This window comes from Amycolatopsis sp. NPDC051371 (genome assembly GCF_040682155.1).
Taxonomy (GTDB): Bacteria; Actinomycetota; Actinomycetes; order Mycobacteriales; family Pseudonocardiaceae; genus Amycolatopsis.
This window is the reverse complement of record NZ_JBFBAG010000005.1, coordinates 1-56109: the sequence shown is the minus strand read 5'-3', so window position 1 is coordinate 56109 and position 56109 is coordinate 1. Positions and strand designations below refer to the sequence as shown.

Below are 56109 nucleotides of genomic sequence, written 5' to 3'. Positions count from 1 at the left end.
CACCCGACAGGAAGTCCCCGAGCCAGCTGAAGTACCGCGGCACGATGCCCTGGTCCAGGCCCAGCTTGTGGGAGAGGGAGTCCAGGGCTGCCTTGCTGATGTTCGGGTTGTGCCGAAGCTCGCCGAGCGGGTCACCGGTGGCGGCGACCATCACGAACGACAGAAAGGTCCCGACCAGGAGGACGGGAATCGATATCGCCAGACGGCGAAGGATGTAGATCACCAGGTTCAACGAACTGCTCCTCATCCGGGCCTGGTCGTCAGAAGTGCGCTGGACCGCTGCCCGGTTGTCTACCGTAATGGGGGTAACCCTACGGTCAACAGCTACTTCCGGTGGGTACCGGGGCCCGGCTCGTGGCCGGACCCCGGTACTTCCCAGGTCATCTGGAACGAGGGAAACGAAGAGGCGGGACGAGCCCTACTTCTTCTGCTCCCACTCGCCGACGTTCCACAGGACACCGTTGTAGGACTGCATGTACGCGCGGTCGATGCCCTTGAACGCCCACATGCTCGGCGTCTGGAACAGCGGGAGCGTCGCGTACTTGTCCGCGATGGCCTTGTCGGCGGCCTGGTAGCTCTGCAGCTTGACCTGCTCGTCGGTCGCGCCCACCGCGGTCTTGAACGCCTCGTCGATCTTCGGGTCGCAGAGGTTCTGGTAGTTCTGGTCACCACCGGCGTTCGGGCAGACGTAGATCGAGCGCGACTGCGACTTGAACGGCGGCGAAGACCAGCCGAACAGCGCGATGTCGTAGTCACCGGTCGAGACGCGGCCACCCTTGAGGAAGTTGGCGTCGGTCTCGTCCTTGACCTCGATACCGGCCGCCTTGGCCTGCGAGATGATGATCTCGACGGTCTGGCTGCGGCGGGCGTTCTGGTTGTGCGTGATCTTGAACGAAGCCCGCTGGCCGCCCTTGGCGAAGATGCCGTCGGCACCCTTGGCCCAGCCGGCCTCGGTCAGGGTCTTGGCCGCGGCCTCGGCACCCAGTCCGGCCTTGCTGCCGTAGAGGTCGGTGTAGCCCTCTTCACCCTGGAAGAACACGATCGAGTTCAGCGGAGCCGCGTCGGCCTGGACTTCCTTGAGCAGCTTGTCGGTGATCGCCTTGCGGTCCACCACCTCGAAGAACGCCTTGCGGAGCGCGTCGTCCTTGAACATGCGGTTGAACTGCAGGTCCAGGTGCTCGTAGGTCAGCTGCGAGGCCGACCCGTAGGTCACGCCCTGCGCCGCGAGGCCCTTCATCGTGGTCGCCGCGGTGGCGTCCGGCTGGGTCGACGCCGCGACGTCGATCTCACCGTTCTGCAACGCGGTCGCCATGGCCTTGGTGTCTTCCATGGCGCGGACCACGAGCTTGGCCGGGCCGCCCTTGCCGCCCGCCCACTTCGGGTTCTTCACCAGCGTGACGGACTTCTGGTTCGCGTCGAACGAGTCGATCATGTACGGGCCCGAGGCCGGCATGATCGACTTGTCGAAGCCCTTCCACTTGTTCGTCCAGAAGTCGCCGGCCTTGGAGAGCTGGGCCGGGTCACCGGTCGGCGCGAGCTTGGTGATGTCCGCGATGCCGGTCTTCTGCTCGAGGATGTGCGCCGGCAGGATCTGGACCCCGCTGAACAGGCCCTTGTAGTCGAGGTACGGCTCGCTGAAGTCCGTCTCGAGGGTCAGGTTGTCCTTGCAGGTCGCCGTCTTGATCTTGTCGTAGCCGGTGGTCGAGGCCGAGTCGAACGGGTTCTTGCCCTCCGAGCCCTTCGCCTGCCCGCTCTGGGCGAGCCAGGCCAGGTAGAAGTCCTTGCAGTCGAAGGGGGCGTCGTCCGACCACTTCAGGTTCGGCTTGATCTTGTACGTGACGACCTGCGGGTCCTTGGAGGTCACGTCGACCGAGTCGAGGATGTCCTTGTTGAGCAGGATCTTGTTGTTGCCGTCGAGGACGAACGCGTCTTCGAGCACAGCGGTCAAGATGTAGGTGTTGTACGAGCTGTTGGTGTCCGGGGTGTTGTTGTTGTACCCGGAGTACCCGTCGTCGATCCCGACCGTGACCGTGCCGTCCCAGCCCTGGACGTCCGCGAGCTTGAACGTGTCACCCTGCTCGGCCTTGCCGACCGCCATCGACTTGACGTCGGTCGACGAGCCGTTCTGGTCGGTGCTGCCCGAGCCCGAGTCGCCACCGCTGCAGGCGCTCAGCAGCAGCGAGGCGCCTGCGACGAGCGACAAGGCGGAGACTGCTTTGGTTCTCCTCATGAAGTGTGCCCTCCTAGCACTGAGTCCTTGAATTGTGACAAGGACCCACACCGCTCCGGTTTGGTGCCGGAGCCTACGACACGCCAAGCGACACTCAACTGGCGCACTGCGGGTGCACGCTAGAAAGGAAAAGTACCGACAGTCACCAGTTCAGGGTCGATCGTGACCAAAGGGTGACTTCCAGTGGACATCCAGAAATACGACGGTTACCTCACGGATTCACCGAAGCCCACTCGAAGGCGTGCGTCAAGATCACCCGGTAGTACTGAATGCGTAGTCGCGCGATTACTTCGGGCCGCGAGTCCAGTTCACGGCCGACCCGAACGGGCCCACCATCGGAGGACCGGGGGTTACTCCCGAGATACCCGAACCGATCGCCAGGGTGTCAGCCAATTGGAACAGCGGGAGCACCACGTTCTGGCGCCAAAGTTCAGGCTCCAGAGTGGTCAGCGCCTCGTCGATCGGCGTCGCCCCGGACAGCGCCGCGTCGATCGAGGGCTGCAGCGCCGGATCGCAGAACCCCGCTGAATTGCCCGGAACGACGGGTTTCGCCGGGTCCGTCCCCGCCGCCGTCTGCTCGGGGCGGCAGCCGAAGGTGGACGCGAGCACCGAAGCCGTGTCGCCGCCGACCGCCTGCGGCACGACCGCGATGTCGATGCCGACGCTGCCCGCCGAGTCGCCGGCCGGCTGCTGGACCCCGCCACTGACCGGCATCGCGAGCAGGCCGCTGAACAGGTCGCGCGGCTGCGGCGTGATCGCGTTGACCTCCACGCCCTGCGCGGTCAGCTGACCGGTGAGCTCCTTGGCGATCGTCGCGTACGGCTCCTGGGTGCCGGGCGAGGCGATGACCAGCGAAAGCGCCTTGCCGTTCTTGCGCCAGGTGCCCGCGGTCTTGGCGTAGCCGGCCGCCTTCAGCGACTCCTCCGCCTTGGCGACGTCGGGCGCGGTGGGCGGGCCGGGCGGGATGGTCGCCGCGTACCCCTTCACCGACGGCGCCTTGACCTGCGCGTCGGCGTGCAGCTGCGACGACGGGCCGCCGTTGACGCCTTCGGTGATCAGCTTGGACCGGTCGATCAGCGCGGCCACCCCCGCGCGCACCTGCGTGTCGTGGAGCGTCGCGCTGACCGGGCGCAGCAGCACGTCGGCCACCAGCGGCCGGGCCACGGTGTGCAGCTGCACGGCGGAGCCGAGCTCGCCGAGCAGCTTGAGCTCGTCGCCGGTGGTCCTGGCCAGGGCGAACTGGTCGTTGCCGCTGCGCAGCGCCGCCAGCAGCGTGCTCTGGTCCGAGCGGCGCAGCACGATCCGGTCGATCGCCGCGGGCTTCTCCCAGTAGCGCTCGTTGCGCTCGAGGATCACCTCGCCGCGGGCGGTGTCCAGGCTCTTGATCGAGAACGGGCCGGCGATGGCCGGGAAGTTCGAGGCCAGGGCCCCGCGCCAGCCGTCGGGCGCGTCCTTGAGCAGGTGGGCGGGCAGCAGGTCCGAGAACAGCGTCTGCCAGCCGGGGTACGGCTTGGCGAAGGTGACCTCGACGCGCTTGCCGCCTTCGCGGGACTGCAGGTCGGTGATCTGCCGGTAGCCGGCCGGCCCGATCACGCCGGGCTGGTCGCGCATCTGGGTGCGCAGGTAGTCGAAGTCCTCGGCGGCGATGGGCGCGCCGTCGGACCAGGACGCGTCCGGGCGGATCTCGTAGGCGACCACGAACGGCTGCTGTGAGACCACCTCGGCGGACTTCATCAGGTTCTTGTCGAGCTGGGTGCTGCCGTCGTCCTTCTGGCGGAACACCGAGGGCAGCAGCAGCTGCGACAGCGCGGAGGTGACCTGCGAGGAGTCGGCCAGGTTGTGCGGGTTGTACCCGCCGAGCACGTCGTCGACCCCGACGACGATCTGCGACGGCGTCTTCCCGGTGGTCGACACCGGCGCCGCCGACGACGACACCACCGGGGGTGGCGGGGTGTTCGAGCAAGCGGTGACCAGCGCGGCCGTGAGCGCCAGTACCGGCACCGCCTTGCGATTCACCCGCACGCCCCGTTCCTCCCAGATTCTCCCCGATCGGGTCAGCCATGCTCCCACGACCGCGTCCGCGGCCGGAACCGGGATTCCCGTACCCGGATCGGGCGGGCCCGGCGCCCCGTGGTGCCGCTATGGAAAAAGACGCGCGGAGCACCGTCCGGGTTCCCGGACCGTTCCGGAACGGCGGAACGAACACGCCCGGGACACGGGACGGGTTCGACCCGGTGGTGAACACCAGGCGCCGAATCCGCAAAAGCCCCTATAAAGATATAAGGAGAAGAACAGCGGAATTCGTGACTTCGCGTCGGTCGATTATCCACCCAGGGTGACCGGCGGGCAATGCAAAAAACCTCCCGGTGCGGTACACCGGCAGGTTTTTGCGATTATCGACCGATTCAGCCGTTGTCGCGGCTCTTCGCGCGCGAACGCTCCTTCGCGCGGGTGTTGACGTCCAGCGTGACCTTGCGAACCCGGACGACCTCCGGCGCGACCTCGACGCACTCGTCGACCGAGCAGAACTCCAGCGCCTCTTCCAGGCCCATCTTGCGCGGGCGGGCCAGCGTCTCCATCACGTCGGCGGAGGACTGACGCATGTTCGTCAGCTTCTTCTCCTTGGTGATGTTGATGTCGAGGTCCTCGAAGCGCGGGTTCTCGCCCACGACCATGCCCGCGTACACGTCGGCGCCCGGCTCGACGAAGAAGGTGCCGCGGTCCGCCAGCTGGATCATCGCGTACGCGGTGACCGGGCCGGTGCGGTCGGCGACCAGGGAGCCGCTGTGGCGGGTGCGGATCTCGCCCGCCCACGGGAAGTAGCCCTCGAACACGTGGTTCGCGATGCCGGTGCCGCGGGTCTCGGTGAGGAAGTCGGTGCGGAAGCCGATCAAGCCGCGCGCCGGGAGGACGTAGTCGAGCTTGAGCCGGCCGGAGCCGTGCCCGCCCATGTGCTCCATGCGGCCCTTGCGCGAGGCGAGCAGCTGGGTGATCGAGCCGAGGTGCTCCTCCGGCGAGTCGATCGACAGGCGCTCGAACGGCTCGTGCACCTTGCCGTCGATGATCCGGGTGACGACCTGCGGCTTGCCGACGGTCAGCTCGAAGCCTTCGCGGCGCATCTGCTCGACGAGGATCGCCAGCGCCAGCTCGCCACGGCCCTGGACCTCCCAGGTGTCGGGGCGCTCGGTCGGCAGGACGCGGATCGAGACGTTGCCGATCAGCTCCTGGTCGAGGCGAGCCTTGACCAGCCGCGCGGTGACCTTGTCGCCGCCGTTGCGCCCGGCCAGCGGCGAGGTGTTGACGCCGATGGTCATCGAGATCGCGGGCTCGTCGACGGTGATCCGGGGCAGCGCCACCGGCGTCTCGGCGTCGGCCAGGGTGTCGCCGATGGTGATCTCGGGGATACCCGCGATGGCGACGAGCTCGCCCGCGCTGGCCTCGGTCGCCGGGACGCGGGTGAGCGCCTCGGTGACCAGCAGCTCGGAGATGCGGACGTTCTGCACCGTGCCGTCTTCACGCATCCAGGCCACGGTCTGGCCCTTGCGGAGCTTGCCGGCGTGGATGCGGATCAGCGCGATGCGGCCGAGGAAGTTCGACGCGTCGAGGTTGGTGACCAGCGCCTGCAGCGGCGCGTCGAGGTCGGCCGCGGGCGGCGGCACGTGCCGGAGCAGGGTGTCGAACAGCGGGTCGAGGTTCTCGCTCTCGGGGATCTCACCGTCGGCGGGCTGCTCCAGGCTCGCCTTGCCGGCGCGCGCGGAGGCGTAGACGACCGGGAGGTCGAGGATCGCGTCGTGGTCGGCGTCCTCGATGTCACTGGCCAGCTCGAGCAGCAGGTCGTGGGTCTCCTCGACGACCTCGGCGATCCGGGCGTCCGGGCGGTCGGTCTTGTTGACCAGCAGGATCACCGGCAGGCCGGCTTCGAGGGTCTTGCGCAGCACGAACCGGGTCTGCGGGAGCGGGCCCTCGCTGGCGTCGACCAGCAGGACGACGCCGTCGACCATGGCCAGGCCGCGCTCGACCTCGCCGCCGAAGTCGGCGTGGCCGGGGGTGTCGATGACGTTGATCGTCACCTGGCCGTCGGGCGTCTGGCGGTGGATCGAGGTGTTCTTCGCGAGGATCGTGATGCCCTTTTCGCGCTCGAGCTCGCCCGAGTCCATCACCCGGTCGACGAGCTCGGCCCGCTCGGCGAAGGCGCCGGACTGGCGCAGCATCGCGTCGACGAGGGTCGTCTTGCCGTGGTCGACGTGGGCGACGATCGCGACGTTGCGCAGGTCGGGCCGGGTCTTACCGGTCGGCCGGCCGGTTTCGACGGTAGCGCTGGCTGCGGGCACGCGAGAACTCCTGAACTTCAAGGGTTGGATGGCCGCGTAAGCCCGTCAGGCATCCCGTGACCGGCTCTGGTCACACGCGGACCTCACCCAGGATACCTGCCACCCCATTGTGAGCGGCCCCACGCCCCCAGGTCGGTTAGCCTGACCTAACGTGGAAACCCGGTGACGTCGCCGATTCGGAAGGTGCGTGCGCGTGGGCAAGAAGCCGGCCGACCCGCGGAAGGTCGTGCGCAAGCTGATGAAGGCCGGCAAGGTCAAGAAGAAGTGCTGCCGGTCGAAGCCGCGCTGCAAGAAGTGCCCGGTGCTCGCCCTCAAGAAGGCCAAGCTGGACCTCGCCGCCTAGCGCGTCACCGCTTCGTTGATCTGCCGCAGCTCCGGAGCGGTCTTCGTCGGCGAGAACTCGATGACCTCGTACTGCGCGAGGTGCCGCACGCAGAACGGGTCGGACGCCAGGATGGCGTCGAGCTTCCCGCGGTTCAGCGGGCGCGTGATGATCACGCCGCCGACGCGGGGGTTCCGGCGCCCGGACGCCAGGAAGTGGCCGTGCTCGTACTGCTTGTTCAGCCACTCGGCGTGGTCCGGGAGCGCGTAGTCGATTTCCTCTATCGGAGCCGTGTAGTTCAGCAGGACGACATACATGGTTAAGACGGTAGACCCGCGAGCCCGTTCGCGCGTCCGGACGATACCGAGTGGTGATGGACGTCGGCTATGCTCGCCGTATGCATGCGCAGACGTCCAGCTGGTGGCCGCCCTCGGCGGCCGTCTAGTCCTGCGCTGATCACCAGCGGCCGCCCCGGACGGGCGGCCTTTTTCATGCCTTCTCCGGGGTGGTCCCCCTCGGAAAGGAAGACCCATGAGCAAGCTGTCCGGCATCACACCGTCCGGCCACGTCCACCTCGGCAACTACCTCGGTGCCGTGCGCCGCTGGGCTCGTGAGGGCGGCGCGGACGACCTGTACTTCGTCGCCGACCTGCACGGCATGACGACCCCGCACAACCCGGCGAAACTCCGATCCTTGGCGAGCGAGCAGCTCGCCGTGCTGATCGCCGCCGGGATCGACCCCGAGCGGGTGTTCGTCCAGTCCGACCTGGCCCGCGAGCTGGGCGCGCTGACGTGGGTCCTGGAGTGCACCTGCAACTACGGCGAAGCCGCGCGGATGATCCAGTTCAAGGAGAAGTCCAAGGGCCAGGCCGGGGTGCGGCTGTCGCTGCTGACCTACCCGGCGCTGATGGCCGCGGACATCCTGCTGCAGGGCGCGAGCGAGGTGCCGGTCGGCGAAGACCAGCGCCAGCACGTCGAGCTGACGCGGACGCTGGCCAAGCGGTTCAACGGCACCTACGGCGAGGTGTTCACGATCCCGGAGGCGGTGCTCCCGCCCGCGGGAGCGCGGGTGAAGGACCTCGCCGACCCGGCGCGCAAGATGTCGAAGTCGACGCGGGACGCGGTGGGCGTGGTGTTCGCGCTCGACGAGCCCGACCAGATCCGCCGCAAGATCCGCCGCGCGGTGACCGACGGCGGGACGGTGCCGGTGCACGCCCCGGACACCCGCCCGGGGATGGCGAACCTGCTGGAGATCCTGGCCGCGTGCCGGGATGGCTCGCCGGCCGACCTGGCGGAAGAGTTCTCGTCGTACGGAGCGGTGAAGGACGCCGTCGCCGACGCGGTGATCGAGGAGCTGCGCCCGCTGCGTGAACGCGCGTTAACGCTGCTCGACGACGTCGCGGAGCTGGGCCGCGTCCGCAAGGCGGGCGCGGAGCGGGCCCGGGAGCGCGGCTCGCACCGCCTCGACGCGGCGTTGCGGATGATCGGCGCGAATTGAAGGAGGCCGTCCTGCTCCCGGCTCAGGCGAGCAGTTCCCGGAAGGCCGGGAGCAGGATGCGGTCGGCGGGCAGCCAGTCGACGTCGTCGAGGTCGTCGGGCCCGAGCCACCGGACGGCCAGGTGCTCCACCGCACGCGGTTCTTCGCCGGGCGAGACGAGCTTCGCGGCGTAGATGCGGAGCACCTTCTCGCCGGGCAGCGGGACGTCTTCTCCCACGCGTGTCCCGACCTCGATGACGACGTCGAGCTCCTCGCTGCACTCCCGGGCCAGGGCGAAGGCCTCGGACTCGCCTTCCTCGACCCGGCCGCCGGGCAGCTCCCACTGGCCCGCGTGCCCAGGGGGCCAGGCCCGCTGCTGGGCGAGCAGCTTGCCGTCCCGCACCAGGGCGGCGCCCACGATCACACCGTTCACAGCCCCGGAATCTACCCGGAAGCCCCACTTCCGGCCGCGCCCCGCCGCCCCAATGTGGCCTTGGTTGCGTTCAACGCACCGAAGGCCGCCTTGGGTGCGTTGAACGCACCGAAGGCCACATTGGGGCGCTTGCCCCGAGCCCTCAGCCGTCGCCGCCCGTGGCCGCGCGCCAGACGACCACGAACCGCGCCCCGCCGTCGGGCGACTCCCCCACCTGCACCCACCCGCCGCGCCGCCGAACCGTCTCCGCGACCATCGCCAGCCCCAGCCCCGTCCCGCCGGACGACCGGGCCCGGTCGTCGGCGATGCGGTAAAACCGGTCGAACACCTTCTCGCGGTGCTCCGGCGCGATGCCCGGGCCGTCGTCGTCGACCACCACCCGGACCGACGAGCGCGACGCCAGCACCGACACCACGATCTCGCCGCGCGCGTAGCGGCACGCGTTGCGCAGCAGGTTGTCCAGCACCAGCTCCACCTCGGCGTGCGCGGACGACGCCCACGCCTGCGCGACCGCGTTGCTCACCCGGGCCTCGGGCGCCCCCGCCGGGAGCCGCGCCACCGCCGCGCGGACCTCGCTCACCAGCTCCACCGGCGACGCGGGCGGCACCTCCCCCGCGTCCGACCGGGCCAGCGACAACAGCCCGTCCAGCAGCGACGAAAGCCGCTCGGCCTCGGTCAAGATGTCCGACAGCGTCTCCTGGGACAGCTCCGGATCCGGGTTCGTCACCGCCACCTCGGCCTGCACCCGGATGGACGCGACCGGCGACCGCAGCTCGTGCGCCGCGTCGCCGGTGAAGCGCCGGAGCCGGTCGCTGGCCTGCTCCTGCCGCTCCAGCAGCGCGTTGAACTCCTCCGCCAGCGCGCGCAGCTCGTCGTGCGAGTCCGGCAGCGCCAGCCGCGCCCCCGGCGGCAGCGCGCGCACCGAACCCCGCATGCGCGCCACCGGCCGCAGCGACAGCCGCACCACCAGCCACGTCGCGAGCCCGGCCACCAGCGCTCCGACCGACGCGACGACCACCAGCCAGACGCCGCCGTAGTGCACGGCGGCGGAGAACCCGACCAGGCCCGCGCCCGCCACGACCAGCCGTTGCGACCCGTCGGGCGCGCTGACGACCGTGGCCAGGTACCGCGCGCCGTCGCGCTGGACCGGCTGCCCGGCCTTGAGCGTCGAGACGTCCGCCGGCGAGAGACCGGCCGGAGTGCCGCCGTCGGCCGGCGCGCCCGCGATGTCCAGCACCCGCAGTGTCACCGGCGCCGCACCGGCGAGCGGCCGCCCGGCGCTCACCTCGGCCCCCGCCGGGCCCAGGGCACCGGAAAGCTCGCGGTCGACCGAGTCGATGAGCAGCGGGGACAGCTTCGCCGCGGCCAGCGCGGCCAGCCCGAGCAGGCAGCCCAGGGTGATCGTCGCGGCCAGCACGGTGATCCGGACCTGCAGGGACCGGCCCCGCCACCACGAGATCACGGGGTGATGACCTCGTCGAGCTGCGCGTCGGACGCCAGGTAGCCGTGCCCGCGCACGGTCCGCAGCAGCGCACCGGCGCCGACCGCGTCGAGCTTGCGCCGCACGTACCCGACGTACACCTCGACGAGGTTGCGCGTCACGGCCTGCTCCTCGCCCCAGACCGCGCGCAGCAGCTCGTCCTTCGTGACGACCGTGCCGGCCCGGCCGACGAGCACCTCGAGCAGCGCGAATTCCCGTGGGCTGAGCCCGACCTCCTCGCCGTTCCAGTGCACCTGCCGCAGCCCGCGGTCGACCGCCAGCGCGCCGAGCCGCAGCGTCCCCCGGCCCGCCTCCGGCCCGGCGCGGCGCAGGGTCGCGCGGACCTGCGCGACCAGCACCACGAAGGAGAACGGCTTGACGAGGTAGCCGTCGGCGCCGAGGTCGAGGCCGTCGGCCTGGTCGACCTCGCCGTCCTTGGCCGAGACGAGCAGCACCGGCGTCGTGACGCCGTCCTTGCGCAGCCGCTCCAGCACGCGGTAACCGGACAGTCCCGGCAGCATGATGTCGAGCAGGATCACGTCGAACGAGCCGGTGCTCGCCAGCTGCAGCCCGGTCGGACCGTCCGCGGCCGTGACCACGTCCATGTCCTCCGCGCGCAGCCCGCGTTGCAGCGCCTTCCGCACGCCCGGTTCGTCGTCGACCACCAGCACCCGAGGTTTCACGAGGTTCATCATGGCCGGTTCGCGCAGGTCCCGGGGGATCTCTCAGCACGATCTCAGGCGGAGGGGGAGAACCTTCAGGGGTATCTCAGTCTCGAGAGGGAAGCGTCGGAGCCAGGGAGCCGGGCACACTCGGGCTCGGGAACACCACAGGGAGAGACGCATGAAACCGAAGACGAAGGGCATCACCGCCGCGGTCGTCGGCACCGCGCTCGGTGCGGGTGGGCTCGCGTTCATCGCGATGCCGGCCAGCGCCGACGACAAGCCGGCGCTGCCGCAGGTGAGCGCCGAGGACCTGGTCCAGTCGGTCATGAAGGCCAAGCCGGGCGCGTTCGACGGCACGGTCAAGGTCAGCAACGACCTGGGGCTGCCGTCGGTGGGGAGCGCGCTGCCGGGGGCGTCGGCGCTGAACATCGACTCGGCGCACATCTTCAGCGACGGCGCGGGCAAGAGCCGCCTGGCCGCCACGCAGGGCGCCAGCCAGGAGACCGTGGTCCACGACGGCACGACCGTCTGGGACTACAGCTCCAAGACGAACACCGCGACGAAGGTGACCATCCCGGCCGACGTCGCCAAGCAGAAGGGCGCCGGCAGCGACAAGACGGCCGACCCGATCGCCGCTTCGACCGAACTGCTCGCGAAGGTCCGCGAGAGCAGCACGGTGTCGGTCGACGGCACCGCGACGGTCGCCGACCGCCCGGCCTACGAGCTGGTCCTGACGCCGAAGCCGAGCGAGCGGACGCTGCTGCGCGAGATCCGCGTCGCGGTCGACTCGCAGACGCGGATGCCGCTGCGGGTGTCGGTGCTGAGCAACGGCACGTCGACGCCGGCGCTCGAGGTCGCGTTCAGCGAGATCGAGTTCACCCAGCAGCCGGCCGACCTCTTCACCTTCACCCCGCCCAAGGGCGCCAAGGTGCAGGAGAAGGCGCCGACGATCGACCAGAAGTCCAAGGACCTGGCCGAGCAGGCGAAGGACGACGTCAAGGTCGTCGGCGACGGCTGGGACACCGTCGTCACGGGCAAGGTCCCGGCCGACGCGCTGAACGCGGCGCCGAAGCAGCAGTCCGGCCGTGAGGGCCGGGGCAACGCCGACCCGAAGGCGCTGCTCGAGCGCTTCGCCAAGAAGGTCAGCGGCACCTGGGGCAGCGGCTACCTCGTCACCACGAAGGTGGGCACCGCGGTGCTGACCGACGACGGCCGGTTCGCGGCCGGTGCGGTGCCGGAGCAGGTCCTCTACGAAGCGCTGGGTCAGAAGTGACCAGCACGACCGTGGAGTCCGGGGCGGACGTCTCTTCGGAGGCGTCCGCCCCGGCGGTTCCCCTGGCCGCGCGCACGCGGGGGCTGCGCAAGGTCTACGGCAGCACCGTCGCGGTGGACCACGTCGACCTCGACATCCCGGAGGGCGCGGTCGTCGGGATGCTCGGGCCGAACGGCTCGGGCAAGACGACCACCATCCGGATGCTGCTCGGCCTGGTCCGGCCGACCGAGGGCGAGGTCGAGCTGCTCGGGCGCAAGATGCCCGAGGCCGCCGCGCACGCGCTGCCGGACGTCGGCGCGCTGGTCGAGGGGCCGGGCTTCCACCCGTTCCTGTCCGGGCGTGACAACCTGCTGCGCTTCGCCGCGGCCGAGCCCCGGCTCGCGTCGTCCGGGATCCCGTCGGCGGTGGACTCGGCACTGGAACGCGTCGGGCTGACCGTCGCCGCACGCCGGCGCTACAAGGGCTATTCGCTCGGCATGAAGCAGCGGCTCGGGCTCGCTTCGGCGTTGCTCGTGCCGCGGAAGATGGTCGTGCTCGACGAGCCGACCAACGGCCTCGATCCTGCGGGTACCAGGGAGATCCGCAGGATCGTCGCCGAGCTGCACGCGGCCGGTGTCACCGTGCTCGTGTCGTCGCACCTGCTGGCCGAGGTGGAGGCGACGTGCACGCACGTCGCCGTGCTGCAGGCCGGCAACGTCGTCGCGCAGGGCGAGCTGACCGAGCTGCTGGAGTCCGGGAACGCGGCCCTGCTGGTCCGCACGCCGGACGCCGAGCAGGCCGTGGAAGTGCTGCGGGAGAACCGGATCGGCGCCCGGCTCACGCCGGACGGCGTCCGGGCCGACCTTACGGCGACGGAAGCGCCGCGGGTGCTGCAGGTCCTGGTGGGCGCGGGGGTCGCGGTCCACGAGGCGACGCGGGCCCGCACCGGGCTGGAAGACCTGTTCGCGCGGCTGACGGAGGGGGCGGAATGACAGCGGTTCTCGAAGCACCGGCGGCCCGCACGGGCCACGACACGGTGCCACTGACCCGCCTGCTGGCCGCGGAGCTGCGCTGGATCTTCCGGCGGCCGCGGACGTTGGCCGTGCTCGGGCTCCTGGCGCTGATCCCGGTGATCATCGGCATCGGCCTGACGCTGGTGGACGACAACCCGGCCGGTGGTGGCCCGGACGACGGCGGCGGCGCGCTGCTGGCATCCGCCGTCAACAACGCGTTCGTGCTCCCGATCGCGGCGGTCGTGATGTCGCTGGCGCTGCTCCTGCCGCTGGCCTCGGCGATGGCGGGCGCGGACGCGATCGCCGGCGAGACGGCGCACGGCACGCTGCGCGGCTGGCTGATCGCCCCGGTCGGCCGAGGCCGGTTGCTGGCGGTCAAGGCGTTCGGCGTCGCGACGGTGTCGGTGGTCTCGGTGCTGGCGATGTGCGTGACGGGCGTGGTGACCGGGCTGATCATCAACGGCACGGACTCGCTGTTCACGCTCTCGGGCACGACGCTGTCCCTGGGCGGCGCGCTGGCCCGGATCCTGCTGATGGCGGGCTGGGTGGTGCTGCAGCTGTGGGCGGTCGGCGCGGTGGCGCTGGCGATCTCCAGCTGGACCGAGCACCCGATGCTGGTGGTGGCGTCGGTCCTGGCGGCCGACATCGTGTTCACGATCCTCGGGTTCCTGACGTCGCTGGACTGGCTGCACCCGTTCCTGTTGACGAAGGACTGGTCGATGGCGCCGGCGGAGGTGCTGCAGGACCCGATGGGCACGCAGATGCTGGGCGAAGGTGCTTTGCGAGCGGCTTGCTACATCGTGATCGGGCTGTCGCTGGCCTACGCGCGGTTGTCCACTCGCGACGGCTGAGTTCCCTCCGGACGGCGTCAGCCCACCAGCGCGACGCCGTCCGGGTCGAACTCCAGCTTCACCGCGTCCCCGGCCCGCAGGTCCGAAGCCGCCGGCGCTACCGCGTCCACAGTGGACTCTTTGAGCTTCACGACGAGCCGCACATGCTCGCGGCGGTGCACCGCCGCGACAACTTCGCCCGCCACGCCTTCGGAGGCCACCCGCAGCGCGTGCGGCCGCAACCCGAGCCGCACCGATCCGTCGTCGACGTCCGGCAAAGCGACGTCACCCAGCGCCGTGTGCACCACCCCACCGGCCACGACCCCGTCCACGAACGTGGTCACGCCGAGGAACCGGGCCACGTCGTCGTCCGCCGGGTTGCGCCACACGCGCCGGACCGCGCCCTCCTGCCGGACTTCACCGGCGTCGAGCACCGCGACCCGATCGGCCAGCGTGAACGCCTCCTCCTGGTCGTGCGTCACCAGCAACGCCGTGATCTTGCTGCGGCGCAACAGGTCCGCCAGGTCGATGGCCAGCTGTTCGCGCAACCCGGCGTCCAACCCGGACAGTGGCTCGTCGAGCAGCAACAGCCGCGGCTTCGGCGCCAAAGCACGAGCCAGGGCCACCCGCTGGGCCTGCCCGCCGGACAATTCCGTCACCCGCCGTCGTTCGAAGCCGGAGAGGCCCACCAGCTCGAGCAGCTCGGCGACGCGCGGGGCCCACGCCGAGCGCGGCACGCCGTGCATCCGCAGGCCGAACGCGATGTTCGCGGCGACGTCGCGGTGGCCGAACAGCTGACCGTCCTGGAACACCAGCCCGAACCCGCGCCGGTGCACCGGCACCGCGCCGAGGTCGTCGCCGTCCCAGCTCACCGAGCCGCGCGCCGACGGCTCGAGGCCGGTGATCGCGCGCAGCAGCGTCGACTTCCCCGACCCCGACGGGCCGAGCAGCGCCAGCACCTCGCCGTCGGCGATGTCCAGGCGGACGTCGCGGACCGCCGCGAACGATCCGTAGTGGACGGTCAGGTCCCGCACCGACAGCGCCATCAGAACTCTCCCACCCGGCCGCGTCCCAGCCGGTCGTGTCCCAGCCGGTCGATCAGCGCGACCGCCAGCACCGTCACGAGCATCAGCAGCGCGCACGCGGCGTACGCCATCTGGTTGTTCAGCTCCCCCGGACGTCCCATCAGCGAGGCGATCGCGACCGGCAGCGTCGGCGCCGTCGGCCGGGCGAGGAAGCTCGTCGCGCCGAACTCACCGAGCGCGACGACGAACCCGAAGCCGGCGGCCGCGACCAGCGGCCGCAGCGTCAGCGGCAGGTCGATCTCCCGCCACACCCGCAGCGGGCTCGCCCCGAGCGTCGACGCGGCCTGCCGCAATCGGACGTCGACCGAGCGCAGCACCGGCAGCAACATCCGCACGATCAGCGGGATGATCACCAGCGCCTGCGCCAGTGGTACCAGGTACGGCGACGTCCGGAGGTCGCCGGGCAGCGCGTCGAGCGTCACGAGGTAGCCGAACCCGACGGTCACCGCGGACACCCCGAGCGGCAGCATCAGCACGGCGTCCATGGCCTCGCCGAGCCCGCGCGCGGGCCTGGCCGGCGACCGGCGCAGCGCGACCAGCACGACGGACGCGAGCACGCCGACGACCAGCGCGAGCAGCGTCGCGTCGACGGCGACCTTCAGCGAGTTCACGGCGGCGTCCCAGCCGGACACCTGCAGCGCCCCCTTTTCGCCGGTGCTTGTTAACGCTCGATAACCGGCGAAACTCCAGCCGTCCGAACCGGACACCGACTCGGCGAGCAGCGCGACGATCGGCGTCAAAACCAAGGCCAGCACCACACCCGCGGCGCCGACCACCGACCACTCGCCGCCGCGGGGACGCCGCGCACCGCCGGAGCCGATCCTGGCACCGTCCTTCCGCCGTCGCGCGAGCCCGCCGAGGACCAGCGCGGCGACCACGGCGGCGAACTGGATCAGCGAAAGCGCCGCCGCACCCGAGAGGTCGAGGAGGTCAACGGTCCGCAGGTAGATCTCGGTCTCCAGCGTCCGGTACTTCGCACCGCCGAGGATGAGGACGACCCCGAAGCTGGTGGCGCAGAACAGGAACACGACAGCCGCGGCGGACGCGATCGCGGGCGCCAGCGCGGGCAGCGTCACCGAGCGGAACGCCCGCCACGGCGACGCGCCCAGCGCGCGGGCGGCGTCGGTCGTCCGCGAGTCCAGCCGCGCCCAGAGCCCGGCGACGGTCCGCGCGACGACGGCGACGTTGAAGAACGCGTTGGCCAGCACGATCGGCAGCACCCCGCCGTCCGGCCAGAGCGCCCGGAACGCGAGGCCGACGACGACGGTCGGCAGCACGAACGGCACCAGCACCAGCGTCCGCGCGAGGCCGACGCCGGGCAGCTTCACGCGGGCCAGCAGGAACGCCACCGGCAGCCCGGCGAGCACCGCCACCAGCGTCGACGCGGCCGCGCTACCCACGGTGAACCCGGCCAGCTGCCAGGTCCGCGCGTCGCCGAGGACGACGTCGAGCCCGCCCGCGGCGAACCCGCGGCCGATGATCGCCAGCACCGGCCACGCGAAGAACACCACCAGGAAGCCGATGGGGGCCAGCCCCAGCAGCGCCAGTCCCAGCCCTCGGGCGGTCCGCGGCGGGCTTACGACTGCTGCTCTTCGGGGGCTCCGGGTGGCGGAGCCCCCGGCCCGGGGCGGAGGCCCGGATGTCACTGCACGAGCGTGCGCCATTCGCCGATCCACTTCTCGCGTCCGGCCTGGACCTGGTCCGCCGTCAGCGCCTGCGGCTTCTGCGGCAGCGGCGCGACCTGCGCCCAGCCGGCCGGCAGGTCGACGCCCTGGCGCGCCGGGTAGACGTACATGTTCGCCGCGACGGTCGCCTGGAACTGCTGGGAGAGCAGGAAGTCGACGACCTTGCGCGCGCTCTCGGTCTGCTTGCCGCCGGCCAGCACGCCCGCGTACTCGACCTGCCGGTAGCAGGTGTCGAGCAGCGCCTTGGTGCGCGGCTTGCCGTCGTCGCCGACCTCGGCGGCCGGCGACGAGGCGTACGAGACGACGATCGGCCGCGGCCCCTTGCCGGACGAGCCGGAGAAGTCCTTGGTGTAGGCCTCTTCCCAGCCGCTGACCACCTTGAGCCCGTTGGCCTTCAGCTTCGTCCAGTAGTCCTTCCAGCCGGCCTCGCCGTACTTCGCGATGGTGCCGAGGAGGAACGCGAGTCCGGGCGACGCGGTCGCCGGGTCCTCGGCGACCAGCAGGTCCTTGTACTTGGGGTCGGCGAGGTCGTCGTACGAAGCCGGCGCGGGGATGCCCTTCGACGTGAAGTAGTTCGTGTCGACGTTCACGCAGACGTCGCCGACGTCGACCGCGGACAGCCGGTGCTCGGGGTCGACGGCGTAACGCTGCGGCCCGCGATCCGCCTCCGGGCTGGTGTAGGGCTCGAAGACGCCTTCTTTGAGCGCGCGCGAAGCGAAGGTCGAGTCGACGCCGTACGCGACGTCGCCGATCGGGTTCGCCTTCGTCAGCACGAGCTTGTTGGTCAGCGAACCGGCGTCGCCCTGCTTGAGCACGGAAACCTTGATGCCCGACTGCTTCTGGAACGCGTCGAGCACCTCCTGCGGCGCGAGGAAGGAGTCGTGCGTCACGAGGGTGACGGTGGGCGTCTGCTGCGTGCCACCGTCACCGTCCGACAGCGAGCACCCAGCGGCGACGACGCTGACGGCGGCGATGGCCGTCGCGGCGCGCACAGCCCTGCTTTTCATCTACCCTCCTGCACTTCACCGGACGAGGAGGGAAAGCCCTCCCTTCGCCGGCATGATCCGGTCAGGTGCGAACGGTCGCGGGTGACCCCGCCTCTCAGCCCGGCTCGACCGGACTCCCGTGGCAACCGTGCAGCGTAGTCCAGGACGCAGGACGATGGAGACATGACGGAAATCTTGAGCGACTCCGCGGCGGACGAAAGGCTCACGCCGGGCTGGACCCGGTCCGGGACGGTGATCTCCCGCGAGGTGGAGCTGGCGAGCTTCCCGCAGGCGATCGAGGTGGTGGACCGCGTCGCGGTACTGGCCGAAGCCGCCGACCACCACCCGGACATCGACATCCGCTGGCGCACGCTGACGTTCCGCCTCAGCACGCACTCGGCGGGCGGGTTGACGGCGAAGGACTTTTCACTGGCTTCGCAGATCGACTCGGTGATCAGCGCTCTGTGATCCCGGTTACGCTGAGTGCACTTTTTCCTGGTTCCGACGTCTCTCGGTAAACGACTTTGCTGGGAGAGACGGTTATGACGCAGGCGATCGTGGTCGGCACAGCGGCATTCGCGACGATGGTGGCAGCGGCCGGCGGTGTGCTCTGGTTCACGATCCGGGGCCGTCGTCACTCGGACGGCTGAGCGCCGGTGGTGAGTTCGATCACAGCAGCTAACAAAGGGCATGATCAGCGCGCTGAGCAGGGCGGAAGCATCGGTTTTCGGCCCTAGGACACGCCATGAACAGCACCGCCGCCCTCACCCCCGCCCAGCGCGCCTGGATCAACGCCCTCGCCACCGCCGTGGTGCTGATCACGATCGCCCTCATGGGCCTGCTCGGCTGATCCGCGGGAGGCCGCCGGCTGCCTGGCTTTCGGGTCAAGCCGGCCGGACTTCCCCGGCGATCAGTAGCGCGGCATGTTCGGAATGGCCTTTTCGGCCACTTCGATGAGCGCCAGCACCTTCGGCACATCGGCCGCCACGTCCTCGGCAGTCACCGGAGGAGCCTCCGTGGATCGGTAGGCGACTTCGTTGCGACGGGCCCGCATCCGGTTGAAGGGCCGCAAAATCGGCCCCAGCGGCGGATCCAGCTGAGCGAGGACCGCCTCGTAGACGGTCACGTGGCCACCTCGGCTCGTCACCCGCAGGCCCTGGTTCTGCAAGACGGCCGCCAACGCCCGGCGTGCGCTGTCGTAGGCCAGCGTGTAGGCGCCTTCCGGGTCCGTGTCCTGCAGCTGCCGCGCCGAAGCGAGGTGGGTACGGGCCCTGACCAGCTCGGCCTCGGCAGCTTCCCGCGACGCCGGAACGTGCTCGATGGCGCCGCGCGCGATGAAGGCGTCGATCCGTTCGCGCCCCTGGTTCCACTGCGGCATCAGGACTCCTGGTCGAGGTTCAGCCGGGCCAGCGGACGTTCACGAACGCTGGTGAGGAAGGGATCCGCGCTGTCCGCCGCCCACGACCCGGGCGAGATCCGGTGCACGTTGACCTCGCGGCCCAGCCGTCGCGACACACCCTCGGCCAGGTCGAAGAGCTCGTCCGGATCGGGCGAACCGACGACGAGGACGTCGACGTCGCCGGGGGGCGGCCCCGGCTCGCCGCTGTAGCGCGCGGCCCAGGACCCGTAGACGTAGGCCTCGCTCACGCCCGCCAGCCCGGACAGGGCCTCGGTGAGCAGCGACATCGGCCCGAACGTGACCGCGATGACGTCACTCAGCGGACGGTAGAGCGGAGTGTCGGTCCGGGCTTTGACGAGCCGGCTCCGGCCCACCCGCCGGTCTTCCAGGATGCCGCCGCCGACCAGCCGCTCGACTTCGCGCAGCACGGCCGTGGGCGTGACGCCGCAGGCCTCGGCGAGTTCGGTGATGCTGTACTCGCGATCCGGGTGCAGCAGGACCAGCGCGAGCAGCTCACCCTGCATGCGCGATCGCAGCAGGGGCAGCAGGCTCGGCGACGGTTTCATTGGACGCAGTATATCCTGCGCCCAATGAAAGTAACAACCAGTAGCGAACGCCTGCCTCAGACGTTGAAGCGGAACTCCACCACGTCACCGTCGGCCATGGTGTAGTCCTTGCCCTCCATGCGGACCTTGCCCGCCGCCCGGGCCGCCGCCATCGAGCCCGCCGCCATCAGGTCGTCGTACGAGACGATTTCCGCCTTGATGAAGCCGCGCTCGAAGTCCGTGTGGATCACGCCCGCCGCCTGCGGTGCCGTCGCGCCCTTGGGGATCGTCCAGGCGCGGGACTCCTTCGGGCCCGCCGTCAGGTACGTCTGCAGCCCCAGCGTGTGGAAACCCGCGCGGGCCAGCGAGTACAGCCCCGGCTCCGGCTGGCCGACCGACTCCAGCAGCTCGCGGACCGACTCCTCGTCGTCCAGCTCCAGCAGCTCTTGCTCGACCTTCGCGTCGAGGAACACCGCGTCCGCCGGCGCGACCAGCTTGGTCAGCTCCTCGCGGCGGGCGTCGTCGGTCAGGATCGCCTCGTCGGCGTTGAAGACGTACAGAAACGGCTTCGTGGTGAGGAGGCTGTGCTCGCGAAGCAGCTCGAGGTCGACGTCCTTCTGCGCGGAGAAGAGCGTGCGGCCGCTGTCGAGGATCTCCTTCGCCTTCTGCGCGGCCTCGAGCGCGGGCTTTGCTTCCTTCTTGGTCCGCGCTTCCTTTTCCAGGCGCCAGACAGCCTTCTCGAGAGTCTGCAGGTCGGCCAGGATCAGCTCCGTGTTGATCGTCTCGATGTCGCTCATCGGGTCGATCCGGCCGTCGACGTGGATCACGTCCGGGTCGTCGAACACTCGGATGACCTGGCAGATCGCGTTGGCCTCACGGATGTTCGCCAGGAACTTGTTGCCCAGCCCGGCGCCCTCGGACGCGCCCTTCACAATGCCCGCGATGTCCACAAAGGACACCACAGCCGGCACGATCTTCTCCGACTTGTGCAGCTCGGCCAGCTTGTCCAGCCGGGGGTCCGGCAGCGGCACGACGCCGACGTTCGGCTCGATCGTCGCGAACGGGTAGTTCGCCGCGAGCACGTTGTTGCGGGTCAGCGCGTTGAACAGGGTGGACTTGCCGACGTTGGGCAGGCCGACGATACCGAGGGTGAGGCTCACGACCCCGCAGTCTACGTGCCGTACCCGGCCGCGGCCCACGCGCCCAACGCCGCGTCGGATTTCCGCCAGCGACGGCGCTGACCTGCTGGCATGCTCGGATTCATGGCCACCGAAACGCTCGCACTCTGGCGCGACGCCGAGCGCTGCTACCGCGTCGTCACCGCCCGCGACCCGCGCTTCGACGGCCAGTTCATCATGGCGGTGCGCACCACCGGCATCTACTGCCGGCCGTCCTGCCCGGCGTCGACGCCGAAGGTGCAGAACGTCCGCTTCTTCCCGACGTCGGCGGCCGCGCAGTCCAACGGCTTCCGCGCCTGCCGCCGCTGCCTGCCCGACGCCGTGCCGGGCTCGCCGGACTGGAACGTGCGCGCCGACCTCGCCGCGCGGGCGATGCGCCTGATCTCCGACGGGACAGTGGAGCGCGAAGGGGTCCCGGGCCTCGCGCGACGGCTCGGCTACTCGGAACGTCAGCTCGGCCGGGTGCTGACCGCCGAGCTCGGCGCGGGCCCGCTCGCGCTGGCCCGGGCGCACCGCGCGCACTCGGCCCGGCTGCTCATCGAGATGTCGGGGCTGCCGCTGACGGACGTCGCGTTCGCCGCGGGCTTCTCCAGCGTCCGGCAGTTCAACGAGACGATCCGCGAAGTGTTCGCGACGACGCCGTCACAGCTTCGCGCCTTCGCCGCTTCGCGTCGCGGACGTCAGGGCGACGTCGGGGGAACGCGCCTCAGCCTGCGGTTGCCGTTCAGGCCGCCTTTCGACGCTGTCGGGCTGCTTCGCTTCTTCGCTGCCTACGCGGTTCCGGGCGTCGAGGAGGTGACTTCGACGTCCTACGCACGGACGTTGCGGCTCGCCCACGGCACCGGCATCGTCCGGTTGACGCCGGAGCCGGACCACGTGCGCTGCGAGCTCCTGCTCACCGACCTGCGCGACCTCGGCAGTGCGGTCAGCCGGGTGCGCCGGCTGCTCGACCTCGACGCCGACCCGGCGGCGGTCACCCGGGTCCTCGGCGCCGACGCGGCGCTGGCTTCGGTGGTCGAGGCGGTGCCAGGGATCCGGGTTCCCGGCACGGTCGACGGTGACGAGCTGGTGATCCGCGCCCTGCTCGCGGACCAGGTCCCCGCGACGCTCGGCGAGGCAGTGACGGGCGAGTGGGGCGTGACGCGCCTGTTCCCCACCGCGGCCCAGGTCGCGGCGGCGCTGCCGGACCACGCGGGAATCGCCGCACTGGCCGAAGGCCGCCTGGACGTGCACGTCGGCCGTGAGGCGGCGGATCTGCGGGAGGAGCTGCTGACGTGCCCCGGCGTCGACGCGGCGACGGCGGACTACGTGCTGATGCGCGTCCTCGGCGCACCGGACATCCTGCTGCCCGCGGACGCTGACGTCCGGCGTGGCGCCCAAGCGCTGGGCATCTCGCCGGCTTCGCTGCCCGAGCGAGCCCGGGCGTGGACGCCGTGGTGCTCCTACGCCGGGATGTACCTGAGGCGCGCGGCCTGAACCGGCGTCAGCCCTGCTCGCCTCGCCACAGCAAAGCCTGGGCGACGACCACGTGGTCGCCGTCGAAGGTCGCGGCCGGCGAGCCGTGCAGGCGGTAGCCGAGGTCGAGCGCCTCGCTGACCCGGTGGCAGAACTTCGCGTCGTCCGGGCCGGTGAGCAGGCGGTAGCGGGGCAGGCCGTTCGGCGGCTGGTCCGTCATGGCTTCATCTTGTCCGAATCATCGGCCGGCGCGCACCTCCACCGTCGAGCCCGTGCGCGACTTCCGGACCCGCAGCCGCGTCGGGATGCGCTGCCGCAGCTCCTCGACGTGGGACACCAGGCCGACGACCCGGCCGCCCGCGCGGAGCTCGTCGAGGATGTTCATCACGACGTCGAGGGTTTCGGCGTCCAGCGTGCCGAACCCCTCGTCGACGAACAGCGTGTCCAGCAGCGCGCCGCCGGTCTCCCCGGCGACGACGTCGGCCAGCCCCAGCGCCAAGGCCAGCGACGCGAGGAACGACTCACCGCCGGAGAGCGTCTTCGCCGGGCGGATGGTGCCCGAGTAGTCGTCGAGCACGTCGATGCCGAGCCCACCGCGAGTGCCGCGCGCCCCCGCCGCGTCCGAGTGGACGAACGAGTACCGCCCCTGGCTCATCGTCCGCAGCCGGTGGGTGGCGGCGACCGCCACCTCTTCGAGCCGCGCCGCCAGCACGTACGAGCGCAGCGACATCTTCCGGCTGTTCTGCCCCCGCCCGTTGACGACATCCGCGAGCGCGCGCAGCTCGGCGTACGCCGCTTCGGCCGGTGCGAGGCCGGCGAGTGCCTTGCGCAGCAGGCCGGCCAGCCGGGTCAGTTCGTCGTGCTGAGCGGTCGCCACCCGCAACGCCGCGTACGCCGAGTCGGCGCGCGCCCGCGCCAGCTGAGCCGAGTCGGCCGCGCGGCCGACGTCCGCGACGTCGTCCGGCGAGATCCCGAACAGGTCCGGCTCGGACAGCAGCGCCCGCGCCCCCGCCGCGGCGGCCTCGGCCTCGGCGATGCCCTGCTCCAGCTTCTCGATCTGCTCGTCCGGCAGCATCGCGGCCCGCGCCTTCTTCAGCGACGTGAACCCCTTCGCCTTGACGGCGGCCTCGACGAGCGTGCGCTGCTGGGCGACGCGTTCGCGAGCGCCCGCGACGGCCGTCCGGGCCTCGGCGACCCCTTCGAGGGCCTCGGCGAGCCCGACCAGGTGCTCCCGCCGGGCTCCGACGTCCGCGAACTCGCCGCGCCCGGCGACGAGCCGGCGTTCGCGCTCGGCCAGCCGTTCTTCCAGCGCCCGGACGTCGGTCGTGGCCTCGGTCGCCGCCTGTTCGGCCCGGCGGCGGCGCTCGGTCCGCAGCTCGAGGTCGCGTTCCAGGAGGACGACCTGTTCGCCGAGCTTCGCCTTCCCGGCCGCCTGCTGCGTCAGCGAAGCGACCGCCGCGCGGGCGTTGGTCAGCTCGGCCGTGATCGACTCGGCCGTGCGCTCGCCCAGCCGTTCCAGCAAGCCCGCGAGCCGCGCTTTCGCCTCTTCCAGCGCGACGACGACCCGCTGCCGCATCGTGTCGGCTGCCTGCTCGGCCTCCTCGGCGGCGCGTTCCTCGGCGGGGTCGACGAGCTCGACGTCCCGGTTCGCCGGCGCCGGGTGCTCGGCCGAACCGCAGACCGGGCAGGGCGCGCCGTCCGGCAACGCGGCGGCCAGTTCGGCCGCCATCCCGTCGAGCCGCCGCTCGCGCAGGTCGAGCCGGTGCTGCCGGGCCGACTGGTGCGTGTCGACGACTTCGCGCAGCTTCGCCTCGCCTCGCTCGACTTTCGCTCGAGCCTCGGGCAGCTCTGCCGCATCACGCGCGAAGGCCCGCAGCTCCTCGACTTTGGCCTTGGCGCCCTCGAGCTTCGCCTCGGCTTCGGCCGCTTTGACGGCGTCGGCCCGGAGCTTGGCCAGCTGGCCGGGGATGGCGGCCAGCTCGGTGGTCAGCTCTTCGACCTGCTGCCCGGCCGTGACGGCGGCCAGCTTCCGGTCGTCCCGCCGCATGACGTCGAGCTGTTGCTGCTCGGCCTCGGCGACGAGCTCCGCGACCGCGCCGGCCTCTTCGCGCGCGGTGGCCGCCCGCGCCTTGAGGTCGCCGGTCGCCCGGGTGCCGAACTCCCGCAGCTGCGCGCCGAGCGACTTCTCCGCCTGCTCGGCTTCGGTCAGCTCCGCCGCGCGCCGGTCCAGGAGGTCGGCCTCCACGGCGACCCCGGCGGCCCGCCGCGCGGCCGCGACCTCCTGGGCCCACTCGGCGCGTTGCGGCGCCTGCTCGGTGATCTCGACGAGCCGCAGGTGCGCGGTGCGGACCCGGCGGATCTTCTCCGCGTCGGCACGCTCTTCCTGCAGGTGGACGTCCGCGCGCTGGGCCGCCGCGCGCGTGCGCTCCTCTTCCGCCGTGACCTGCCCGGCGCGTTCGGCGGACGCCGCCAGCACGGTGCCGACCCACTCGCCGACGTCGGTTTCGGGCGGCTCCTGCTGTGCCTCCTGCGCGTAGCGCGCCAGCAGCTCGCGCACTTTTCCTTGCTGCTGCTCGAGTTCCCGGCCTCGCTCGGCCCTCAGGTCGGCGAACCAGCGTTCGACGTCCGCGAAGCGCTCGGTGCCGAAAAGCCGTTCCAGCAGCTTCTCGCGCTCGGCTGTGTCCGAGCGCAGGAACCGGGCGAACTCGCCCTGCGGCAGCAGCACGACCTGGAAGAACTGGGCCGCGGTCATCCCGAGCAGCCGCTCGACGGTGCGCGCGACCTCCTCGATCCGAATCAGGCCCTCCGGCGCCAGCCCGGCCGGTGCGGTGCCGACCCAGCTCAGCGACACCCTCGCCTGCTGCGTGGTCGTGCCCTCGCCGCGCCGCTTCGGCCGCTGGTACTCCGGGTTGCGGACGATCTTCAGCCGGTGACCCTGCACGGTGAGCTCCAGCGCGACCTCGGTGACCTGGTCGCGCTCGGCGAGGTCGCAGCGCAGCCGTTTGGCCTCGTTGCGGGCGCCGGGAACCACGCCGAACAGCGCGAACGCGATCGCGTCGAGCAACGTGGTCTTGCCCGCGCCGGTTTCGCCGTGCAGGAGGAAGAGGCCGTCGGCGCCGAGCACGTCGAAGTCGACCACTTCGCGTGCGCAGTACGGCCCGAAGGCCTCGACCTCCAGCCTGTGCAGCCTCATTTCGCGAGGGCCTCCCGATCGGCCGCTTCCAGGGCCTTGAGCAGGAGCTGCTCTTCGCTCTCGGTCGGCGCGGCACCGCGGCAGTCGTCGAGGAAGCTGCGCGAGATCTCGATGTCCGACCGGCCCCGCACGGCGTCGGAGTACCGCAGCGGGGCACCGCTGTAGCCGCCTTCGGGCTCCCACTCCAGGTGCACCGCGTGGGGGAACCGCGCGCGCAGCCGCCGCATCGCGTCCACCGGGCGGACCGGGTCGGTGACCGTGACCGACAGGAAGTGCTCGAGGAACGCGTCGTGCGCCGGGTCCACGAGCAGGTCTTCGAGCTGGCCACGGAGGGTGGCCAGCGCTCTCGGGACCGGCAGTTCGTGCCGGCGGACCTCGCCGAGCCCGCTCGCGTCCAGGTCGACCAGCCAGACCGATTTGCGTTGCCGCGCCTCGGAAAACGAGTACGCCAGCGGACTGCCGGAGTACCGCAGGTGCTCGGCGAGCGTCTGCGGGCCGTGGAGGTGGCCGAGCGCGACGTAGTCGACGCCGTCGAAGACCCAGCCGGGCACCTGCTCGACCCCGCCGACCGCGATCGTCCGCTCGGACTCGGTCGGCTCGCCGCCGGTGACGAACGCGTGCGCGAGCACGACCGACCGCGTGCCCGGCCGGGTTTCGAGGTCCGCGCGGATCCGGCGCATGGCCTCGCTGAGCACGCCGGTGTGGCCGCGCGCGTCCGGCACGCCCAGCGCGTGACGCGCCGGTTCCGGCTCCAGGTAAGGGATTCCGTAGACGGCGACCGGGCCGTGGCCGTCGTCGAACAGCACCGGATCGGCCAATCCGCCGACGGTGGTGCGCAGGTGCAGCCCGCCCGCCGCGGCGAACTCCGCGAAGGCGCCGAGCCGCGGTGCGGAGTCGTGGTTCCCGGGCGTGACGACCAGTTGTGCGCCGGCGGCGCGGATCCGCGCGACCGCCGCGGTGGCCACCCGGACGGCCTCGGCCGACGGCACCGCGCGGTCGTAGATGTCGCCTGCCACCAGGACGGCGTCGATCGCCTCGCCGGCGACGAGGCCGGCGAGGTGCCCGAGCACCGCTTCCTGTTCCGCGAGCAGATCGGCGCCGTGGAACGTGCGGCCGATGTGCCAGTCGGAGGTGTGGAGGATTCGCACGGGGCCCAAGGTACGACCCGGCCCCGAACAAATCGCGAAGGCTCGCCGTCTCCTCACTCGAACGTGTGTACTAACACGAGCGTGCCGATTCGGACACGCCCTGCGTGGATCCGATTTGTTCGCAGGTCAGCTACCCAGAGCGACGGATCGGGCGCGGTTTTTGTCGGTGGGGTCCGCCATGATGTCTGCGCGGTCCGATCCAGGCGGCCCGGAGGGAGGAGGCGAAGTGGCGACAGTGCTGACCACCGCGGCGATCGTGCTCGCGGTCTTGCTGCTGTTCGCCGTCGCGGTGCTGTGGCGGCTCTACAACGACGGGATGCGCCGGGCGGACGCGGCGGCCCGGCAGGTGGCGGCCGAGCGGGCGAAGGCCGACCAGCAGCAGCTGGCGCTGCGCCGCTACGAAGTCGCGTTCGCCTCGATCAGCGGGCGCGGTGAGCTGGGCGAGCAAGTGCTGGTCGAAACGGCGCGGGCACTGGGGTTGCGCGAAAACCTGCACTTCACGCTCCAGACCGACGTGGCGGGCGGCGGCTCGGCGAAACCGGACATGGTGCTGCGGGTGGGCGGCGACCGCACGGTGCCGGTCGACGCGAAGGCGAGCATGGCGATCTGGGCCGAGGCGGTGGAGACCAACGACCCGGACGAGCGGATCGACGCGTTGCGCGCGCACGTCCGGCAGGTCCGCTCCCGGGCGGCCGAGCTGGCGGGCAAGGGCTACCAGCGCTGGGCGGACGCGATCTACGGCACGATCATGTTCGTCCCGTCCGACGCCGCTGTGGTCGCGGCCTTGGACACCGACCCGGAGCTGCTGCGCTGGCTCATCGACCGGCGGGTGTTCCTGTGCGGGCCGACCGGGTTCGGGGTGCTGGCCTCGGCGGCGCTGTTCGCGGCGAGCGACCGGACCCTGGAGGCCGACGTCGAGCAGGTGCGAGCCGGGGCGGCGGCCGCGCACCGGGCGGCGGGCGGTGCGGTGGAGGCGCTGAACCTCTCGAGCACGCACCTCCAGCGGTTCCTGTCGGCGCGACGGCGCGAGCTGGAGGCACTGGAGACGTTCCGGGCGACGGTGGCACCGCTGACGGACGCTGCGGGCAGCCCGGCTCAGGTTCCGCAGGTGCGGAAGGGGGACGAACTGGCGGCGAGCTGAGTCGGTCAGCCCCGGGTGACGGGAGAGCCGGGCCGGCGGTGAGGCGCGGCACGTCGACCCGCAGGCGTCCGCGGCTTGTGACGGCGAACGCGGGCGCTCGCGGCGGTGCCACCGGATTACGCCCGCGTCGGTTCTCGACTTTGCGCCGGCTCCGCCCGCAAGCCTCCCACCTGCGACGACCTGCGCACCCCAGCCACGGAAAGGAGACAAACCGGCAGCGTTCCCAAAAGACTGGACCACACCACAGCAGCACCCGGCGGACCTCTCGGGTCACGCCGCCGGGTGGTGATACACCCACGTCGGCGGCGGTGCTGGCAAGATCTTCACAACCACGAGATACGGTGTTGTGCTGTGACCGCGATTCGCGATCGCCAGAGCGATCCAGATGCCGACGACGTCCCCGTACCGTGGGACGAGCGTCCTGTCGTCGGTTCGAGGCGCGGACTGCCGTGGTGGGCGGCGGTGCTGGTGGGCCTCGGCCTGGCGGTCGTGGGCGCCCTCATCGGCAAGCCGAGCCAGGCCAGCATCCCCGTGATCTTCACGGTTTGCTACATCGCCGGGGCCGTCATCGCGGTCTGCGCGGTGCGACGCCGCGGGATATTCGGGCCGATGGTCATGCCGCCGCTGGTGCTGGCCGTGACCGTGCCCGGCGTGATCCTGCTGACCTCGGGGTCCGAGGGCGACGACATGCTGTCGAAGGTGCTGAGCATCGGCACCCCGCTGATCAACGGCTTCCCGATCATGGCGATCACGACCGGCATCACGCTGCTGATCGGGTTCGTCCGGATCTTCCGCGAACGCGACCCGGACGCCCCCAAGAAGGGCAAGGCGGCCGACCGACGCCGAGCGGACGAAGACGACGAGAAGCCGTCGACGCGCGCCGCGGCGACGTCGGCCGGCGGTCGTCCGCGACCGCCCGGGTCGAACCGCACCGGCCAGACGCCGCTGCCCCAGGACGCCCGCCGCGCTCGGGACGGCGAACCCCCGCGTCGCCCGCGCCCGCCCGCGGACGGCGAACGCCGCACCCCGCGCGCCGGCGCACCGGCCGAACGGGAACGCGACCGCGGCGCCCGCAAGCCACCCCCGGCCGGCCGCCGGACTCCGCCTCCGGCCGACAGCGACCCACGCCGCCGCGGCGGCGACGCCCCCCGTCGACGTCCCCGCCCACCCGCGGAGGACGGCCGCGACAAACCCCCGCCCCGCCGCCCCTCCGGCGGCGACCGGGGAGCCCCACCGCGCCGCAGCCGCCCCTGGGACGACGACGAGCGCTGACGACCACCGAAAGGCGGTCACCTTCCGCGGAAGGTGACCGCCTTTTTCGCTTACGCGGGGTGCGGAGGCTGCACCGCACCGAGGCACGCGAGCGGTGGCAAGTCAGCGCGAACGGCAGCAGATCAGCGACGGGCGGGTGCCCAACTCATGTCGGCGGCGCTGCGCGGTGATCCATCCGCGGCCGCGCGGCGCAGGCGGCCCAGTCCGCTCAGGCCCGCAACACGGGTGGCGGTCGCAGCCCACCCAGCCCCGCAACGCAGTTCGGCGGCGAGCCGCACCCGCGACCCGCCGCCGAACCGACCTACAAACCTCAGACCTTCCGAAGCTCCTTCGGCGGCGCAAAGGTGATCTTCTCGTTCGCCGTGGTGACTTCATTCACGTCGCCGTAACCCCGCTCGGCCAGCCAGTCGAGCAGCTCCATCACCAGCTCGTCCGGCACCGACGCCCCCGACGTGACCCCCACCGTCGTCACGCCGGAAAGCCAGGCCTCGTCGACCTCGTGCGCGAAGTCGACCAGGTACGACGCGCGAGCCCCGGCCTTCAGGGCCACCTCGACCAGGCGCTTCGAGTTGGACGAGTTCGTCGACCCGACCACCAGGACCAGGTCGCACTCCGCCGCCATCGCCTTGACCGCGACCTGGCGGTTCGTCGTCGCGTAGCAAATGTCGTCGCTGGGCGGGTCCGCCAAGCCCGGGAAGCGCTCGCGGAGCTGGTCCACGCGCTCCATCGTCTCGTCGACCGACAGCGTCGTCTGGGAAAGCCAGATCACCTTCGACGGGTCGCGGACCTCGACCTTGTCGACGTCCTCCGCCTTGTCGACCAGCTGGACCTTGTCCGGCGCCTCGCCGGCCGTGCCTTCGACCTCTTCGTGGCCCTCGTGGCCGATCAGCAGGATGTCGTAGTCGTCCTTCGCGAAGCGGTTGACCTCCTTGTGCACCTTCGTCACCAGGGGGCAGGTCGCGTCGATCGTGCGCAGGTTCCGGTCCGCGGCCTCGGCGTGCACCATCGGCGAGACGCCGTGGGCGGAAAACACCACCAACGCGCCCTCGGGCACTTCGGACGTCTCGTCGACGAAGATCGCGCCGCGCTCGCGCAGCGTCTCGACCACGTGCCGGTTGTGCACGATCTCCTTGCGGACGTACACCGGGGCGCCATAGACGTCGAGGGCCTTCTCGACGGCGATCACCGCGCGGTCGACCCCGGCGCAGTAACCACGGGGTTTGGCGAGCAGCACCCGCTTGCCGGAAGCGGTGCCGGTGATCGTCGGGGTACCCGCGGGCTCGATTCCGGGACTCGCTGAACTCATGCCACCCAGGGTACGGGCAGTCCCGAGACGAACTCGAAGTCCCTTTCGGGTGAGCTTCGTCCCCCTACCGTGCTGTGCGCGACGTCACGCAACGCGCCCGAACCCACTCTTTCGGTTGGGCAGGATGGCCGATATGCGGCAGGCTGGACGCATGAAGCCATTCCCGCTCCCCCTCCGGGTCGCCGCGGGCCTCGCCGTCTCCACCGCCGAGCGGGTTCGTGAGCTTCCCCGGCAGCTCGCCGGGCTCCCGGTGACCGTGGTCAGCCAGGTCCTGCAGGCCTCCATGCGCGTCCAGCAGCACGTCACCGAGCTGGCGATCAAGGGCGACAACGCCCTCTCCAGCCTGCGCCCCGTCGAGGACACGCCCAGCTGGGCGACCTTCGACGAGGACGTCGACGTCCCGCCGTCGCGGCCGAACCTCTCGCCGGTCGCCGACGTGCCGGAGCCGCGCTCGGAAATCAATGGTCACATTCCGTCAGCGGCCGAACTCGAAGCGGAACTGGGCGATCCGTGGGCCGACGAGGAACGCGCGCTCGCCGAGGACCACGCCGACGGCGAGAACGACAGCGGCCCCGAGGAGCAGGACGAGCCGGACGAGGCGCCCCGCACCCCCAAGCCCGGCACGCCCAAGATCGACAAGAAGGCCAAGAGCGAAACCCCCCGGACCAGCGCCGGCGGGTACGACGGTCCCGCCGGGCTGACCGGCTACGACCAGCTCACCCTCCCGCAGCTGCGGGCCCGCCTGCGCCAGCTCTCGATCCCCCAGCTCGAGACGATCCTCGAGTACGAGCGCGCGCACGCCGACCGCTCGTCCTTCACCGGGATGCTGTCCCGCCGGATCGCCAACGCGCGCAAGACCGAGCAGGCCCAGGACGAGCCGGCCGAGGACGACGGCAAGGAAAACGGCGCGGAAGGCCGGTGACCGAAACCGAAGCGAGCACCGCCGAAAAGCCCTGGCCGGTCCGCACGGTCGCGCGCAAGATCGGCGACTGGGTCCACCGGCTCGGCAGCGTCTGGGTCGAAGGCCAGGTCACGCAGGTCAACTCCCGGCCGAACACGCAGACCGCGTTCCTGACGTTGCGCGACCCGTCGGCGGACGTCTCGATGTCGGTGACCTGCCCGAACTGGCTGATCCGCGAGATGGAGCCGCCGCTGCGCGAAGGCGCCAGCGTGGTGGTGCACGCGAAGCCGTCGTTCTTCTTCGGTCGCGGCACGATCAGCCTGCGCGCCGACCAGATCCGCGCCGTCGGCATCGGCGAGCTGCTGGCCCGGATCGAACGCTTGAAGAAGCTGCTGACCGCCGAAGGCCTCTTCTCGGCGCAGCGCAAGCGACCGATCCCGTTCCTGCCCCAGGGTGTCGGATTGATCACCGGCCGCGCGTCGGCGGCCGAGCGGGACGTCCTGGTCAACGCCCAGACCCGGTGGCCGCACGTCCGGTTCAAGGTCATCAACACCGCGGTGCAGGGCTCGCAGGCCGTTCCGCAGGTGATGCGCGCGCTGCGCATCCTCGACGCCGACCCGGACATCGACGTCATCGTCATCGCCCGCGGCGGCGGCAGCGTCGAGGACCTGCTGCCGTTCTCCGACGAGGCCCTGTGCCGCGCGGTGTCTGCCGCCGGGACGCCGGTGGTCAGCGCCATCGGGCACGAGCCCGACACCCCCTTGCTCGACTACGTCGCCGACCTGCGGTGCTCGACGCCGACCGACGCGAGCAAGCGGATCGTGCCGGACCACCGCGAGGAGACCGAGCGGGTCCGGCAGATGCGCGACCGCGGGCGCCGCGCCCTCCACGGCTGGGTCGACACGCAGACGCGCCTGCTGACCCAGCTGCGCAGCCGCCCGTCGCTGGCCGACCCGCTCGGCCCGGTCCAGCGGCGCCAGGACGACGTCGACGTCCATCGCGAACGCGCGCGCCGCGCCATGCTGACGCTGCTCGCCAAGGACCAGGCCGAGCTCGCGAGCTCACGGGCCCGGCTCACCGCGCTCGGCCCGGCCGCGACGCTGGCCCGCGGCTACGCGGTCGTGCAGTTCCTCGACGCCGAAGGCAACCTCCAGGTACTCCGCTCCGTCTCCGAAGTCGAGGCCGGTGCCCAGCTGCGCGTGCGCGTGGGCGACGGTGCGATCGGCGCGGTGGCGGAAGGAGAACAGGGGTGACGCTGAAGGCGGCGACGTTCCTCCCCCTCACCATGGACGCGGCCCGGCGCTCGGGCTCGCGTCCGCTGCTGGACCAGGCGATGCGCACCGACCGGGCGGCGGCGGAATGCTGGACGGCGCTGCTCGCCGGCTGCGGCGGCGCGGCCCGCCGCGAGCTGGGCCCGCAGCTGCGGCGGCTGTCCGAAGCGACGTCGACGCAGGTCGGCTCGCGCTGGTGGTTCGCCGAGGGCGCCGGGCACCGCATGCGGGTGGCGGGCGCGCAGGAGAACCTCGAAGAGGCGATCGCGGAGGGTGACGGACAGGAGTTCGCGCTGGCGTTCGTCGGGTACGACCACGCGATGGCGAGCGCGGTAGTGTGCGCGACCAGCTACCCATCCCGGAAGGTCGGAGAACGCCCAGCGTGAGCGAAGCAGCCAGCGAGGAACTCGGCTACGAGCAGGCCCGCGACCGGCTGGTCGAGGTCGTCCGCGAACTCGAAGCCGGCGGTCTGTCCCTCGAGCAGTCGCTCGCGCTGTGGGAGAAGGGCGAGAAGCTCGCGAAGGTCTGTGAGCGCCATCTCGAAGGCGCCCGCGAACGCATCGAGGCCGCTCTGGCGTCCGTCGAGGACGAAACCGGCGACGGCCAGTGACGTTTGCCATGCCGTGGGCGACTGGATCGACTCGCGGTATCTGAGAGACTGGTCGTCCGCCGAACTCCGCTTCCCCGGGAGGCCCGCATGACGACCCCCAGCGCCCCACGACACCGTGAAGCGCCCGACCGCAACCTCGCGATGGAGCTGGTCCGGGTGACCGAGGCCGCCGCGATGGCCGCCGGCCGCTGGGTCGGCCGCGGCGACAAGATCGGCGGCGACGGCGCGGCCGTCGACGCGATGCGCCAGCTGGTGTCGACGGTGTCGATGCGCGGGGTCGTGGTGATCGGCGAGGGCGAGAAGGACGAAGCGCCCATGCTGTTCAACGGCGAAGAGGTCGGCAACGGCGACGGGCCGGACTGCGACGTCGCGGTCGACCCGGTCGACGGCACGACGCTGATGGCCAAGGGCATGCCGAACGCCCTCGCGGTGCTGGCGGTCGCCGAGCGGGGCGCGATGTTCGACCCGTCCGCGGTGTTCTACATGGAGAAGCTGGCCGTCGGGCCGGAGGCCGCGGGCAAGGTGGAGCTCGGCGCGCCGATCGCGGAGAACATCCGGCGCGTGGCCAAGGCGAAGAACAGCAGCGTCGGCGACGTCACGGTGTGCGTCCTCGACCGGCCGCGCCACGAGCAGATCGTCAAGGAGATCCGCGACGCGGGTGCGCGGATCCGGTTCATCTCCGACGGCGACGTCGCGGGCGCGATCGCCGCGGCCCGGCCGACCACCGGCGTCGACATGCTGATCGGCATCGGCGGAACGCCGGAAGGCATCATCGCCGCCTGCGCGATGAAGTGCCTCGGCGGCGAGTTGCAGGGCCGGCTCTGGCCGAAGGACGACGCCGAGCGCGAGAAGGCCATCGCCGCCGGTCACGACCTCGACCGCGTGCTGCTGAACGACGACCTCGTGACCGGCGACAACGTCTTCTTCTGCGCCACCGGCGTCACCGACGGCGACCTGCTGCGCGGCGTCCACTACCGCGAGGGCGGCGCGACGACGCAGTCCATCGTGATGCGGTCCAAGTCCGGGACCGTCAGAATGATCGACGGCTACCACCGGCTCACCAAGCTGCGGGCGTACTCCTCGGTCAACTTCGACGGCCACCTGGACGCGCCCGACGACGACGTCGTTCCCCCGCTGCCGTAGAAGGAGTTCCGTGCCCAGGCGACTACTGGCCCTGCTGGTCCTGGTGTTCGCCCTGGTCCCCGCCACCGCGTCGGCCGAACCCGCCATCGTCGGGGGCGGCGACGCCGACCAGCCGTACCCGTTCGCGGTGTCGCTGCACTCCTCGACCGGCAAGCTGTTCTGCGCCGGCGCGCTGATCGCCCCGGCCTGGGTGGTCACGGCGGCGCACTGCGCGTTCGACAAGACCCCGGCCGGGATCTCCGTGCGGGCGGGGACCACCGATGTGGGCCAGGGCGGCGAAGTCGCCCAAGTCGCGGACATCGTCGTGAACCCGGCGTTCAACACGCAGAGCCCAGCGGGCGACATCGCGCTGCTGCGGCTGGCGACGCCTGCGACGGCGGCCCCGATCGGCTTGGCGACGGCCGCGGCGCCCGGCACGGCCACGCGGATCCTCGGCTGGGGCCAGACCTGCCCGAAGGTGAACTGCGGCCAGATCCCCGCGACGCTGCAGCAGCTCGACACGCACATCGTCGAGGGCACGAAGTGCACGTCGGTGTTCGACGGCACGGCCGAACTGTGCACGGACAACCCTGGTGGCAAGGCCGGAGCGTGCTTCGGCGACTCCGGTGGCCCCGAGGTCGTGCGCGACGGCGACCACTGGCTGCTCGTCGGCGTCACGAGCCGGCCGGGCAACAACGACCCGGTGTGCGCGTCGGCGCCGTCGATCTACACGTCCGTCGTCGCGTACGCGCCGTGGATCGCGGAGAAGACGAAAGTCTGACCTACTGTGCCGGATTACTACTCCGCGTTGCTGGAGTGGCCCGGGAACAGGTGGGCGTCCGGGTCGAGCGCGACGGCGATGTTGTTGACAGCCGTCGCGGCCTCGCCGAAGCCGGTCGCGATGAGCTTCACCTTCCCCGGGTACGCGGCGACATCGCCGGCGGCGTAGACGCGTTCGCGCGCGGTCGCCATCGTCGAGTCGACCGCGATGGCGCGGTGGTCGATCTCCAGGCCCCAGCTCTCGATCGGGCCGAGGTCGGCGGTGAACCCGAGCGCCGCGACGACGGCGTTGGCCGGCAGCCGCTCGTCTCCGGCGCCCTTGATCGAGAGGTCGACGGCTTCGAGAGCGCCGCTCTCGTTCTCGACGAACCGCGTGACCTCGGCGTCGGTGATGATCCGGGTGCCGAGTTCGCGCGCCTGCCGGACGATCGACTCGGCCGCGCGGAACTTGGCGCGGCGGTGCACGAGCGTCACGCTCGCCGCGACGGGGTGCAGGGCGAGGATCCAGTCGAACGCCGAGTCGCCGCCGCCGACGACCACGACGTGCTGCCCGGCGTGCACCTGCAGCGACGGGACGAAGTGGACCATGCCGCGCCCGAGCCAGCCGTCGCCGGCGGGCAGCGGGCGCGGGGTGAACTCGCCGATGCCCGCGGTGATGAGGACCGCGCGGGCCTTGAGCGTCTCGCCGCCGTCGAGGGTCAGCTCGACACTGTCGCCGACGGTTTCAAGTTTCTCGGCCTTCCGGCCCAGCAGGTACTTCGGCTTGAACGGCGCGGCCTGCTTCACCAGCCCGTCGACGAGATCGCGGCCGCGGACCTCGGCGAACCCACCGACGTCGTAGATCATCTTCTCGGGGTACATCGCCGTCACCTGGCCGCCGGGCTCGGGCAGCGAGTCGACCACCGCCATGGACAGGCCGCGGAACCCGGCGTAGTAGGCGGCGAACAGGCCGGTCGGGCCCGCGCCGATGATCACGAGGTCGTAGGAGTCCCCAGGGACTTCAGTCATGCTCGCTCCAGCCAGTGGTGGATGGCGGTGATCGAGAACACATCCGATCCTAGCCGGATCGGAGTTCACTCGACGGCGTGCGACACAGGCGTCCCGTCGACCGGCGGCCACCGTGGGGCGTGCGTCGGACGGTGCTGAGCGCCGACCACTGCGCCGGCGATGTCTTGAATGACTCATCCAGGTCTTCGGAGGTCTTGAATGAGTCATTCAAGACCTCCGGCGGAGCGGCCGTCACGCACCCCTGTGGCCGCACACCTGCCGCGGCGCAGGGTGCCTCTCCAGCCGATCCGCGAACCCGAGCACTCCGTAAGAGGGTGCGCAACGCCACCACGCGGTGACTCGCGAACAGGTCCAGAATCGGTGTCATGGCTGACCAGGAATACCGGATCGAACACGACACGATGGGCGAGGTCCGCGTGCCGGCCGACGCGCTCTACCGGGCGCAGACCCAGCGGGCCGTCGAGAACTTCCCCATCTCCGGCCGGGGCCTGGAGCGCGCCCAGATCCGCGCGCTCGGCCTGCTCAAGGCCGCCGCCGCGCGCGTGAACCTCAAGCTGGGTGTACTCGACGCCGACGTCGCTGAGGCCATCGCCAAAGCCGCTGACGAGGTTGCCGAGGGCGCCCACGACGCGCACTTCCCCATCGACGTCTTCCAGACCGGCTCGGGGACGTCGTCGAACATGAACGCCAACGAGGTCATCGCGACCCTCGCGTCCCGCGCCCTCGGCAAGGACGTGCACCCGAACGACCACGTCAACGCGTCGCAGTCGTCGAACGACACCTTCCCGACGACCATCCACGTCGCCGCGACCGAAGCCGTCCTCAAGGACGTCATCCCCGCGCTCGAGTACCTCGCCGGCGCCATCGAGGTCCGCGCCGCGGAGTGGGCCGACGTCGTGAAGTCCGGCCGCACGCACCTGATGGACGCCGTCCCGATCACCCTCGGCCAGGAGGCCGGCGCGTGGGCGTCGCAGATCCGGTTCGGCATCGAACGGCTGAAGTCGGGCCTGCCGCGCCTCGGCGAGCTGCCGATCGGCGGCACCGCCGTCGGGTCGGGCCTCAACGCGCCGGACGGCTTCGGCTCGAGCGTGGCGGCCGAACTCGCCACCGTGACCGGGCTGCCGCTGACCGAGGCCCGCGACCACTTCGAGGCGCAGGCGACGCAGGACAGCGTCGTCGAGACGTCCGGGCACCTGCGCACGCTCGCCGTGTCGCTCAACAAGATCGCCAACGACCTGCGCTGGCTGGGTTCCGGCCCGCGCACCGGCCTGGCCGAGCTGGCGCTGCCGGACCTGCAGCCGGGCTCGTCGATCATGCCGGGCAAGGTCAATCCGGTCATCCCGGAGGCGACGCTGCAGGTGGTCGCGCAGGTGATCGGCAACGACGCGGCCGTCGCTTTCGCCGGTGCCGCGGGCAACTTCCAGCTGAACGTGAACCTGCCGGTGATCGCGCGCAACGTCCTCGAGTCGGCGCGCCTGCTCGCCGCGGTGTCGCGGTTGCTGGCGGACAAGGTCTTCGCGGGCATCACCGTGAACACCGAGCGCACCCGCACCTACGCCGAGGGTTCGCCGTCGATCGTGACGCCGTTGAACAAGTACATCGGCTACGAAGAAGCCGCCGCGACCGCGAAGCAGGCCCTGAAGGAGCTGAAGACGATCCGCGAGGTCGTCATCGAGCGCGGCTATGTGAAGGACGGCAAGCTCACCGAAGAGCAGCTCGACGAAGCGCTCGACGTCCTCCGCATGGCCCGCGGCGGCAAGTGACCCGCTACCGCCGGCGCAGGCGCGCGTCCGCCAGCGCCGGCGGGGTGTAGTCCTTCTCGGCCGAGTTCAGGTCGGTGCCCGGCGGGACGATCTCGTCGATCCGGTCCAGCACCTCGTCGTCCAGCACGAGGTCCGCGCCGGCCAGCAGGTCGTCGAGCTGGGCCGGGGTGCGCGGGCCGATGATCGCCGACGTCACGCCCGGATGGGCCCGGACGAACGCCGTCGCCAGGTGCGTGAGCGGCCGGCCCAGGTCGTCGGCGATCTTCTTCAGCTGCGCGATCGCCTCGAACTTGACGGCGTTCGCGGGCAGCGCCGGGTCGAACTTGTGCGCCTGCAACGTCCGGCGGCCTTCGGAAAGGTCCACATCGGACGGTTTCAGATAGCGACCCGACAGCCAGCCGCTGGCGAGCGGGCTCCACGTCAGCACGCCCATGCCGTACTTCTGCGCGGTCGGCAGCACCGCGGCCTCGATCGCCCGGTTGAAGATCGAGTACGGCGGCTGCTCGGCGCGGAACCGCGCCAGGCCACGCTTTTCCGCCACCCACTGGGCTTCCACGATCTGCTCGGCCGGGAAGTCCGACGACCCGATCGCGCGCACCTTGCCGGACCGCACGAAGTCCGTCAGCACCGAAAGCGTTTCCTCGATGTCGGTCGTCGGGTCCGGCCGGTGGACCTGGTAGAGGTCGACGTAATCGGTGTCGAGCCGCCGGAGGCTGTCGTCCAGCGCCCGGGTCAGCCAGCGCCTCGAGAGCCCGCCCTGGTTGGGATCGGAGCCCATCTGGAAGAAGCCCTTGGTGGCCAGCACGACCTCGTCGCGGCGGCCCTTCAGCGCCTTGCCGACGATCTGCTCGTTCTCGCCTTCGCTGTACATGTCCGCGGTGTCCCAGAAGTTGACCCCCGCGTCCAGCGCGGTGTGCAGCATCCGCACGCCCTCTTCGTGGTCGGGGTTGCCCCACTTGCCCAGCATCATCGCGCCGAACGCGTACTCGCTGACCGAGATGCCCGTGCCGCCCAAAGTTCGTCGTTTCATGCCTCCACTCTGGAAGCGGCGAGCGGGCCGGACCAGGTCACGCTCAACCTGGGTCCGGCAGTACCAGGCGGGGAGCCGCGAGCCGGGGATACTGGAGGCATGAGTGACGCAGCCGAGCTGGGCGCCTTCCTGAAGGCGCGCCGCGCCGTCCTCGACCCCGCCGACCTGGGCCTGCCGCCCGGGATCACGCAGCGGCGCGTCAAGGGCCTCCGCCGCGAGGAGCTGGCACAGCTGTCCGGGATCAGCGTCGACTACTACACGCGGCTGGAGCAGGGCCGCGCGAAGAACGTGTCGGACGCGGTCCTCGACGCGCTGGCCCGCGCGTTGCGGCTCAACGCCGATGAGGAGGCCTACCTGCGCAACCTCGCCGCGCCGAAGCGCCGTGACGAACGTGCGCCGCAGCGGGTCCGGCCCGAGCTGCAGCAGCTGCTCGACGCCATCCAGGCGCCGGCGTTCGTCTTCGGGCGCTACATGGACGTGCTGGCGTGGAACGCGCTCGGCGGCGCGGTCGCGTTCGCCTTCGCCGACCTGGACGAGCGCAACATGCCGAAGCTGATCTTCCTCGACGAGCGCGCGAAGCAGCTGCACCCGGAGTACGACGCGGTGTGCCGCGAGCTCGTCGCGAACCTGCGCGCGGAGAGCGGGCGCCACCCCGGCGACCCGCGGTTCGCCCAGCTCATCGGCGAGCTTTCGCTGGCCAGCGAGCAGTTCCGGAAGCTGTGGGCCGAGCACGCGGTGCAGGAGAAGGCACAGGGCTGGAAGGTGCTGCGGAACCCCGTCGTCGGCGAGCTGCGGCTGCGTTACGAAACGCTGCGCCTGCCCCAGGATCCCGACCAGGGCATGGTGGTCTACCACGCCGAACCGGGGTCGGAGACCGAACGCGCGCTCGGCCTGCTGGCCAGCTGGATCGCCTCCGATGAACGACCGGTGAACACTCGGTCGTCGCAACCCCACGCCGGGTGAGCGCTGCCTAGGCTGCTTGACCTGGGGAGTCAGGGGTAGAGGAGCGGCACGGTGGGCGTCGGCGCGACGATGCAGTCACTCGCCGAAATCCTGAGCTCGGACTCGGGCAGCCTCGTCCTCGGGCTCGCCGCGCTGGTCGCGATCGCCGCGCCGTTCATCGACCGCTACTTCATCCGACGACGCCGGCTGACGTTCCGCGTGCTCTACAACTCCAAGATCGGGCTGTCCCCGATCGACCTGCACGACGGCGAGAACGGGTCCGCGCAAGCGGATCCGCAGCTGGAGCGGACCGCGCGGCTGCTGAACCGGATGAGCATCGTCGTCATCCGGATCCACAACACCGGCGGCTTCGACATCGCGCCGGGCGACTTCGAGATCCCGCTGTCGTTCACCTTCGGCAGCCGGATCGTCTGGGACGCGCGGGTGTCCGACGCCACCGACGACGGCCTGCGCCAGCACGTCCGCGACGGCCTCGAGTTCTTCACGCGGGAGACGCCGCAACGGCCGGTCGAAGGCGTGAAGCTCTCACGGGTGCGCGCGCTGCTCCCGAAACGGCTGGCCGGGCTCGCCGCGTCCGAAGTCCCGCCCGAGGCGCCGGAATGGCACGGCGTGCGGTTCGCCCGGCTTTCCTTGAAGCGCAAGGAAAAATTCAAGCTCGTCGTCGTGCTGCGGGAGTCCGACGGCCACGACGGCGAGATCAGCAAGGAGATCGACCACCACGCCCGGCTCGCCGCCGGCCGGATCAAGGACGACCGCAAGCAGCGCCGGTTCGGCTGGCCGGTCATCACGACGGCGGTCGGCGTGCTGCTGACCGGCGCCCTGCTGGCGACGCTGCTCGTCTCGTGGTCGCGGCCGAGCGACTCCGCGCAGTGCGCCACCGGGAAGCTGTCGGTCGAAGGGTCGAGCGCGTTCGTGCCGATCATCGACAGTGTCGCTGCCGAGTACCACGGCCAGTGCGACGGCGCGGCCATCACGACCCGCGCGACCGGCAGCGTCACGGGTGTCCGCGCGCTCGCCCCGTTAGACGCGGCGGGCAAGGACGAGCTGGCGGTGCTCTCGGACGGCCGGTCCGGCGAAGCGGGCCCCGATCTCGAGGCCAAAGCCGTCGCGGTGGTCGTGTACAGCCTGGTCGTCAACCGCGCCGCCGGCGTCGACCGGCTGACGACCCAGCAGGTCAAGGACATCTTCAGCGGCCGGGTGCGGAACTGGGACCAGCTGCGGCCGGGGCCGTCGGTGCCGATCGGGATCGTCGGGCGCGGGCAGGAGTCGGGTACGCGCAAGACGTTCGAGCAGAAGGTGCTCGGCGGCGCGGAGGACCGGCTGACGTCGGACTCGTGCCGCAAGCCGGAGCGTGACCCGGCCGCGGCGACCACGCGCTGCGAGCGCGGCACGACCGCCGAGGTGCTCACGGAGGTCGGCGCGGTGCCGGGCGCGATCGGGTACGCCGACGTCCCGGCGGCCAAAACAACCGCGGCACGCGACCAGCAGGTGACGATCGTGCAGCTCGACGGCCACTACCCCGACGTCACGACCGTCGACGCCGGCTACCGGTTCTGGACCGTCGAGTACCTCTACACGAAGGGCGTGCCGGCGAACGGGAGCGTGCTGAAGCGGTTCCTGGACTACCTGGCGAGCCCGACCGCGCGGGCCGAGCTGCAGGACGCCGGATTTGTGCCGTGCGTGGCCAAGGACGGCCTGCTCGACCCCGTCTGCACCAGGGCGGACATCTGATCAGCAAGAAATTGTCGGTGGTCCGGGTCATGATGTCCGGGTGTTGCTGAGCGAGATAGTCCGGGCGTCCGCCGAGCTGGCGGCGACGAGGTCCAGGAAGGCGAAGATCGCCATCCTGGCCGCACTGCTGCGTGCGGCCGAGCTCACCGAGCTGGCCACGGTGATCGCGTACCTGACCGGGCAGACGGCGCAGGACCGGCTGGGTGCGGGCTGGCGCACCCTCGCCGGGCTCGGCGCGTCGCCCGCCGCCGAGTCCGCGGTCACGGTGCTGGAGGTCGACGCGGCCTTGACCTCGGCCGCCGGGGTGGCGGCGGGCACGGGGTCGTCGACGCGGCGGCAAGAGGTCCTGCGAGCGCTGTTCGTCCGGCTCACCGAGGCCGAGCAGCAGTTCCTGTTCCGGCTGGTCACCGGCGAGCTGCGGCAGGGCGCGCTGGAGGGCGTGATGGTCGACGCGATCGCGGCGGCGGCCGACGTGCCGGCCGTCGACGTGCGGCGGGCGTTCATGCTGTCCGGGAAGCTGGGCGTCTCCGGGGTCGCGGCCATGACCGGCGGGCAGGCGGCGCTGGCGGAGTTCCGGCTGACGCTGGGCACGCCGATCAAGCCGATGCTGGCGTCGCCGGCGGAGTCGCTGGACGAAGCGGTCGCCGAGCACGCCGAAGCGATCGTCGAGTACAAGATGGACGGTGCGCGGATCCAGGTGCACCGCCAGGGCGACGAGGTGCACGTCTGGACGCGGACGCTGCGCGAGATCACCGGGAGCGTCCAGGAGCTGGTCGAGCTCGTGCGGGCGCTGCCGTGCGAGTCCGTGGTCCTCGACGGCGAAACGCTGGCGCTCACCGACGCCGGACGGCCGCGGCCGTTCCAGGACACGATGAGCCGATTCGGCAGCACGCGTGACGAGCAGGTGAAGGCGCTGCTGCTGCGGCCGTACTTCTTCGACTGCCTGCACCTCGACGGCGTCGACCTGCTGGACGCCCCCTTGTCCGAGCGCAACGCGGCGCTGCGCAAGGTCGCCGGGGCGCACGTGATTCCCGGCGAGGTCGGCACCGAACGGGCGGACGCGGTGCTGGAAGCGGCGATGGAGGCCGGCCACGAAGGGGTGATGGTCAAGGACCTGGCGTCGCCGTACGCGGCGGGGCGGCGCGGCCGGGCGTGGCTGAAGGTCAAGCCGGTGCACACGATCGACCTGGTGGTGCTCGCGGCGGAGTGGGGTCACGGCCGGCGCACGGGCTCGCTGTCGAACCTGCACTTGGGCGCCCGCGATCCGGACGGCGGCCCGCCGATCATGGTGGGCAAGACGTTCAAGGGCATGACCGACGAGCTGCTGGCGTGGCAGACGAGGACGTTCCAGGAGATCGAGACCCACCGCGACGACTGGACGGTGTACGTCCGGCCGGAGGTCGTGGTGGAGATCGAGCTGGACAGCGCGCAGGTGAGCACGCGCTATCCCGGCGGGCTCGCGCTGCGGTTCGCGCGGGTGGTCCGTTACCGCCCGGACAAGGACCCGGCGGACGCGGACACGATCGACACGGTCCGCGGCCTGCTCCACGGCGACCGCTCGGAAGGGAGCTGACTACGAAAGTATCGATCACGACATCGCGCGTCTTCGGGGTGCTTTCCTCCTAAAAGGAAAGACGAAAGTCGATGTTGCCTTCTCCCGCTCCTGAGCAGAGTGGCTGACGGAGTTTCCTTCAGCCACGGGAGAAAAGCATGAGATTGCGCGCTGTGTCCGGCTTGCTCGCGAGCACCACCCTGCTCGTGACCGCGTTCGCGGCGCCCGCCGGCGCCTCGCCCGTGCCGAGCACGCCGAACGCCGGGCACGAGCCGTCGAAGCACCACTTCTCGGCGGCCGCGCAGTCGTTCGTCGGCGCCGACACCGTGCAGAAGCGCGTCACCAAGCTGGAAGCGGCGATGGCGTCGCTGCCGAAGGAGAGCACCGCGTACAACGCGACGAAGCTGTGGAACGCCGGCATCACCGGCGCGGGCAGCACCGTCACGACGCTGGTGTCCTTCGGCGACGACCAGGTCAAGCAGGTCCTCGACACGTACTCGAAGAACCACGGCCTGCCGCCGGCGAACGTCGAGGTCATCGAGCCGTCCGGCGCGGTGCCCGCGTGCACCGACCCCGGCGTCGACACGGCCACCTGCCAGGGCTGGGGCGGCGAGACCGACCTCGACGTCACGATGATGCACGCCATGGCGCCGAACGCGAAGATCATCGTCGCGGCGACGCCGGTCGCCGAGACGCAGGGCTTCACCGGCCTGCCCGAGATGATGCACGCGGTCGACTACCTGACCGAGCACAAACTGACCGACGTCATCTCGATGAGCTTCGGCACCACGGAAGAGAATTTCCCGTCGTTCGACTCGATCAAGACGCTCGACCCGGCGCTGGAGCGCGCGAGCAAGGCCGGCATCACGATGGTCGCGTCCTCCGGTGACGACGGCCCGACCGGCGGCTACCTCTACGGCCCGGGCAACTACCCGTACCGCGTCGCGAGCTGGCCGGCGTCCGACCCGCGCGTCACGACGCTCGGCGGCACGCAGCTGCACCTCGACGCGAGCGGCACCCGCACCAAGGCGGACGACGTCGTGAACGTCGCCGACAACGGCTTCTCCGAAGGCGCCGGTCTGTCGAAGACCTACGCGCGGCCGAACTGGCAGGACGGCGTCAAGAAGATCACCGGCAGCAAGATGCGCTCGTTCCCGGACATCAGCATGGAAGGCGTCTACGGGACGTCGCAGTCCGCGCCGCTGTTCGCCGGCGTGCTCGCGCTCGCGGTGCAGGCCAAGCACGGCAAGCTCGGCCAGATCAACCCGGCCCTGTACACGAAGCTGGGCCCGGCGGGCGCCAAGGCGGGCATCGTCGACGTCACCGAAGGCGACAACAGCCAGGACGGCGTCACCGGATTCACCGCGGCGAAGGGCTTCGACATCGCCAGCGGCTGGGGCACGGTCGACGCTTCGGTCTTCGTTCCCGCTCTGGTGAAAGCGCTGCGTTGACAAACACCGTGCTGACCGGTTGACCGGAATCAACGGCATTCGGTTTATTCGACGCGTGCCATGACAGGAATTTTCCCCACAGATCGCGGGGTCGTCCGTCAGTACGATGCTGCTCCTTGGCAGACCCGCTCAGTCCCCGAGCGGTCATGGAGGAGCACAAGTGGCAAGCAAGGAACAGCTCAAAGCGGCCATCCACGCCGCCTTCGACTCGGCCGTCGAAGGCGGCGCCGGATTCACGAAGGTTTATGCCGCGGAAATCAAGCAAAAGAACTTCATCGTTTTCCGCACCACCACCGTCAGCAATTTCGCTATCGGTTTCCGGCCGGGATCGACCGATCTCGTCATCGTCCCGGTCGAAGAAAAGGGCGGAGCGATCACGGCGGGCACCCCGCTGACGATCACGGACGCGAACCGGGCGTCCGTGAAGAAGCGTGATCTGCAGGGCCGGTTCGTGATCAAGACGACCGACGGGCAGAGCTTCAAGCTCAGCATCCTCCCCTCCGTCCCGAAGCTTCTCGCCGCCAGCTACCAGCTGCCCGTCGAGCAGAAAGCCGAGTACGAGGCGTTCACCACCCTCCGGGACGCCCTCACCACGGCCTGACGACCGAGCGCCCCGGTGTCACCGCACCGGGGCGCGTCCCGCACCGGCGACGGCGGGCGCATTCGTCCACAGTGGAACTATCCTCCGGGGATGCGCAGCGAAAAGCTCACCCGCGCCTGGTTCGCGGTCACCGCCGTGGTCACGCTGACCGGGCTCGTCACCCAGGTGATCGCGACCGCGACCGATCCCGGTGGCCGAGTCGCGAACCTGCTTTGCTTCTTCACCATCGACTCGAACCTGCTGGTCGCCGTGACCTCGGCGCTGGTCGCCCTCGCCGGCAACCGCGGCAAGCTGTTCGCCGTCCTCTGGCTCGACGCGCTCGTCGGCATCATCGTGACGGGCATCGTCTACCAGGTCGCCCTCGCCGGGCTGTACGAGCTGCACGGGCTTTCGCTGTTCTCCGACACCATGCTGCACAAGGTCACGCCGATCCTGTTCGTCCTCGGCTGGCTCGTCGCCGGCCCGCGCGGCGCCCTGACCTGGCGCACGGTCTGGTGGTCGCTGCTCTACCCGTTGGCCTGGCTCGCCTTCACGCTGCCGCGCGGCGCGATCACCGGCTTCTACCCGTACCCGTTCGTCGACGCCGCCGCGCTCGGCTACGGCCGCGTGACCCTCAACTGCGTCGTCATCGGCCTGTTCTTCACCGTGCTCGCCATCGGCGCGCTCCTCCTCGACGGCCGACTGTCCAAGAAATCGTTGACAATCTCGGCGACAACGCCGTAGCGTCCCGACCCGGCAACTTCCCTCCGTGCAGAGGAGACGTGCAATGCCGGGTCTCAAGCGCTGCCTCACCGCCGCTTTCCTTCTCCTCGTAGCCCAGCCGGCCGTCGCCGACGCACGTCCGGTGACCTCGAACGGACTCCGGGACCTCCCCGCCGTACGACCCGTGATGACCTGCGGAGACGTCCCGAAGCTCGACCTGGACGGCGTCACCGACGCGAAGGTGACGATCCAGTCCGCGACCGTCGTGACCACCGGTACTCCGGCGCCCTACTGCGAGGTGAAGGGCACGGTCGCGCCCGCGAACACCGTCGTCGTCCGCCTGCCGATCGACGGCTGGACCCAGCGGTACGTCCAGACCGGCTGCGGCGGCCTGTGCGGCAGCGCGAACATCAACTACGGCCAGGCGTCGACGTGCCCGCTCGTCGTCGACGGCACGCTCGCGAGCGCCACCACCGACATGGGCCACCAGGGCCGGAACGACGGTTCCTGGGCCTTGGACAACCCCCAGGCGCAGATCGACTTCGCCTACCGCGGCGTGCACGTGACCTCGCAGGTCGCCAAGGCGCTCATCAGCCGGTTCTACGGCCGCGGCCCGGCCTACTCCTACTTCACGGGCTGCTCCGACGGCGGCCGCGAAGCGCTCATGGAGGCTCAGCGCTACCCCGGCGACTTCGACGGCATCGCCGCCGGTGCGCCCGCCAACGACATGGCCGTGCAGAACACCTTCCACCACGCGTGGAACGTCGTCGCCAACCTCGACCTGGACGGCCACGCGATCCTGCTCGCCGGCAAGCTCCCGCTCGTCCACACCGCCGTGCTCAACGCGTGCGACGCACTCGACGGACTGCGTGACGGCCAGCTCGACGATCCCCGGCTGTGCTACTTCGACCCCGCCACGCTCGGCTGCGCGTCCGGCCAGGACCCGGCGACCTGCCTCAGCCCAGCCGAGGCGGCCGTCGTCCGCAAGCTGCACGACGGCGCCACCGACGCGCAGGGCCGCCGCCTCGAGCCCGCGATCGCGCACGAGTGGGGTTCGGAACTCGAGTGGTCGCTGTTCGTCCCGGCGACGCCGACCGGGCCGTCGGCCAGCGCGAACTTCGCCCTGTCCTACCTGCGCTACCTCGCGTTCCCCGGCGCGCAGAACCCGGACTTCCAGCTGTCGGACCTGAAGTTCACGGTGGCGTCGTTCTGGAAGACCGTCCAGTCGTCGAGCTACCTGGCGGCGATGGACCCCTACCTGACGCGCTTCCAGCGCGGCGGCGGGAAGCTGCTGCTCTGGCACGGCTGGAACGACCAGCACATCTCGCCGCAGTCGACGCTCGCCTACTGGGACGCCCTGCGTCGCGAGACCCGCGTCGACGGCTTCGCGCGGCTGTACCTGTTCCCCGGCGTCGCGCACTGCGGCGGCGGCGACGGCCCGAACACCTTCGACGTCCTGACGCCGGTGATGGCCTGGGCCGAGAGCGGCAAGCCGCCCGGCAAGGTGGTCGCGTCGAACGCGACGCGCAGCCGTCCCGTCTTCCCGTACCCGGCGGTCGCCCGCTACGACGGCACCGGCAGCACCGACGACGCGGCCGACTTCGTCCCCTTCACGCCGCGCACCGAGCCCGGACCCGGCTACCACTGGGTCGGCGAGCGCCTCTACTCCGGCGACTACCGGACGTGGTGCCGGGTCGTCGGCGGCGAACTCGTCTGCCGGCCCGCGAAGACCTGGCTGACCGCGTTAGGGTCGGGCACATGACGGCGATCGTGCAGAACCTGGTGACGTCCGGCACCTTCCAGCTCGACGGGGGAAGCTGGGACGTCGACAACAACGTGTGGATCGTGGGCGACGACACGGCGGTGATCGTGATCGACGCGGCCCACGACGCGAAGGCGATCGAGAACGTCGTCGGCGAGCGGAAGCTGGCCGCGATCGTCTGCACCCACGCGCACAACGACCACGTCAACGCGGCCCCGGAGCTCGCCGCGGCCACGGGCGCGCCGATCCTGCTACACCCGGACGACCGGGTGCTCTGGGACCAGACGCATCCGGACCGCGCCCCGGACGGCGAGCTGAAGGACGGCCAGACCATCACGATCGCGGGCACGGCGCTGAAGGTCATCCACACCCCGGGGCACGCGCCGGGCGCGGTCTGCCTGTACGCCGAAGACCTCGGAGTCCTGTTCACCGGCGACACGCTGTTCCACGGCGGCCCGGGTGCGACGGGACGGTCCTATTCGGACTACCCGACGATCGTGAAGTCCATCCGCGAGAAGCTGTTCACGCTCCCGGAGGCGACGAAGGTGCACACCGGCCACGGCGAGGGCACGACGCTGGGCGCGGAGAAGACCGCTTCGAGCGGCTGGGACCAGGCTTAAGAGGTGTGCTTCCGGGCGACGAGGGCGAACTCCTCGATCGCCCGGTCCAGCTCGAGCACGGCCTCCCGCACGACCGGCGGCAGGTAGATCACGTCGAACTCGCCCTCGTCGAGTTCGTGGCGCACGTGGTGCAGGTCCATGTCCTTCTTCCGAACGTTCCTGGCCTCGTCGACCAGTTCATCCGGCCCGCTCATGACCAGGAGCCCGAAGAACGACCGCATCTGGGCGCGAGCCGTGTAGTACGAGTTCTCGAGTTCCGCTTCGTGCTCGGCACCATCCTTGGCGCTCGCCGCGTTCTCGCGCTGGCGGTGGGTCACGTTCAGGCTGACGTTGTGTTGCCGGGCTCGGGCGGCTGCTTCGATGAACCCTGCGCAGCGGTCGGCTCGGTCCTGCCGCAGCTTCGCGCGCCGGGCCGCGTTCAGCTTCAGCGGCTCGACCAACGCGCCCAACGTGACACCGGCCAGCGACGCGACGGCCGCGATGATCGCGGCACTCAACGCCGTCAGCACGTCAGCCGTGGCGCACTCGGCGACACCCGCACCCGCTGCTTCGCCTCTTCGGCCAGCTTTCGCGCCCACGCCTGCAACCCCGCCACGTCGATCCCGTGCGGGGGCTCACCCCGGAACGGCTCGATGTTCGCCGCCCCGCGCTCCAGCAGCGACGCCGCCCCGGCCGTGTTGCCGCGCGCCGCGTGCGTCAACCCGACCGCGAGCTGCGCCAGCCCGCGCCACAACTCCCGATCAGGCCCGTCGGTCGTCTTCCACGCGTCCTCGAAGACCTCGTGCGCGTGGAACGGCTTGCCGTCGTCGAGCAGCTGCTGGGCTTCCGCAAGCGTTTGCGCCGGGGTCCTCGCGATACCTTCCGGCTGACGCTCGACGCCGTCGGCGCCGTACGGCAGCGGCCGGCCGAGGCCGTCGCGCGGGCGTGCGTTGCGGGCCCGTCCCTCGGTGTCGCGGTCGCGGCGGCTCATGCCCCGATCCTGCCACGGGCCCGGCCGCGTTCGCCGTCTCCCGGAGAGCCACGTAGCCTGGGGACTCGTGCGTTTCCTCGACGGCCACCGGCCCGCCCACGACCTGACCTACGACGACGTGTTCCTGCTGCCGAACCGTTCGGACGTGGAGTCCCGCTTCGACGTCGACCTCTCCACCGCGGACGGCACCGGCGCGACCATCCCGATCGTCGTCGCCAACATGACCGCGGTCGCCGGCCGGCGGATGGCCGAGACCGTCGCCCGCCGCGGGGGCCTGGTGGTGCTCCCCCAGGATGTCGACAGCACCGCCGTCGCCGAGATCGTCGGCTGGGTCAAGAGCCGCCACACGGTGTGGGACACGCCGCTGGTGCTGACCGGCGGCGACGCGGTGGCCGACGCCCTCAACCTGGTCCACAAGCGTGCTCACGGCGCTGTCGTGGTCGTCGACGGCGAAGGCCGCCCGGTCGGCATCGTCGACGAGGCGGCCTGCGCGGGTGTCGACCGCTTCGCGCGTCTCGCCGACGTCGCGCAGCCCCCGGCCGTCGCGGTGCCGCTGGCCACGCCGGCGCGTCAGGTCTTCGAGCAGCTCCACAGCCACGGCGCTCAGCTCGCCCTGGGCCTGGACGCGGACGGCCGCCTCGCAGGCGTGCTGACCGCCGTCGGGGCGCTGCGCGCGGACATCTACACCCCGGCCGTCGACGGTGACGGCAGGCTGCGCGTCGCCGCCGCGGTCGGCGTCAACGGCGACGTCGCGGCGAAGGCCGAAGCCGTCCTCGGCGCGGGCGTCGACGTGCTGGTCGTCGACACCGCGCACGGGCACCAGGAGAAGATGATCGCCGCGCTGAAGGCCGTCCGGTCGGTGTCGCCGCAGGTCCCGGTGGTCGCCGGGAACGTCGTCACCGCCGAGGGCACGCGCGACCTGATCCAGGCCGGCGCCGACGTCGTCAAGGTCGGTGTCGGGCCGGGCGCGATGTGCACGACCCGGATGATGACCGGCGTGGGCCGCCCGCAGTTCTCGGCCGTCGCCGACTGCGCGGCCGCCGCGCGCGAGCTGGGCAAGCACGTCTGGGCCGACGGCGGCGTCCGCCACCCCCGCGACGTCGCGCTGGCGCTGGCCGCGGGCGCGTCCGCGGCGATGGTCGGCTCGTGGTTCGCCGGCACCTACGAATCCCCCGGTGACCTGCGGTTCGACGAGCAGGGCCGGCCGTACAAGGAGTCGTTCGGCATGGCGTCGAAGCGCGCTGTCGGCGCGCGGACGCGGACGGACAACGTCTTCGACCGCGCCCGGAAGGCGTTGTTCGAGGAGGGCATCTCGGCATCGCGGATGTCGCTCGACCCGGCCCGGCCGGGCGTCGAGGACCTGCTGGACTCGATCGGCTCGGGCGTCCGCTCTTCGTGCACGTACGCGGGCGCGCGCACCCTCGAAGAGTTCCACGAACGCGCGCTGCTGGGCGTCCAGTCGGCGGCCGGCTTCGCCGAAGGCCGTCCCCTCCCCTCCGGCTGGTAAAACGCCGTGAAGGCCACCTTGCGGAACTTGAAGTTCCTCAAGGTGGCCTTCACGAACTACTCCTAGCCGTGGTCCTCCAGCATCTCGGTGACCAGGGCCGCGATCGGCGAGCGCTCCGAGCGCGTCAGCGTGACGTGCGCGAACAGCGGGTGGCCCTTCAGCTTCTCGATCACCGCCGAGACGCCGTCGTGCCGGCCGACGCGCAGGTTGTCGCGCTGGGCGACGTCGTGCGTGAGCACCACCCGCGACGCCGTGCCGAGCCGCGAAAGCACCGTGAGCAGGACGTTCCGTTCCAGTGACTGCGCCTCGTCGACGATCACGAACGCGTCGTGCAGCGATCGGCCCCGGATGTGCGTCAGCGGGAGCACTTCGAGCATGCCGCGGTCGAAGACCTCGTCGAGGACCTCCTGGCTGACCAGCGCGCCGAGGGTGTCGAACACCGCCTGCGCCCAGGGCTGCATCTTCTCGCTCTCGGACCCGGGCAGGTAGCCGAGGTCCTGGCCGCCGACCGCGTAGACCGGCCGGAACACCACGACCTTGCGGTGCTGGCGGCGTTCCATCACGGCTTCGAGCCCGGCGCACAGCGCGAGCGCCGACTTGCCGGTGCCGGCCCGTCCGCCCAGCGAAACGATGCCGACGTCGGAGTCGAGCAGCAGGTCGAGCGCGACGCGCTGCTCGGCGCTGCGACCGTGCAGCCCGAAGGCCTCGCGGTCGCCCCGGACCAGCCGGATGCGCTTGTCCGCCGTGATCCGCCCCAGCGCGCTGGCCGTGCCCGCGAGCAGCCGCAGCCCGGTGTGGCAGGGCAGTTCGGCGAGCTCGTCCATGCCGTACTCGACCGGGTCGACGGTTCCGCCGCCGAACAGCGTGTCCAGCACGTCCTGCTCGACGTCGACGTCCGCCATGCCCGTCCAGCCGGACGGCGTGACCTCTTGCGCGCGGTACTCGTCGGCCTCCAGGCCCACGGCACCCGCCTTGACCCGCAGCGGGATGTCCTTCGTCACCAGGGTGACCGCCGGGAACTCCGCCGCCAGGTTGAGCGCGCAGGCGAGGATCCGGTGGTCGTTGGAGTCCGTCCGGAACCCGACCGGGAGCACCGTCGGGTCCGAGTGGTTCAGCTCCACCTGCAGCGTGCCGCCGTGGTCCCCGATGGGGAGCGGCGCGTCGAGCCTGCCGTACTGCCGGCGCAGGTCGTCGAGCATGCGCAGGGACTCCCGGGCGAACCAGCCGAGCTCCGGGTGGTGGCGCTTCGCCTCCAGTTCACTGATGACGACCAGCGGAAGCACGACCGCATGCTCGGCGAAGCGGGTCACCGCCCACGGGTCCGAAAGGAGGACCGACGTGTCGAGCACGTACATGTGCTGCTGGGATTGGGGCGAGGTCGAGGCTTTCTCCGGGCCAGGAGCGGCACCGGTCGAAGAACGGCCAGAGGCCTTACGGGGTAAACGCTGCGCAGTCACGACGGCATCTCCCTCGAGGGCGTGTGCACCTCACGCCCGCACTCGCTGGGCCGGGCACCTCCCTGGCTGGACCGTTCCTCCTGACCGGTGGGTCAGTCGGCGCGGCCACGAGGGCCGGGTGCCGGCCCCCTCGTGCGTCTCGTGGGCGGCTGCGCCGCCCCCTCGATCACCGTCACGACCAGGGCCTCCCGCGAGGACTCGCACGGAACGCGTGCCCTCACCTCGGAAGGTACCTACGAATGCCGGATCGCGCAGGGAGCCAACACGGTGATTCGCCAGATCGTCACCTCACTGTCGGTCGTCCGACATCGACGCCCGGTGATGCTCACCCTGTGTCACTGTCCCCTCGATCGATGCACACTCGTCGGAATGATCTTGCCGAAATTGCTGACCCGTTGTATTCACAAGATCGACTGAACGGCTTTTACCACGTTGGATTGCGCCGCGCATTTTCGGCAACCGAAAGAGAACCGGTCCGAGTGAAAGCACCTGCATCAGGCTCACACAATGGGCGTACAAGCCGTACGAGCTGCCTGATAGAGGGGTAATTTTCTCACTGCGGGACACACCACCGGTCCTCCGGTGCCCCGGATCCCAATAGTTCTACCTAGGAGTGTGCGAAGTGCTGAAGAAGGCTGGATTCGTGGCCGCCACCGCTGCGGGCCTCATGATGATCGGCAGCACCGCGTTCGCCGCGACGGGCGACACGACGGGCACCCCGGACCCGACGTTCGGCGACGCCTACGCGACGTTCATCGAGGGCGGCGGCGCCCTCGGCTACGGTGCGGCCTCCCTGGTCGCCGGTGCCTACACGGGCATCGCCACCACCCCGGCGCTGATCCTCCACTCGCTGGAGCACCACCACCACTGAGTGCGGAGCGCGAAGGGCCCCGGAGTTCGCTCCGGGGCCCTTCGACGTTTCCGGGGTCCGTTACGAACCGAACCGGCGGTGCCGCCAGGCGTAGTCGCGGATGGCGCGCAGGAAGTCGACACGGCGGAATGCGGGCCAATACGCCTCGGTGAACCAGAATTCCGAATGCGCGGACTGCCAGAGCAGGAATCCGGAAAGCCGTTGTTCGCCGGAGGTGCGGATGATGAGATCCGGGTCCGGCTGTCCCGACGTGTAGAGGTGCTCGGAGATGTGGTCGACGTCGAGGATCTTCGCGAGCTCGTGAATGGTCGTGCCCTCGTCGGCGTGCTGGAGCAGCAGCTTCCGCACGGCGTCCGCGATTTCCTGGCGCCCGCCGTAACCGACCGCGACGTTGACCTCCATCCCGGTCCGCCCCTCGGTGCGCGCGGCGGCTTCGCTGAGTCGCTTCGCGACCTCGGCGGGTAGCAGGTCGAGGGCGCCGACGATGCGCAGCTGCCAGCTCTTGCCGGGCGCGGCCAGCTCGTCGGTGACGTCGGTGATGATCTTCAGCAGGGGCGTGAGTTCGTCCGGGTCGCGGTTGAGGTTGTCGGTCGAGAGCAGCCACATGGTGACGACCTCGACGTCGGCCTCCTCACACCAGCTCAGGAAGTCCGCGATCTTCTTCGCGCCGGCCCGGTGCCCGTCCGCGACGTCCGAAAAGCCCGCTTCACGAGCCCAGCGGCGGTTGCCGTCGAGCATGATGGCGATGTGCCGGGGATGCCGGCCGGCGGCCTGCTGGATGAGGCGCCGGCCGTAGGCGCTGTACACGACGTCGGACAAGAAGGAGCGCACACTCACGTCGAGGAAGCCTACGCACCCGGTGTGAGGCGTGTGACTCGACCGCTGCCGGAGAACCCAGGGTCGCTTAACCTTGAAGGGTGAGCCTGACGACGGAACCACCCGAGCCCGTAGTGGATCTCCGCCCCCGGCTGCGCGGGCACATCCACTTCTGGACGTTCTTCGGCGCCCTCGCGGCAGCGGCGGCGCTGATCAGCGTGGCGGCGTCCACAGTGTCCTCGATCGCGACTCTGGCGACCTCGGTGTACGGCCTGACGGTGCTGGGCCTGTTCGGCGTGAGCGCGCTGTACCACCGCCGCCTGTGGAGCCCCCGCGCGTACAAGTGGATGAAGCGCGCGGACCACTCGATGATCTTTCTGTTCATCGCGGGCACGTACACGCCGTTCACGTTGCTGGCGATGTCCAAGCCGACGGGCTACGTGGTCCTGTCGATCGTCTGGGGCGGGGCTGTCGCGGGTGTGGCGCTGAAGATGCTGTGGCCGCACGCGCCGCGGTGGCTCGGGGTACCGATCTACATCGCACTGGGCTACGTCGCGGTGTTCGTGTTTCCGGAACTCTTTGCCCACGCCGGGGTCGCGGCTGTGGTGCTGCTTTGCGTGGGTGGCTTGTTCTACACGCTGGGGGCGGCGTTCTACGGGTTCAAGTGGCCCAACCACTGGCCGGATACCTTCGGGTACCACGAGTACTTCCACGCTTGCACGGTGCTTGCGGCTGTTTCGCACTACATCGCGATCTGGCTGGCCTTGTACGCCTGACGCCGAAGGGGCCTCGCTCGCACACCCCAGCGAACGAAGCCCCTCCGAACGAACACTTCAGCCGAACATTCCCGGCTGGTACTCCCCAGCGGGATTCCGGGCGATCACGTTCAGCCGGTTCCACGTGTTGATCTCCGCCACCAGGCAGACCAGCGCGCCGATCTGCTCGTCGTCGAAGTGCTTGCGGACCGCAGCCCACGTCTCGTCCGTGACGCCGGTGTGGTTGTCCGCCAGGCGGGTTCCCTCCTCCGCCAGCGCCAATGCCGCGCGCTCCGCCTCGGTGAACACCACTGCCTCGCGCCACGCTGCCACCAGCGCCAGGCGGACCGCCGTCTCGCCCGCCGCCGCCGCGTCCTTCGTGTGCATGTCCAGGCACATTCCGCAGCCGTTGATCTGGCTCGCGCGGATCTTCACGAGCTCCTGCGTCGCCTTCGGGAGGGACGACTCCTCGATCGGACGGGACGCCGCGATCAGGCGCTTGAAGAACTTGCTCGTGACCTCGTTCTCGAACATGTTGAAACGCGCTTCCATGACCGTTCCCTTCGTCGGTGTCACCCTCTTGACGACCCGCGCCGGGACGTTGTGACAGCCCGGGACGTGGCCCCGGTCACAGGGACCTGGGTTACACACCTTCGCGCCATCCCCCACGCCGCCGATCACGGCGGAGACACCCCGCGCGACCTGCGGGAACCACCACCTCCTTGCCCGTGGGCCACAAGCCAAACCACCACTTTCCGGGGTCACCCACGGGAGCACCACGACGGTTGCCGTGATCAAGAGTGCGGCCCACGGTGGCTCCTACAGACACCGACGCGCGAAAGGAGCAGCACCGCGATGGCCAAGACCATGCAGCCCCAGGAGCTCATCGACAGTGCCGTGGTCGACCCGGCCGGAAACAAGCTCGGGAAGGTCGGCAACGTCTACCTCGCCGACGCGACGCACCAGCCGGAATGGATCACCGTCAAGACCGGCCTGTTCGGCACCAAGGAGAGCTTCGTCCCGCTCTCGGGTGCGCACACCGACAAGGACGGCGTGCACGTCCAGGTCGACAAGGAAGCCGTCTCCGACGCGCCGCGCATCGACGCCGACGGGCACCTCTCCCCCGAGGAGAGCAACCAGCTCTACCAGCACTACGGCCTGCCGATGCCGCGCTCGTCGCAGGACGGCCGGATGGGTGACCGGACGCAGGGCCGGGACCCGGCCATGGGCGGCACCGGCCGCGGCCGGTCCGAAATGGACGCCGGCCGCGGGAAGCCCGGGATGGACGCCGGTCGCGGGAAGTCCGAAAAGGACGCCATGACGCGGTCCGAGGAGCGCCTGAACGTCGGCACCGAGCAGGTCGAGACCGGGCACGTGCGGCTGCGCAAGTACGTCGTCACCGAAGAGCAGCAGGTCACCGTCCCCGTCCGGCACGAAGAGG

53 protein-coding genes and 1 riboswitch (1 of these 54 only partly in view) are annotated in these 56109 nt (G+C 70.8%); of the genes, 28 read left to right on the top strand and 25 right to left on the bottom strand.

Going from position 1 to position 56109, the window contains the following annotated elements:
* The 4 genes from AB0M59_RS08605 to typA form a co-directional block, all read right to left on the bottom strand.
* Nucleotides 1–232, bottom strand: partial view of an ABC transporter permease gene (locus AB0M59_RS08605; protein ID WP_364610881.1) — the start only. Its footprint begins 785 nt before the window's first position; the window shows 232 of its 1017 coding nt (coding positions 1–232); the start codon lies at nucleotides 230–232; the stop codon falls past the left edge of the window.
* Nucleotides 233–418: 186 nt separating this feature from the next.
* Nucleotides 419–2230: an ABC transporter family substrate-binding protein gene (locus AB0M59_RS08600; RefSeq protein WP_364610878.1), complete on the bottom strand. Its 1812-nt coding sequence runs from the start codon at nucleotides 2228–2230 to the stop codon at nucleotides 419–421.
* Nucleotides 2231–2515: 285 nt separating this feature from the next.
* Nucleotides 2516–4252, bottom strand: coding sequence for an ABC transporter family substrate-binding protein (locus tag AB0M59_RS08595; RefSeq protein ID WP_364610875.1), 1737 nt, complete (start codon nucleotides 4250–4252; stop codon nucleotides 2516–2518).
* A 383-nt stretch (nucleotides 4253–4635) separates the two neighbouring features.
* Nucleotides 4636–6561, bottom strand: a complete 1926-nt coding sequence (gene typA / locus AB0M59_RS08590; RefSeq protein WP_364610872.1) for a translational GTPase TypA — start codon at nucleotides 6559–6561, stop codon at nucleotides 4636–4638.
* Between the two features lie 193 nt (nucleotides 6562–6754).
* On the opposite strand from typA, the gene AB0M59_RS08585 reads away from it, so the two are divergent.
* Nucleotides 6755–6904: a hypothetical protein gene (locus tag AB0M59_RS08585; protein WP_286002156.1), complete on the top strand. Its 150-nt coding sequence runs from the start codon at nucleotides 6755–6757 to the stop codon at nucleotides 6902–6904.
* Here the strand turns inward: AB0M59_RS08585 and AB0M59_RS08580 are convergent.
* Entirely contained in the window at nucleotides 6901–7200 is a 300-nt protein-coding gene (locus AB0M59_RS08580; RefSeq protein WP_364610869.1) for a YciI family protein, read from the bottom strand. The genes AB0M59_RS08585 and AB0M59_RS08580 overlap by 4 nt on opposite strands.
* Nucleotides 7201–7414: 214 nt before the next feature.
* On the opposite strand from AB0M59_RS08580, the gene trpS reads away from it, so the two are divergent.
* Nucleotides 7415–8380, top strand: coding sequence for a tryptophan--tRNA ligase (gene trpS, locus AB0M59_RS08575; RefSeq protein ID WP_364610867.1), 966 nt, complete (start codon nucleotides 7415–7417; stop codon nucleotides 8378–8380).
* Between the two features lie 22 nt (nucleotides 8381–8402).
* On the opposite strand, the gene AB0M59_RS08570 is transcribed toward trpS, so the two are convergent.
* From AB0M59_RS08570 to AB0M59_RS08560, 3 genes are all read right to left on the bottom strand, one after another.
* Nucleotides 8403–8792 (bottom strand): NUDIX domain-containing protein, encoded by a 390-nt coding sequence (locus tag AB0M59_RS08570; RefSeq protein WP_364610864.1) that lies wholly within the window; start codon nucleotides 8790–8792, stop codon nucleotides 8403–8405.
* Between the two features lie 142 nt (nucleotides 8793–8934).
* A complete protein-coding gene (locus AB0M59_RS08565; protein WP_364610861.1) occupies nucleotides 8935–10254 on the bottom strand; it encodes a HAMP domain-containing sensor histidine kinase in 1320 nt (439 codons plus the stop codon).
* Nucleotides 10251–10967: a response regulator transcription factor gene (locus tag AB0M59_RS08560; RefSeq protein WP_360482047.1), complete on the bottom strand. Its 717-nt coding sequence runs from the start codon at nucleotides 10965–10967 to the stop codon at nucleotides 10251–10253. The genes AB0M59_RS08565 and AB0M59_RS08560 overlap by 4 nt, the downstream gene beginning before the upstream one ends.
* A 148-nt stretch (nucleotides 10968–11115) precedes the next feature.
* On the opposite strand from AB0M59_RS08560, the gene AB0M59_RS08555 reads away from it, so the two are divergent.
* Genes AB0M59_RS08555 through AB0M59_RS08545 form a run of 3 tightly spaced genes read left to right on the top strand, consistent with a single transcriptional unit; the run spans nucleotide 11116 to nucleotide 14053 of the window.
* A complete protein-coding gene (locus AB0M59_RS08555) occupies nucleotides 11116–12210 on the top strand; it encodes an outer membrane lipoprotein carrier protein LolA (RefSeq protein ID WP_364610858.1) in 1095 nt (364 codons plus the stop codon).
* A complete protein-coding gene (locus AB0M59_RS08550) occupies nucleotides 12207–13181 on the top strand; it encodes an ABC transporter ATP-binding protein (protein ID WP_364610856.1) in 975 nt (324 codons plus the stop codon). The genes AB0M59_RS08555 and AB0M59_RS08550 overlap by 4 nt, the downstream gene beginning before the upstream one ends.
* Nucleotides 13178–14053, top strand: coding sequence for an ABC transporter permease subunit (locus tag AB0M59_RS08545; protein ID WP_364610853.1), 876 nt, complete (start codon nucleotides 13178–13180; stop codon nucleotides 14051–14053). The genes AB0M59_RS08550 and AB0M59_RS08545 overlap by 4 nt, the downstream gene beginning before the upstream one ends.
* Nucleotides 14054–14070: 17 nt before the next feature.
* Here AB0M59_RS08545 and AB0M59_RS08540 read toward each other — a convergent pair whose 3' ends face one another.
* The 3 genes from AB0M59_RS08540 to AB0M59_RS08530 form a co-directional block, all read right to left on the bottom strand.
* Nucleotides 14071–15078 (bottom strand): ABC transporter ATP-binding protein, encoded by a 1008-nt coding sequence (locus AB0M59_RS08540; protein WP_364610850.1) that lies wholly within the window; start codon nucleotides 15076–15078, stop codon nucleotides 14071–14073.
* The gene (locus AB0M59_RS08535; RefSeq protein ID WP_364611448.1) at nucleotides 15078–16649 is read right to left on the bottom strand and encodes an iron ABC transporter permease; all 1572 of its coding nucleotides are present in this window, start codon (nucleotides 16647–16649) and stop codon (nucleotides 15078–15080) included. The genes AB0M59_RS08540 and AB0M59_RS08535 overlap by 1 nt, the downstream gene beginning before the upstream one ends.
* A 110-nt stretch (nucleotides 16650–16759) precedes the next feature.
* The gene (locus AB0M59_RS08530; RefSeq protein WP_364610847.1) at nucleotides 16760–17809 is read right to left on the bottom strand and encodes a thiamine ABC transporter substrate-binding protein; all 1050 of its coding nucleotides are present in this window, start codon (nucleotides 17807–17809) and stop codon (nucleotides 16760–16762) included.
* A gap of 21 nt (nucleotides 17810–17830) precedes the next feature.
* A riboswitch (TPP riboswitch) is annotated at nucleotides 17831–17939 on the bottom strand.
* A gap of 32 nt (nucleotides 17940–17971) precedes the next feature.
* Here AB0M59_RS08530 and AB0M59_RS08525 point away from each other — a divergent pair.
* Nucleotides 17972–18256 (top strand): 4a-hydroxytetrahydrobiopterin dehydratase, encoded by a 285-nt coding sequence (locus tag AB0M59_RS08525; protein WP_364610844.1) that lies wholly within the window; start codon nucleotides 17972–17974, stop codon nucleotides 18254–18256.
* Nucleotides 18257–18698: 442 nt separating this feature from the next.
* Here the strand turns inward: AB0M59_RS08525 and AB0M59_RS08520 are convergent, their stop codons facing one another.
* The 3 genes from AB0M59_RS08520 to ychF are packed head-to-tail and all read right to left on the bottom strand — an operon-like array spanning nucleotide 18699 to nucleotide 20892.
* On the bottom strand, nucleotides 18699–19166 hold the full coding sequence (locus tag AB0M59_RS08520) for a hypothetical protein (RefSeq protein WP_364610841.1): 468 nt from the start codon (nucleotides 19164–19166) through the stop codon (nucleotides 18699–18701).
* The gene (locus AB0M59_RS08515; RefSeq protein ID WP_364610838.1) at nucleotides 19166–19753 is read right to left on the bottom strand and encodes an ArsR family transcriptional regulator; all 588 of its coding nucleotides are present in this window, start codon (nucleotides 19751–19753) and stop codon (nucleotides 19166–19168) included. Before AB0M59_RS08515 ends, AB0M59_RS08520 begins: the two co-directional genes overlap by 1 nt.
* 56 nt (nucleotides 19754–19809) lie before the next feature.
* Nucleotides 19810–20892, bottom strand: coding sequence for a redox-regulated ATPase YchF (gene ychF, locus AB0M59_RS08510; RefSeq protein ID WP_364610835.1), 1083 nt, complete (start codon nucleotides 20890–20892; stop codon nucleotides 19810–19812).
* Between the two features lie 102 nt (nucleotides 20893–20994).
* Here ychF and AB0M59_RS08505 point away from each other — a divergent pair, with 102 nt between their 5' ends.
* Nucleotides 20995–22386, top strand: coding sequence for an AlkA N-terminal domain-containing protein (locus AB0M59_RS08505; RefSeq protein WP_364610832.1), 1392 nt, complete (start codon nucleotides 20995–20997; stop codon nucleotides 22384–22386).
* A gap of 7 nt (nucleotides 22387–22393) precedes the next feature.
* Here AB0M59_RS08505 and AB0M59_RS08500 read toward each other — a convergent pair whose 3' ends face one another.
* From AB0M59_RS08500 to AB0M59_RS08490, 3 genes are read right to left on the bottom strand one after another with little or no spacing between them, the layout of a single operon-like run.
* On the bottom strand, nucleotides 22394–22585 hold the full coding sequence (locus AB0M59_RS08500; protein ID WP_364610829.1) for a DUF1737 domain-containing protein: 192 nt from the start codon (nucleotides 22583–22585) through the stop codon (nucleotides 22394–22396).
* Between the two features lie 18 nt (nucleotides 22586–22603).
* Nucleotides 22604–25558 (bottom strand): SMC family ATPase, encoded by a 2955-nt coding sequence (locus tag AB0M59_RS08495; protein ID WP_364610826.1) that lies wholly within the window; start codon nucleotides 25556–25558, stop codon nucleotides 22604–22606.
* Entirely contained in the window at nucleotides 25555–26706 is a 1152-nt protein-coding gene (locus AB0M59_RS08490; RefSeq protein WP_364610823.1) for an exonuclease SbcCD subunit D, read from the bottom strand. The genes AB0M59_RS08495 and AB0M59_RS08490 overlap by 4 nt, the downstream gene beginning before the upstream one ends.
* Nucleotides 26707–26932: 226 nt before the next feature.
* On the opposite strand from AB0M59_RS08490, the gene rmuC reads away from it, so the two are divergent.
* Together rmuC and AB0M59_RS08480 are read left to right on the top strand one after the other, a co-directional pair.
* Nucleotides 26933–27847, top strand: a complete 915-nt coding sequence (gene rmuC, locus AB0M59_RS08485; RefSeq protein ID WP_364610820.1) for a DNA recombination protein RmuC — start codon at nucleotides 26933–26935, stop codon at nucleotides 27845–27847.
* A 351-nt stretch (nucleotides 27848–28198) separates the two neighbouring features.
* Nucleotides 28199–29119, top strand: a complete 921-nt coding sequence (locus tag AB0M59_RS08480) for a DUF6542 domain-containing protein (RefSeq protein ID WP_364610817.1) — start codon at nucleotides 28199–28201, stop codon at nucleotides 29117–29119.
* A gap of 310 nt (nucleotides 29120–29429) precedes the next feature.
* Here AB0M59_RS08480 and AB0M59_RS08475 read toward each other — a convergent pair whose 3' ends face one another.
* The gene (locus AB0M59_RS08475; protein ID WP_364610814.1) at nucleotides 29430–30425 is read right to left on the bottom strand and encodes a 4-hydroxy-3-methylbut-2-enyl diphosphate reductase; all 996 of its coding nucleotides are present in this window, start codon (nucleotides 30423–30425) and stop codon (nucleotides 29430–29432) included.
* Between the two features lie 151 nt (nucleotides 30426–30576).
* Here AB0M59_RS08475 and AB0M59_RS08470 point away from each other — a divergent pair, with 151 nt between their 5' ends.
* The 6 genes from AB0M59_RS08470 (at nucleotide 30577) to AB0M59_RS08445 (ending at nucleotide 35110) form a co-directional block, all read left to right on the top strand.
* Nucleotides 30577–31347 (top strand): lipid droplet-associated protein, encoded by a 771-nt coding sequence (locus tag AB0M59_RS08470; protein ID WP_364610811.1) that lies wholly within the window; start codon nucleotides 30577–30579, stop codon nucleotides 31345–31347.
* A complete protein-coding gene (xseA, locus tag AB0M59_RS08465) occupies nucleotides 31344–32579 on the top strand; it encodes an exodeoxyribonuclease VII large subunit (RefSeq protein WP_364610808.1) in 1236 nt (411 codons plus the stop codon). Before AB0M59_RS08470 ends, xseA begins: the two co-directional genes overlap by 4 nt.
* A gap of 32 nt (nucleotides 32580–32611) precedes the next feature.
* Nucleotides 32612–32983 carry a hypothetical protein gene (locus tag AB0M59_RS08460; protein WP_364611445.1) on the top strand — a complete coding sequence of 124 codons (372 nt, stop codon included), beginning with the start codon at nucleotides 32612–32614 and terminating at the stop codon, nucleotides 32981–32983.
* On the top strand, nucleotides 32980–33207 hold the full coding sequence (locus tag AB0M59_RS08455) for an exodeoxyribonuclease VII small subunit (protein WP_155541053.1): 228 nt from the start codon (nucleotides 32980–32982) through the stop codon (nucleotides 33205–33207). The genes AB0M59_RS08460 and AB0M59_RS08455 overlap by 4 nt, the downstream gene beginning before the upstream one ends.
* An 87-nt stretch (nucleotides 33208–33294) precedes the next feature.
* Entirely contained in the window at nucleotides 33295–34350 is a 1056-nt protein-coding gene (glpX, locus tag AB0M59_RS08450; protein ID WP_364610804.1) for a class II fructose-bisphosphatase, read from the top strand.
* Between the two features lie 10 nt (nucleotides 34351–34360).
* On the top strand, nucleotides 34361–35110 hold the full coding sequence (locus tag AB0M59_RS08445) for a serine protease (RefSeq protein WP_364610801.1): 750 nt from the start codon (nucleotides 34361–34363) through the stop codon (nucleotides 35108–35110).
* A gap of 17 nt (nucleotides 35111–35127) precedes the next feature.
* Here the strand turns inward: AB0M59_RS08445 and AB0M59_RS08440 are convergent, their stop codons facing one another.
* Nucleotides 35128–36117: an NAD(P)/FAD-dependent oxidoreductase gene (locus tag AB0M59_RS08440; protein WP_364610798.1), complete on the bottom strand. Its 990-nt coding sequence runs from the start codon at nucleotides 36115–36117 to the stop codon at nucleotides 35128–35130.
* A gap of 365 nt (nucleotides 36118–36482) precedes the next feature.
* Between AB0M59_RS08440 and AB0M59_RS08435 the strand changes: the two genes are divergently transcribed.
* Nucleotides 36483–37880 (top strand): class II fumarate hydratase, encoded by a 1398-nt coding sequence (locus AB0M59_RS08435; protein ID WP_364610795.1) that lies wholly within the window; start codon nucleotides 36483–36485, stop codon nucleotides 37878–37880.
* A 4-nt stretch (nucleotides 37881–37884) separates the two neighbouring features.
* Here AB0M59_RS08435 and AB0M59_RS08430 read toward each other — a convergent pair whose 3' ends face one another.
* Entirely contained in the window at nucleotides 37885–38910 is a 1026-nt protein-coding gene (locus AB0M59_RS08430) for an aldo/keto reductase (RefSeq protein WP_364610792.1), read from the bottom strand.
* 99 nt (nucleotides 38911–39009) lie between these two features.
* Between AB0M59_RS08430 and AB0M59_RS08425 the strand changes: the two genes are divergently transcribed.
* The 8 genes from AB0M59_RS08425 (at nucleotide 39010) to AB0M59_RS08390 (ending at nucleotide 48292) form a co-directional block, all read left to right on the top strand.
* Entirely contained in the window at nucleotides 39010–39873 is an 864-nt protein-coding gene (locus AB0M59_RS08425) for a helix-turn-helix transcriptional regulator (protein ID WP_364610790.1), read from the top strand.
* A gap of 51 nt (nucleotides 39874–39924) precedes the next feature.
* Nucleotides 39925–41604 (top strand): substrate-binding domain-containing protein, encoded by a 1680-nt coding sequence (locus tag AB0M59_RS08420; RefSeq protein WP_364610787.1) that lies wholly within the window; start codon nucleotides 39925–39927, stop codon nucleotides 41602–41604.
* A gap of 40 nt (nucleotides 41605–41644) precedes the next feature.
* Complete coding sequence (locus tag AB0M59_RS08415) at nucleotides 41645–43177, top strand: ATP-dependent DNA ligase (RefSeq protein WP_364610784.1); 1533 nt, start codon at nucleotides 41645–41647, stop codon at nucleotides 43175–43177.
* 137 nt (nucleotides 43178–43314) lie between these two features.
* On the top strand, nucleotides 43315–44607 hold the full coding sequence (locus tag AB0M59_RS08410) for a S53 family peptidase (protein WP_364610781.1): 1293 nt from the start codon (nucleotides 43315–43317) through the stop codon (nucleotides 44605–44607).
* Between the two features lie 106 nt (nucleotides 44608–44713).
* Entirely contained in the window at nucleotides 44714–45208 is a 495-nt protein-coding gene (locus tag AB0M59_RS08405; protein ID WP_364610778.1) for a hypothetical protein, read from the top strand.
* Nucleotides 45209–45298: 90 nt separating this feature from the next.
* Nucleotides 45299–45931, top strand: coding sequence for a Pr6Pr family membrane protein (locus AB0M59_RS08400; protein WP_364610775.1), 633 nt, complete (start codon nucleotides 45299–45301; stop codon nucleotides 45929–45931).
* Between the two features lie 43 nt (nucleotides 45932–45974).
* The gene (locus AB0M59_RS08395) at nucleotides 45975–47672 is read left to right on the top strand and encodes a tannase/feruloyl esterase family alpha/beta hydrolase (RefSeq protein WP_364610772.1); all 1698 of its coding nucleotides are present in this window, start codon (nucleotides 45975–45977) and stop codon (nucleotides 47670–47672) included.
* Nucleotides 47669–48292, top strand: a complete 624-nt coding sequence (locus AB0M59_RS08390; RefSeq protein WP_364610769.1) for an MBL fold metallo-hydrolase — start codon at nucleotides 47669–47671, stop codon at nucleotides 48290–48292. The genes AB0M59_RS08395 and AB0M59_RS08390 overlap by 4 nt, the downstream gene beginning before the upstream one ends.
* On the opposite strand, the gene AB0M59_RS08385 is transcribed toward AB0M59_RS08390, so the two are convergent.
* Nucleotides 48289–48789, bottom strand: coding sequence for a hypothetical protein (locus AB0M59_RS08385; protein ID WP_364610766.1), 501 nt, complete (start codon nucleotides 48787–48789; stop codon nucleotides 48289–48291). The genes AB0M59_RS08390 and AB0M59_RS08385 overlap by 4 nt on opposite strands.
* A 5-nt stretch (nucleotides 48790–48794) precedes the next feature.
* Nucleotides 48795–49262, bottom strand: a complete 468-nt coding sequence (locus AB0M59_RS08380) for a DUF309 domain-containing protein (RefSeq protein WP_364610763.1) — start codon at nucleotides 49260–49262, stop codon at nucleotides 48795–48797.
* A 67-nt stretch (nucleotides 49263–49329) separates the two neighbouring features.
* Between AB0M59_RS08380 and AB0M59_RS08375 the strand changes: the two genes are divergently transcribed.
* Nucleotides 49330–50769 (top strand): GuaB1 family IMP dehydrogenase-related protein, encoded by a 1440-nt coding sequence (locus AB0M59_RS08375; protein ID WP_364610760.1) that lies wholly within the window; start codon nucleotides 49330–49332, stop codon nucleotides 50767–50769.
* Nucleotides 50770–50831: 62 nt separating this feature from the next.
* On the opposite strand, the gene AB0M59_RS08370 is transcribed toward AB0M59_RS08375, so the two are convergent.
* Complete coding sequence (locus AB0M59_RS08370; protein WP_364610757.1) at nucleotides 50832–52124, bottom strand: PhoH family protein; 1293 nt, start codon at nucleotides 52122–52124, stop codon at nucleotides 50832–50834.
* A 724-nt stretch (nucleotides 52125–52848) separates the two neighbouring features.
* Between AB0M59_RS08370 and AB0M59_RS08365 the strand changes: the two genes are divergently transcribed.
* On the top strand, nucleotides 52849–53097 hold the full coding sequence (locus AB0M59_RS08365; protein WP_086683841.1) for a hypothetical protein: 249 nt from the start codon (nucleotides 52849–52851) through the stop codon (nucleotides 53095–53097).
* A gap of 60 nt (nucleotides 53098–53157) precedes the next feature.
* Here the strand turns inward: AB0M59_RS08365 and AB0M59_RS08360 are convergent, their stop codons facing one another.
* Nucleotides 53158–53934, bottom strand: a complete 777-nt coding sequence (locus tag AB0M59_RS08360; RefSeq protein ID WP_364610754.1) for an isoprenyl transferase — start codon at nucleotides 53932–53934, stop codon at nucleotides 53158–53160.
* A gap of 80 nt (nucleotides 53935–54014) precedes the next feature.
* Between AB0M59_RS08360 and AB0M59_RS08355 the strand changes: the two genes are divergently transcribed.
* Nucleotides 54015–54689, top strand: coding sequence for a hemolysin III family protein (locus tag AB0M59_RS08355; protein ID WP_364610751.1), 675 nt, complete (start codon nucleotides 54015–54017; stop codon nucleotides 54687–54689).
* A 57-nt stretch (nucleotides 54690–54746) separates the two neighbouring features.
* On the opposite strand, the gene AB0M59_RS08350 is transcribed toward AB0M59_RS08355, so the two are convergent.
* Complete coding sequence (locus tag AB0M59_RS08350) at nucleotides 54747–55220, bottom strand: carboxymuconolactone decarboxylase family protein (RefSeq protein ID WP_364610748.1); 474 nt, start codon at nucleotides 55218–55220, stop codon at nucleotides 54747–54749.
* A 303-nt stretch (nucleotides 55221–55523) separates the two neighbouring features.
* On the opposite strand from AB0M59_RS08350, the gene AB0M59_RS08345 reads away from it, so the two are divergent.
* The coding region (locus AB0M59_RS08345; RefSeq protein ID WP_364610745.1) for a PRC and DUF2382 domain-containing protein at nucleotides 55524–56109 on the top strand (586 nt) is incomplete at its 3' end.

Excerpts from the sequence above, each read along its gene's own strand:
- AB0M59_RS08600 (WP_364610878.1), bottom strand. The coding sequence starts at position 2,230 with ATGAGGAGAACCAAAGCAGTCTCCGCCTTGTCGCTCGTCGCAGGCGCC.
- AB0M59_RS08580 (WP_364610869.1), bottom strand. The coding sequence starts at position 7,200 with ATGTATGTCGTCCTGCTGAACTACACGGCTCCGATAGAGGAAATCGAC.
- trpS (WP_364610867.1), top strand. The coding sequence starts at position 7,415 with ATGAGCAAGCTGTCCGGCATCACACCGTCCGGCCACGTCCACCTCGGC.
- AB0M59_RS08560 (WP_360482047.1), bottom strand. The coding sequence starts at position 10,967 with ATGATGAACCTCGTGAAACCTCGGGTGCTGGTGGTCGACGACGAACCG.
- AB0M59_RS08555 (WP_364610858.1), top strand. The coding sequence starts at position 11,116 with ATGAAACCGAAGACGAAGGGCATCACCGCCGCGGTCGTCGGCACCGCG.
- AB0M59_RS08545 (WP_364610853.1), top strand. The coding sequence starts at position 13,178 with ATGACAGCGGTTCTCGAAGCACCGGCGGCCCGCACGGGCCACGACACG.
- AB0M59_RS08540 (WP_364610850.1), bottom strand. The coding sequence starts at position 15,078 with ATGGCGCTGTCGGTGCGGGACCTGACCGTCCACTACGGATCGTTCGCG.
- AB0M59_RS08530 (WP_364610847.1), bottom strand. The coding sequence starts at position 17,809 with ATGAAAAGCAGGGCTGTGCGCGCCGCGACGGCCATCGCCGCCGTCAGC.
- AB0M59_RS08525 (WP_364610844.1), top strand. The coding sequence starts at position 17,972 with ATGACGGAAATCTTGAGCGACTCCGCGGCGGACGAAAGGCTCACGCCG.
- AB0M59_RS08520 (WP_364610841.1), bottom strand. The coding sequence starts at position 19,166 with ATGCCGCAGTGGAACCAGGGGCGCGAACGGATCGACGCCTTCATCGCG.
- AB0M59_RS08515 (WP_364610838.1), bottom strand. The coding sequence starts at position 19,753 with ATGAAACCGTCGCCGAGCCTGCTGCCCCTGCTGCGATCGCGCATGCAG.
- AB0M59_RS08505 (WP_364610832.1), top strand. The coding sequence starts at position 20,995 with ATGGCCACCGAAACGCTCGCACTCTGGCGCGACGCCGAGCGCTGCTAC.
- AB0M59_RS08500 (WP_364610829.1), bottom strand. The coding sequence starts at position 22,585 with ATGACGGACCAGCCGCCGAACGGCCTGCCCCGCTACCGCCTGCTCACC.
- AB0M59_RS08495 (WP_364610826.1), bottom strand. The coding sequence starts at position 25,558 with ATGAGGCTGCACAGGCTGGAGGTCGAGGCCTTCGGGCCGTACTGCGCA.
- AB0M59_RS08475 (WP_364610814.1), bottom strand. The coding sequence starts at position 30,425 with ATGAGTTCAGCGAGTCCCGGAATCGAGCCCGCGGGTACCCCGACGATC.
- AB0M59_RS08470 (WP_364610811.1), top strand. The coding sequence starts at position 30,577 with ATGAAGCCATTCCCGCTCCCCCTCCGGGTCGCCGCGGGCCTCGCCGTC.
- AB0M59_RS08460 (WP_364611445.1), top strand. The coding sequence starts at position 32,612 with ATGGACGCGGCCCGGCGCTCGGGCTCGCGTCCGCTGCTGGACCAGGCG.
- glpX (WP_364610804.1), top strand. The coding sequence starts at position 33,295 with ATGACGACCCCCAGCGCCCCACGACACCGTGAAGCGCCCGACCGCAAC.
- AB0M59_RS08440 (WP_364610798.1), bottom strand. The coding sequence starts at position 36,117 with ATGACTGAAGTCCCTGGGGACTCCTACGACCTCGTGATCATCGGCGCG.
- AB0M59_RS08435 (WP_364610795.1), top strand. The coding sequence starts at position 36,483 with ATGGCTGACCAGGAATACCGGATCGAACACGACACGATGGGCGAGGTC.
- AB0M59_RS08430 (WP_364610792.1), bottom strand. The coding sequence starts at position 38,910 with ATGAAACGACGAACTTTGGGCGGCACGGGCATCTCGGTCAGCGAGTAC.
- AB0M59_RS08425 (WP_364610790.1), top strand. The coding sequence starts at position 39,010 with ATGAGTGACGCAGCCGAGCTGGGCGCCTTCCTGAAGGCGCGCCGCGCC.
- AB0M59_RS08410 (WP_364610781.1), top strand. The coding sequence starts at position 43,315 with ATGAGATTGCGCGCTGTGTCCGGCTTGCTCGCGAGCACCACCCTGCTC.
- AB0M59_RS08405 (WP_364610778.1), top strand. The coding sequence starts at position 44,714 with ATGCTGCTCCTTGGCAGACCCGCTCAGTCCCCGAGCGGTCATGGAGGA.
- AB0M59_RS08400 (WP_364610775.1), top strand. The coding sequence starts at position 45,299 with ATGCGCAGCGAAAAGCTCACCCGCGCCTGGTTCGCGGTCACCGCCGTG.
- AB0M59_RS08395 (WP_364610772.1), top strand. The coding sequence starts at position 45,975 with ATGCCGGGTCTCAAGCGCTGCCTCACCGCCGCTTTCCTTCTCCTCGTA.
- AB0M59_RS08390 (WP_364610769.1), top strand. The coding sequence starts at position 47,669 with ATGACGGCGATCGTGCAGAACCTGGTGACGTCCGGCACCTTCCAGCTC.
- AB0M59_RS08380 (WP_364610763.1), bottom strand. The coding sequence starts at position 49,262 with ATGAGCCGCCGCGACCGCGACACCGAGGGACGGGCCCGCAACGCACGC.
- AB0M59_RS08370 (WP_364610757.1), bottom strand. The coding sequence starts at position 52,124 with ATGTACGTGCTCGACACGTCGGTCCTCCTTTCGGACCCGTGGGCGGTG.
- AB0M59_RS08350 (WP_364610748.1), bottom strand. The coding sequence starts at position 55,220 with ATGGAAGCGCGTTTCAACATGTTCGAGAACGAGGTCACGAGCAAGTTC.